This is a genomic window from Nereida sp. MMG025, from assembly GCF_021654165.1.
Taxonomy (GTDB): domain Bacteria; phylum Pseudomonadota; class Alphaproteobacteria; order Rhodobacterales; family Rhodobacteraceae; genus Nereida.
The window spans coordinates 280,805-337,226 of the sequence record NZ_JAKFZN010000003.1; the positions used below are offsets into that span (position 1 = coordinate 280,805).

Consider the following 56,422-nt stretch of genomic DNA (forward strand, 5'->3'; position numbering starts at 1 on the left):
ACTTGAGGTGAAGCCGCTGGATTGGGGCGCATTTGACGAGGTGGTTCTGACGGGCGAAGGCACCCCACGTCTGGTGCTGCTGGACCGCGTGACGGATCCGCATAATGTAGGTGCGATCCTGCGCTCGGCCGAGGTTTTTGGCGCAAGCGCAGTGATTGGAACGCAGCGCGGTTCGGCGCCTGAAACGGGTGCGCTTGCCAAAACCGCCAGTGGTGCGCTGGAACGCCAGCCCTATCTTCGGGTGCGCAACCTGGCCGACACAATCATGCATCTGCAAAACATGGGGTTTGTTGTGCTTGGACTTGATGGGGCGGCAGACCAAAGCATTGACGCTGTGATGCCTGATATTCGGGACCGGCCTGTTGCGCTTGTTTTCGGCGCAGAAGGTCCCGGGCTGCGTGACAAGACAAAAGAAACCTGTGACCAACTTGTCAAAATCGACTTTGCGGGTGCCTTTGGATCGCTCAACGTCTCAAATGCAGCGGCGGTTGCCCTATATGCAAGTAGACCTGCATAAAGGAAAGCGCCTATGCCAGCCCAGAAAATTGCCACTTGCTGTTATTGCGGCACCCGTGCGGCGCTTGTCCTGAAAGGCCAAGACCGTCACGAACTGTCATGTTCGAACTGCGGCGCGCCGTTGCATGATCTGAAAATGCTGCCCAAGGCGGATTTGGGACAAAAACGGGAATTGATCCGTCCGAACCCTGTTCGCACCGACCCTGATCGCTACGTCAAAAAGCCCAAAGCGAAAAAGGGCAAGCGGCGGAAATCGACGTTCAAACGCTTTTTATCAAAGGCATGGGACAGGATTGAAGACGCCGTTGAAGATGTGGTGGATGAGATTTTCGACTAGCTGTAACGCTTTTGACAAGCGCGTGTGTGGGGTTTCACGGGGCAGGGCTCGGGGGCATATTAGGCCCAACGCAACACTTTAAGGACCCTGACCAATGTTTACACGACGCGCACTTCTTGGTGCTGCCATCGCAGCACCGCTTCTCCCGACCCTGACCACAGGGGTGGCCATGGCGGCCGAGCCCGCTGTCTTTGCCACCGACGGTGTGGCGATTAACGGCTATGATCCCGTGGCCTATTTCACCCAAAGCATGCCAGTCCAAGGATCGGCGCAGATCACAGCATCCCATGACGGCGCGACCTTCCGGTTTGCAAGTGAAGGCAACAAAGCCATGTTTTTGGCCGAACCCGCGAAATTTGCGCCGCAATACGGTGGGTATTGTGCCTATGCCGTATCCAAAGGCTATACCGCGACAACCAGCCCCAACGCGTGGACCGTGCACGATGGCAAGCTGTATCTGAATTTCAACCGCGCGGTGCGCGGCATCTGGAGCCGCGATATTCCCGGCAACGTCAAAAAAGGCGATGCGAATTGGCCATCTGTTCTATCCGCCTAGAAAAAGATGTGGATAAGGCGCAGCAGCGAACGGTGGGTTAACGGCTTGTTCACGAAGTTGCTACATTCTCTTTAACCAGAGAACGTCTTGCCTATGTTCTTTTAAGAGATGCAGCACCGGAACTGCTGCGTTTCATTTCACTGTCCCTCGTTCCGCGACTTGCGCCCTTGGTTCGCTGGCATCTGCCTGTTGACTGGGGGCGCTTTTTTCTTCTTGCTGCGGGCATGGATTATTCGGATGCAGCCTTTAACCAGATATTTGACACCGTCAAAACGATCGCTGTTGTGGGCGTGTCGGCCAATCCTGTACGGCCAAGTTACTATGTGGCGCGGTATCTGGCGCTCAAAGGGTATACCGTTATCCCCGTGAACCCGCGCGAGGTGGGAAAAACGCTGTTCGGTCAAACCTGTGTGGGATCGCTAAACGACATTTTGTGCAAGGTGGACATGGTTGATATCTTTCGCCGTCCCGAATTTGTGCCTGACATTGTGGATGCCGCAATCAGTGCCTTTCCCGATCTCAAGGTGATCTGGATGCAGATCGGGGTTGAGCATGGACAAGCGGCTGAAAAAGCCCGTGCGCATGGGATCACAGTGGTTGAAAATCGCTGTCCCAAGATCGAATACCAACGCTTGCGCGGCGAATTGCGGATGGGCGGTTTTGCGACGGGCGTTATATCGTCAAAGCTGCCTTAGACATCGATCACAATATCGGCGGCCACGCGAATATCGCGCAAAGGGCGCACACGGCGAATGGATTCGGCGTAAAGCGGGTGGGCTTTGTAGGCCGCCAGTTCGGTTTCATCGGCAATGTCAGCCATTACAATGAAATCAGGGTGGGGACCGGGGATTTCATCCAGTTTGAGATTGCGGTGAACCGCAAATTGCAAGGCATGGGGGTTGTCTTTGAGAACCCACAGCCCGTCTTCGATGGCGTCCAGATCTTTGGGATCAATGGCCGAGAAAAACGCGATATGACGGATCATCGGCTGGCCTTTTCGGCAACACCGGACTGGTGTGTGCGGCGGGCCAGCTCGGCTTCAATATCGGCAAGTGACACGTTGTTGGCCGCACACATGACAAGCAGGTGATAGATCACATCCGCCGCCTCGCTTGTCAGCCGTGCAGCATCGCCTTTGGTTGCTTCGATAATGGCCTCAACAGCTTCTTCCCCAAATTTTTCGGCAGCCTTGTCCTTGTTTGCAAGCAGCTTGGCAGTCCAGCTCTCGCTTGGGTCAGCGCCTTGGCGCGCGGCAATTGTGGCGGCAAGATCGGTGATGCTCATGTCATCCTCATCGGTATGCCTGCGGCCTGCATATGCGCTTTGGCCTCGGCGATTGTGTAGGTGCCAAAATGGAAAATGGATGCCGCCAGCACAGCCGATGCGCCGCCTTCGGTCACGCCTTCAACCAGGTGATCCAACGTGCCAACGCCACCAGAGGCGATAACAGGGACGGCCACGGCGTCGCTGATCGCGCGGGTCAGGGGCAGATTGAACCCCTGTTTGGTACCATCGCGATCCATTGAGGTCAGCAGGATTTCACCAGCACCTTTGGCCACAACGGTCTTTGCAAATTCCACCGCATCAATGCCTGTCGCTTTGCGCCCGCCGTGGGTGAAAATCTCCCATTTGCCAGGGCTGACTGTTTTAGCGTCAATCGCCACGACAATGCACTGGCTGCCAAAACGGTTCGCGGCCTCGGCCACCACATCGGGGTTCGCAACGGCCGCTGAATTAAAGCTGACCTTATCGGCCCCCGCCAGCAGCAGTTTGCGCACATCCTCATGGGTGCGCACACCGCCGCCCACGGTCAGCGGCATAAAGCAGTGTTCTGCCGTGCGTTGCGCCAGATCATAAAGCGTGCCGCGGTTTTCGTGGGTGGCTTTGATATCCAGAAAACACAGCTCGTCGGCGCCTGCGGCGTCATAGGCCTTGGCCTGTTCAACAGGATCACCTGCATCAATCAGATCAACGAAATTCACACCTTTGACGGTGCGCCCTTCGGCGACATCAAGGCAGGGGATGATGCGTATTTTCAACATGCCCGCAGCTATAGCCGCGGGGCAGGGCGGTGGCAATCACTGGCTGCTCTGCGCACGTCTTTGCATAAGGGCTGCGACCACTACGACCGCGATCATGGCGATCAGTGCAAGTGGCGTTCCCAAAAGGAACGAAGGCAAAGAGAGATCAGCAATGTGCTTTGGGATCAGGCTGCACTCGCGATACCCATAGAGCATATTGCCCGTGCAGGTCACCAGCGAGACACAGATCAGGACATATATGACCCCCAGTATCCCACCGATGACATTGGCGGATTGGCGGATCAAACGCTGGCCCCTGTCCTTAAAGGCCCGCGCTGCCCCGAAATAGAATACCGCCCACACCACAAGCAGAGGGATCAAAAGGACGCTGGCCAAAAGCAGGCCATCAAGGATACGAGGGTTTTCCATACCAATTACATGGGGCGTCATTGCACCAGATGAAAGGTCGGGAATACCTTACCGCAAAGCGGCAAGTGCGGCTTTCAAATCAATCGCCCCATCATAAAGCGCACGCCCAGAGATCGCACCACTGATCACGCCTGTGGCTTTCAGTGCGGTCAGATCGGCCATCGACGAAACCCCGCCCGAGGCAATGACGGGGATGGAAACCGCGCGCGCCAACTCTGCGGTTGCGGCGATGTTCGGCCCCTTCATGGCCCCGTCGCGCATGATGTCGGTATAGATGATTGCCGCGATGCCTGCGTCCTCAAATTGTTTGGCAAGGTCCGTGACTTGGATGTCGGTTTCTTCGGCCCACCCGCGGGTCGCAATAAAGCCGTTGCGCGCATCCAGACCGACGGCCACTTGTCCCGGAAAGGCGCGGGCGGCCTGTCGCACAAGATCGGGGTTTTCGACAGCCACGGTCCCAAGGATGACGCGGGCCAACCCCTTGTCGAGCCAGCGTTCAATCGTCGCCATATCGCGGATACCGCCGCCCAATTGGGCGGGCACATCTGTCTGGCTCAAGATCGCCTCGACGGGGGCAGCGTTCACAGGCTCGCCCTCGAATGCGCCATTCAGGTCGACCAAGTGCAGCCATTCGCAGCCTGCTTTGACAAACTCAAGCGCCTGCGCGGCGGGGTTGTCGTTGAACACGGTGGTCTGGTCCATATCGCCATGCACAAGGCGCACCGCCTGGCCATCTTTGAGGTCAATCGCAGGATAGAGGATCATCGGGTCGGGCCTTTCAAAACGTGTTGCGCGCCTTATAGGGCAACGATCTTGCAACGCAACGTCAGGCTTGCGCGATTTATGCGCGCTCGGGCAGGGTAGGCCAACTTCAAAGGGAGGAGTTCAAAATGAAAAAGACATTCACACTGGCAGCCGCTTTGGTGGGCCTTGCGGGTATGGCCAGCGCCGATCCTGTCTTGGGCACATGGAAAACCCAAGTCGATGATGGCAATTACGCCCACGTGAAGATGAGCAAATGCGGTAGCAAGATCTGTGGCACGATCGCACAGGCCTACAATGCGCAAGGCGCCTGGGAGAGCGACAACGAGGGCAAGAAACTGGTCTGGGACATGGTCGCAGATGGGTCGGGGAACTACAGCTCTGGCAAGATTTGGCAGCCTTCCACAGACAAGACCTATCGTTCGAAAATGAGCCTTTCGGGAAATACCCTGAAGGTGTCGGGATGTGTCGGCCCGATTTGCAAAAAGCAAACATGGAGCCGCGTGAACTAAGCGCCTTTCCACCGCAATTCATGCGCCCTGCGAGATGTATTCGACATTTCGTGGGGCGTTTCTATTTTATAGACAAGGTTTGATGTGATGGGAGAGGGTTAATGCGGCTGAAGAAAACTCTTTTGGCCTTTTTGTTTTATGGCACGCTTGGCGTGCCTGCCTTGGCTGAAACGTCGGTCATCGGCATTTGGAAAACCGAACCCGACCGCAAGGATTATACCGCCCATATCGAAATCTCCAAATGTGCCGACAGCTATTGTGGCAAGGTGCTGCGGGCCTTTGATGCCAATGGAAACCCCGCAGTCACACCCAATGTCGGGCGGCAGATATTCTGGGATGTCAAAGCGCTTGGCGATAACGAATACGGCGCGGGGCGCGTCTGGGTGCCGATGCTGGATACAAGTGCCAAGGCCAGCATGAAGCTCGAAGGCCAAGCGCTGCGAGTGCGCGGATGCAAAGGCCCCGTCTGCGACAGTCAGGTCTGGCAGCGCGTTCAGTGACGCGGTTTTTAGGTCTCAGGGTTTCCAGCTGAGGAAGTTGGCAATCATTTGCAGGCCAGCGCCTTGGCTTTTTTCGGGATGAAATTGCGCCCCGATTTTCGTGCCGGTCCCGACAATCGCTGTAACGTCTCCGCCGTAATCGACATGGGCAAGCCGTTGCGCGGGGCTTGCGACTTGCATTTGATAGCTGTGAACGAAATAGGCGTGATCGCCTGTTTTTAGCCCGTCCAGCACAGGGTGGTCGCTGTCGATGATCAGATCATTCCAGCCCATGTGCGGAATCTTAAGGCTGGCATCGATGGGCGCAATTTTGTGAACTTCGCCGTCGATCCAGCCAAAGCCGTCGACGCGTTCATATTCAAACCCTTGTTTGGCCATAAGCTGCATGCCCACACAAATCCCAAAGAATGGGCGGGCCTTCTGCGTCACAGCTTCGTCCAAGGCCTCAAACAGCCCGCTTCGATCAAAGAGTTGGGCACGGCAGGCCGGAAAAGCGCCATCGCCCGGCAAAACAATGCGGTCGGCCGCTGCGACGTCTTCTGGTTTGTCGCTGACAATCACAGACCCCGCGCCGACCTCTAAGGCCATGCGTTGAAAGGCTTTTTCAGCAGAATGAAGATTGCCGCTATCGTAATCGATCAGAACCGTGGTCACAGGCTGCCCTTTGTGGAGGGGATGGCATCAGCCGTTCTGGGGTCGACTTCAAAGGCCACGCGCAAGGCGCGCGCGACCGCTTTGAAGGCGGCTTCTGCGATGTGGTGGCTGTTGAAACCGTGCAGCTGGTCGATGTGCAATGTGATGCCGCCGTGGGTGGACAGGGCCTGAAAAAATTCACGCACCAATTCGGTGTCAAAGGTGCCGATTTTCTGGGTGGGCATGTTGAGATTGCAGATCAGATAGGGGCGCCCCGACAGATCGAGCGCGCAGCGGATCTGGGCGTCGTCCATGGCGAGGGTGCAATCGGCGTAGCGGCGGATTCCGCGTTTGTCACCAATAGCTTGCGCGATGGCCTGGCCTATGGCGATGCCCACATCCTCGACCGTGTGGTGATCATCAATGTGCAGATCGCCAGCGCATCGCACCGTCATATCCATCAGCGCGTGACGGGCCAGTTGATCAAGCATGTGGTCGAAAAAACCCACGCCAGTTTGATTGTCGTAAGTGCCTGATCCGTCAACATTTAATTCGACGGAAATGTCTGTTTCTGCAGTCTTGCGGGTCACGGTTGCTGTGCGCATGGGCTGGCTCTTTGCTGATGTGTTTGGCCCCGTTTACGGTGTTTTGCGCGATGGGCCAAGGGGCGCGCGGCGTGGCATTGGTGGATTAGGTATTTGGGCAACAATGAAGGCCCATGGGGCGCAAATTTGCGTCGGACAGGGCGTATGGCCTAGCGTCTGCTACGGGTATGGCAATGCGTCAGACGTTTTGCCCGATTTGCGCCTTTTAGGCTGTGCCCACGACGAATGTGATCAGCAGGAAAAGCGCGCCCGACAAAAGAGCGGCGGCAGGCACTGTGATCAGCCAGGCGGCGATGATCGTCATGAAGTGCGAGCGGCGCACCAATTTGCGGCGGCGGCGTTCTTCGGGGGCATAGACGGGGCGATCGGGCATGGTCAGACGCGCTTTGCGGATGCGGCGTTCGGCGTCCCATTCACGAAAGAAGCCCACGCCGAACACACCGCCCACAGCGATATGCGTGGAGCTGACGGGCAGACCAAGCCAGCTGGCCATAATGACGGTGATCGCGGCCGACAGGGCGACGCAATAGGCGCGCATCGGGTTCAGTTTGGTGATTTGACTGCCGACCATGCGGATCAGTTTCGGACCAAAGAGAAAGAGACCAAAGGAAATGCCGAATGCACCAATGACCATCACCCAGAACGGGATGCTGACGGCGGCGGTGAAATCGCCTGATTGCGAGGCCTGCACGATGGCCGCAAGCGGGCCGACGGCGTTGGCGACATCATTGGCGCCATGGGCAAAGCTAAGAAGGGCGGCGGAGACAACAAGCGGGATGCCAAAGAGCAACTTGAGCGATTTGTTGCGGTTTTCCAGCCCTTCTGACTGGCGGCGGATCACGGGGATCATCACAGCCCAGACACAAAGGCCGATGGCGGCACCGATCATGACGGCTGTGGACAGATCGATAGAGATGATTTTCTTGAGACCTTTGAGAGCCAGATAGGTGGCGAATGTCCCCGCCATGATGCCTACAAGCACGGGCACCCATTTGCGTGCGGCTGCGATTTTATCGTCGCGGTAGATGATGCGCGATTTGATGACCCACAAAAACAGGGCTGCGATAACACCGCCCAAGACGGGCGAGATCACCCAACTGGCGGCGATTTTGGTCATGGTGGGCCAGTTTACGGCGGCAAAGCCAGCCGCGGCGATCCCTGCGCCCATCACGCCGCCCACGACCGAATGGGTTGTCGACACAGGTGCGCCGACCCATGTGGCCAGATTGACCCAAAGCGCCGCAGACAAAAGGGCAGCCATCATGGCCCAGATGAATATTTCGGCTGTGCCCATCGTTTCGGGGGCGATGATGCCTTTGGCCACCGTCGACACAACGTCACCGCCTGCAATCAATGCGCCTGCGCTTTCAAAGACCACCGCAATGGCAATCGCGCCGCCCATGCTGAGGGCATTGGCGCCAACGGCTGGCCCCATGTTGTTGGCCACGTCATTGGCCCCGATGTTCAACGCCATATATGCCCCGAAGCACGCAGCGATGATCACAATGAGCGCATTGTCGGCCTGCCCGAAAAAGAGGGCTGCCGCGATACCTGCAAGGGCGACAAAGACCAGCGAAATTCCCGGCCCGACAAGGGGGCGGCTGACATAGCTGGTGGCACGTTCGAGATTGGAAAAGCGCGCAAGATCGCGGTCCAGCGTTTCAAGGTGGCGCGGATCGCCTTGTTGGTTGCTCATGATGGATCCCCCGGCTGTGCTGCGCCTGTCTAGCCCTGAGGCGCGACAATAATCAATCGGGGGGATGCACATTTACGTAAGGGCAGATCGGCGCAGAGTGGCGCAAGTTCTGATCCCTATACACAACAAAGGCCGCCCGAAGGCGACCTGTTGATCTGTCCACAAGGGGTGTTGTGGTCCAATTGGAGCGGGCGATGAGATTCGAACTCACGACCCTAACCTTGGCAAGGTTATGCTCTACCCCTGAGCTACGCCCGCATCCGTTGGATAGCGGTGATCTAAGGTTTTGGGCCAAAGGCTGCAAGAGGAAAAATTTGATTTCGACAAGTTTTTTCCGCTTGTTTTGGCGGGGTGGCGTTTTGGCCTTTGTTAAATGGCGGGGCCTGCTTTGGTGCAGGCCCCGATCTGATTACTCAAACTCGACCAGCAGGTCTTTGGCGTCGATCTGCCCGCCTGCGGTGACGTGGACGGCTTTGACCACCGCGTCATGTTCGGCGTGGATGCCTGTTTCCATTTTCATGGCCTCGATCGTCAGCAACAAGTCGCCTTCGCAGACCTTTTGGCCCGCCGCCACACCAACGCTGGCCACAACGCCTGGCATCGGGGCGCCGACGTGGTTGTCGTTGCCAAGTTCGGCCTTGGGGCGTGCGGCTGTGGTCGCTTTGATCGCGCGGTTTGGCACGCGGATGTTGCGGGGCTGGCCGTTAAGCTCGAAGAACACTTTGACTTCGCCTTCAGCGTTTGTGTCGCCGATGGCTTGCAGGCGCACTTCGAGGGTTTTGCCGGGGTCGATCTCGGCACTGATTTCGTCGCCGGGTTTCATGCCATAGAAGAACGTGGGCGTGGGCAGGGTGCGCACGGGGCCGTATTGTTCGTGGCGGTTGGCGTAATCGGTAAAGACCTTGGGATACATCAGGTAGCCTGCCAGATCTTCGTCGTCGATGGTGACGCCGCCGCAGGCCTCAGACGCCGCTTTGCGTTCGGCTTCGAGATCAGCGGCGGGCAGGTGTTTGCCGGGCCGTTCAAGGTTGGGTTTTTCGCCTTTGAGCGCCTTGGCCACGATCAGATCGGGGAAGCCGCCTTTGGGCTGGCCCAGATTGCCGCGCATCATGTCGATCACGCTGTCGGGGAAGGCCACGTCCTTGTCGGGGTTTTCCACATCTGCGCGGCTGAGACCCTGGGACACCATCATTAGGGCCATGTCGCCGACAACTTTGGAGCTTGGCGTCACCTTTACGATATCGCCGAACATCTGGTTCACATCGGCGTAGGTCTGGGCGACCTCGTGCCAGCGGTCTTCAAGGCCCAGGCTGCGGGCCTGCGCTTTGAGGTTGGTGAATTGCCCGCCGGGCATTTCGTGCAGATAAACCTCGGAGGCGGGGGCCTGAAGGCCGCTTTCAAAGGCGGCGTATTGGGCGCGGACGGCCTCGAAGTAATCGCTGATTTCGCGGATAGCGGCGATATCCAGCCCTGTATCACGATCTGTGTTTTTCAGGGCTTCGACCACAGTGCCAAGGGTGGCTTGCGATGTATTGCCCGAGAAGCTGTCCATCGCGCAATCCACTGCGTCAACGCCCGCGGCAGAGGCCGCAAGGATGGTGGCCACAGCCGATCCTGCGGTGTCATGGGTGTGATAGTGGATTGGCAGGCCGACCTCTTCTTTGAGGGCTTTGATCAGGATGCTGGCCGAGGCGGGTTTCATCAGACCCGCCATGTCCTTGAGGCCCAGAACATGGGCGCCTGCTGCTTTCAGCTCTTTGCCCATATCGACGTAATACTTCAGGTCGTATTTGCTGCGTTCGGGGTTCAGCAGGTCGCCCGTGTAGCAGATGGTGCCTTCGCAGACCTTGTTGCTTTCGATCACGGCGTCCATGGCGACGCGCATGTTTTCCACCCAGTTCAGGCTGTCGAACACGCGGAACACGTCAACGCCGCTGGTGGCGGCCCGTTTGACGAAATATTCCACGACATTGTCGGGGTAGTTTGTGTAGCCCACGCCGTTGGAGGCGCGCAGCAGCATTTGCGTCATCAGGTTGGGCATTTTTTCGCGGATGTCGCGCAGGCGTTGCCACGGACATTCCTGCAAGAAACGATAGGCCACATCAAACGTGGCACCACCCCAACATTCAACCGAGAAGAGCCCCGACAGGTTTTCGGCATAGGCGGGCGCGGCTTTGATCATATCGATGGAGCGCATTCGCGTGGCCAGAAGCGATTGGTGGCCATCGCGCATGGTGGTGTCGGTGATCAGCAGGTGTTTCTGGTCTGCCATCCAGTCGGCCACAGCTTGGGGGCCGTGATCGTCCAGAATGTTGCGCGTGCCGTGCGGGATGGTTTCGGCCAGCATCACAGGCGGCTTGGGCGCGCGGGCCTCGGCCGATGGTTTTGGCCGATCGGTGGTTTCGGGGTGCCCGTTGACGGTGATGTCGGCGATATAGGTCAGAATTTTTGTAGCGCGGTCGCGGCGCTTTTTGAAATCAAACAGCGCAGGTGTCTCGTCAATGAATTTGGTGGTATATTCATTGTTCAGGAAGGTCGGGTGCTTGAGCAGGTTTTCCACGAAGGCGATGTTGGTGCTGACGCCGCGGATGCGGAATTCGCGCAACGCGCGGTCCATGCGGGCAATCGCGGCTTCGGGTGTGGGGGCCCATGCGGTAACTTTTTCCAGCAAGCTGTCGTAATAGCGCGTGATGACCGCGCCCGAATAGGCGGTGCCGCCGTCCAGACGGATGCCCATGCCGGTGGCGCCGCGGTAGGCGGTGATGCGGCCGTAGTCAGGGATAAAGTTGTTTTGCGGGTCTTCGGTGGTGACGCGGCACTGGATCGCGTGGCCGTCCAGTTTGACGTCATATTGGCTGGCGGTGCCTGTGGCCATCGCAAGGCTGCGGCCTTCGGCAATCAGGATCTGGGCGCGCACGATGTCGATGCCTGTGACCTCTTCTGTCACAGTGTGCTCCACTTGGACGCGCGGGTTTACTTCGATGAAGTAAAATTCGCCGGAGTTCATATCCATCAGGAATTCGACCGTGCCCGCACATTCGTAATTCACATGGGCACAGATTTTCTTGCCCAGATTACAGATTTGTTCACGTTGGGTGCCAGACAGATAAGGGGCAGGGGCGCGTTCCACGACCTTTTGATTGCGGCGCTGGACCGAGCAGTCGCGTTCATAGAGGTGGTAAATCTCGCCCATTTTGTCGCCAAGCACCTGCACTTCGACGTGACGGGCCTGTGTGATCATCTTTTCCAGATAGCCTTCGCCGTTGCCAAAAGCGGCTTCGGCTTCGCGGCGGCCTTCCAGCACTTTTTCTTCCAGCTCGTCCTCGCTGAAGATCGGGCGCATGCCGCGCCCGCCGCCGCCCCATGAGGCTTTGAGCATCAGCGGATAGCCCACTTCGGCGGCCTGTTTCTTGATCAGCGCCATATCATCGCCCAGAACTTCCGTGGCGGGAATGACAGGCACGCCTGCTTCAATGGCGACTTTACGGGCGCTGGCCTTGTCGCCCAGTTTGCGCATGGTTTCCGCCTTGGGACCGATAAAGGTGATGCCAGCATTTGTGCAAGCGTCCACAAAGTCGGGGTTTTCCGACAGCAGGCCGTAGCCCGGGTGGATTGCATCTGCGCCCGATTGTTTGGCCACACGAATGATTTCCTCGATGCTGAGGTAAGCGGCAACAGGCCCCATGCCTTCGCCGATGCGGTAGGCTTCATCGGCCTTGAAGCGGTGCAGGCCCAATTTATCCTCCTCGGCGTAGACGGCGACCGTCTTTTTGCCAAGCTCGTTGGCGGCGCGCATGATGCGGATGGCGATTTCGCCACGGTTTGCGATGAGGATTTTCTGGAAGTCGGCCATGGCAGGGTCCTTTGTCATGGGGCATCCGCGTCGGGCAGAGTGACGCGCACGTAAGTTCAGTATACGGGGCCATCCCGTCCTGAGCCTTCTAAGTCATAGGTTTTGAAGCGTAAACACGTAGTACTGGGTAGATGGCGGTAACATCGTCGCGGGGGCATGGAACAAATCGGCGGGGCTGCGGCGTTGAAGGGTAACGCAACGCAACCACAGGAGCACGATATGTCACGGTTTGAGGGAAAACGCATTTTGATTACGGGCGGGACCAGCGGGATCGGCTTTGCCACCGCCCAACGCATTGTAGACGAAGGCGGAGAGGTGGCCGTCACAGGCACTACGCAAGACCATCTGGACGAGGCGGGACGCACATTGCCCTCGGGCTCGCTTGTGCTGCGCAATGATGCCGGTGATCCGAAGGAGGCCAGGATTTTGGCCGAAAAGATCAAGAATCAGATGGGGGAAATCGATGGCGCGTTCCTGAATGCGGGCTTTGGTCAGAATATGGCAACGGAAGAGGTGGACGCTGAAGGCTTTGACGCCATGATGAATGTGAATGTGCGCGGACCTGCGCTGCAAATGGCGCATCTCAAACCACTGATTTCGGATGGGGGCGCGGTGGTGTTGACGGCATCGGTGGCGCCTTATCTGGGCGGCGCGAAAGGTGCCATCTATGCGGCCACCAAAGCCAGTTGTGCGGCCATGGCGCGATCGTGGGCAAAGGATTTGGCAGGGCGTGGCATTCGGGTAAACTCGGTTGCGCCGGGCCCCATTGAGACAAACTTCTTTGATGATCTTGGCACCGAAGACGGCGGCGATCTGAAAGAACAAATTGCCCAAGCGGTGCCACTGGGGCGGATGGGGCGCGCCCAAGAGGTTGCAGCGGTGGCCACATTTTTGCTGTCGGAGGATGCCAGCTATGTCTCGGGCAGTGAATATATGGTCGATGGCGGTATGACACTGCGGTAGCAGGCAGATTTTTCTGGAAAAATCTGGGGGGCGATGAATTTTCTGGAAAATTCATCCGCTTTGGAACAGAGCGCGAACACGGCTTTTCAACGGGTGTGTTTGGCGCTAGGTTGTGGGGTATGAGTAGTTTTTCAGAAGATGACGCCTTTGAGGCCGCAAGTATCCCGCTAAGCCAGCGTGCGATGGGGATGCGGCCAACGCCCTATTTGGAAGGGTTGAACCCCGCGCAGCGGGCCGCCGTCGAAACGATGGATGGCCCCGTCTTGATGCTGGCGGGGGCGGGCACTGGCAAGACGCGCGCGTTGACCACACGGATTGTACATCTGCTTAATACCCGTCGCGCCAATCCCAATGAAATTCTGGCAGTAACCTTTACCAATAAGGCCGCGCGCGAGATGAAAGATCGCGTGGGGGCCATGACAGGTCAGCCTGAAGGGATGCCTTGGTTGGGCACGTTTCACGCGATCTGTGTGAAATTGCTGCGTCGACATGCGGAACTGGCGGGGTTGAAGTCGAACTTCACCATTTTGGACACCGACGATCAAATCAGGCTGCTGAAACAGTTGATTGTGGCGGACAATCTTGATGAAAAACGCTGGCCTGCGCGTGCTTTGGCAAGCATCATTGATGGCTGGAAAAACCGTGCATTGACGCCCGATGCGGTGCCAGTGGCCGACAGCAGTGCGTTTGATGGGCGTGGCGTGCCGCTGTATGCGGCGTATCAAGACCGGCTCAAGGCGCTGAACGCCTGTGATTTTGGTGATCTGTTGTTGCATATGGTCACGATTTTCCAAACCAACGCGGATGTGCTGGCCCAGTATCAGCGGTGGTTCAAATATATCCTTGTGGACGAATACCAAGATACGAACGTGGCGCAATATATGTGGCTGCGGCTGCTGGCGGCGGGACACAAGAACATCTGCTGTGTTGGCGATGACGATCAGTCGATTTACGGCTGGCGCGGCGCCGAGGTGGGCAACATTCTGCGGTTCGAGAAGGATTTTGAAGGCGCGCATGTGGTCAAGCTGGAGCAGAACTACCGCTCGACCCACCATATTTTGGGCGCGGCCTCTGGTGTGATTGCAGCCAACACGGGGCGGCTTGGCAAGACGCTTTGGACCGATCGCAACGAGGGCGAAAAGGTGCGTTTGATCGGCCATTGGGACGGCGACGAGGAAGCCCGCTGGATTGGTGAGGAGGTCGAGGCTATGCAGCGCGGCACGCGGGGCAATGCGCCGATGTCTCTGGACAGCATGGCCATTTTGGTGCGCGCGTCCCACCAGATGCGCGGATTCGAGGACCGGTTTTTGACCATCGGTTTGCCCTATCGCGTAATTGGCGGACCGCGGTTTTATGAACGCCTCGAGATACGCGATGCGATGGCGTATTTCCGCCTTGCGGTCAGCCCTGCGGATGATCTGGCGTTTGAGCGGATTGTGAACACGCCCAAACGCGGGCTTGGCGACAAGGCGCAACAGAAAATTCAGGTGGCGGCGCGCACCAATGGTGTATCGCTGCTGGAAGGGGCGCGGATATTGCTGGCGGCCAAAGGGCTTGGCGGCAAGGGCGCTGTGGAGCTGGCAAAGCTGGTAGACGGGCTGGACCGCTGGCATGGGTGGGTTGCAGATGGCAAGCGTAGCCATATCGAAGTGGCCGAGTTGGTGCTGGAGGAATCGGGCTATACCGAGATGTGGCAGAACGACAAAACACCCGAAGCGCCGGGGCGTTTAGAGAACCTCAAGGAACTGGTGAAGGCGCTGGAAGCCTTTGAAAACCTGCAAGGGTTTTTGGAACACGTCAGCCTGATCATGGACAATGACAAGGGCGGTGATGGCGAGAAAGTCAGCATTATGACGCTGCACGCGGCCAAGGGTTTGGAATTCCCCGCTGTTTTCCTGCCCGGGTGGGAAGATGGGTTGTTCCCCAGTCAGCGCAGCATGGATGAAAGCGGGATGAAGGGCCTCGAAGAAGAGCGGCGGCTGGCCTATGTGGGCATCACGCGGGCCGAGGAGGTCTGCACGATTTCTTTTGCTGCGAACCGCCGTGTCTATGGGCAATGGCAAAGCAGTATGCCGAGCCGCTTTATTGATGAATTGCCAGAAGAGCATGTGGATGTGCTGACGCCGCCTGGCCTTTACGGCGGCGGCTACGGGGCGGCGGCCCCTGCGGGCGTGGCATCTACGCTGCACGAAGAGGCGGCGGAAGCGAATGTGTATAACTCGCCTGGTTGGCGGCGCTTGCAGGCCCGATCAGGCCAGCGCCCCATGGGACAACCCGCCGAGGCCAAAAACATCACGATTGATATGAATGCGGTCAGCAGCCACACGGCAGGCGACCGCGTGTTTCATCAAAAGTTCGGCTATGGCATTGTGATGGGCATCGAAGGCGACAAGCTGGATATCGAATTTGACAAGGCGGGATCCAAGAAGGTGGTGGCGCGGTTTGTGGTCGGGGCTGATCAAGCCGATGACGTTCCGTTTTGAAGCGCCATGCCTAAAGCGCGGTGCGCCAAATCGGGATCAGGCTGGCCACCAATAGGGCAGCCATTGCCACGTTGAACAGCTGCAAGAGCCGCGGTGTCCGGAGCCACGTTTTCAGTGTCGCCCCAAGGAGGGCCCAGAGTGTCACGCAAGGTGTGTTGATCAGCGGTAAGACCACTGCGACCAAAACAACTCCGCCCCATGCGGTTTCAGGCGGGGCAAACAGGGCCAATGCGTTCAGATGCATGGCCCATGCTTTGGGGTTCACCCATTGAAATGTTGCAGCCTGCACAAAGCTGAAGGGCTGCCCGCGTGTCTGCGCTGTCGAAGGCGGTGCGGCTGTGGCGACGCGGTAGGCCAGCCATAGCAAATAGGCTGTCGCTCCCGATTTCAGGACCAGATGCGCAGCGGGCATGATGGCAAAAACCTGCATCAGCCCCGCGCCCAAGCCCAGAATCATCACCGCGTGTCCAAAGCTGACGCCCAAAATATGCGGCACCGTGCGGCGCAGACCGAAGTTTGCGCCGCTGGCAAAAAGCATCACGTTATTGGGGCCGGGGGTCACCGTGCTTGCGATGGAATAGGTGATCAAGGGCCAGAGCATGCAGCTTTAGTGCGGGGCAGACAGCCCTGTCGTCAACATCGGATACAGCGTGGCCACCAGCAAAAGCGCCATCGTTATATTAAACGCACGCAGGCGGGCGGGGGTGCCAAGCCAGGCTTTGACCTGCACGCCGAGATAGGCCCAGGCGCTGACAGACGGAAAATTCACCGCCGCAAAAACAACGGCCACAGCGACGGCGCCCCATGCGCCCCATTCAAGCGGGGCGAATTGGGTCTGTGCGGTCAGGGCCATATACCACGCTTTGGGGTTGACCCATTGAAAGGCGGCCGCCTGCAAGAAGGTAAAGGGTGTCGCGGTTGCCTCTTTGTGCGCGGGTGGTGCGGCATTGGCCACTTTCCATGCCAAAAACAACAAATAGGCGGCCGAGGCGACTTTCATAATTGTGTAGGTGACAGGAAAGGCTTCGAACAGTTGCAACAACCCAAGCCCCACAAGGCTGACCATGAATGCGTGGCCAAGCGAAATACCTGCCATATGCGGCAGCGTGCGGCGAAATCCGAAATTCGCCCCGCTGGCCAGCAACATCAAGTTGTTCGGACCAGGTGTGATGGAAGACGCAACGGCAAAGCCTGCCAGCGGAAGGATAAAACTAAACATGGCACAACTCTAGAAGGCTATATGCGCAATAGGGTTGTGAAGATGCGGTAAGTGACGTTACTTTCGCAATGAATGACGGATTTTGACCAAATTGACCGCAAGATATTGCGCGCCCTTTTAACCGATGGGCGGATAAGCAATCTGCATCTGGCTGAAAAAGTCGGGCTTTCGCCCTCTGCATGTTTGCGCCGTGTGCAGGAACTTGAACGGATCGGAGTGATCAAAGGGTATCGTACTGTTCTGGACGGTGCGCAGATGGGGGTGGGGTTTGTGGCCTATATCGCCGTGGGGCTGTCAAACCATACCAAGGCCAGCCAAGAGGCGTTTGAACGCTCGATCAGTCGCGCCCCAGAGGTGGTCGAATGCCACAATATCACAGGCACGGTGGAATATCTGTTGCGGGTCGAGGCCAGCGACCTGACCGCTTACAAGCATTTTCATACGGAGGTTTTGGGGGTTCTGCCGCAAGTGAACGCCATCACATCATATGTGGTCATGGGCTCGCCCAAAGATCTGCGGGCATAGGGCGGACATAAAAAAAGCGGCGATGCTAGGGAGGAGGAAAGCATCGCCGCTGTTGAACAGAACTACCCTAGGGAGGAGGAAAAGGGGCTCTGATCTGAAAAACTTATTTGCCGTAGGCCGCTTCGAATGCGACCGACTTGATCATGCCGCGGTTCAGGCCAAGATCGGCTAGATCCGCACTCGACAACATGCCAAGCTCGTTTAGGGTGTTGCGATACAGGCGATACTTTGTGTAGCGCGTTGTCAGTGTTTGTTTCGCGTCACGCAGAAAATCGACCAGTGGGCTGTAGCCCTGTGTATTTGTATTTGTATGTGCCATGTCTTTTACCTCAGTGCAGTGTGTTTCGCTGCTGTTGATCCGAAGTTAGGGTGCATGCTGCGATTGCACAACTGACAATGCTGCATTGCAGCTATGCGCCTTGTGCAAACCACAAATTTACAAAATGCCCAATAAATCAGCACCTGCTGCCTTGCGGTGCCAGCACCAGCCGCTACATGCAAATGGACAAACGGAGCATGCGCATGGCCACTAAAGATGACGTAACCAAAGCCCTTGAAACCCTGACACTTCCCGATGGTGGCAATCTGGTCAGCCGCGATATGATCCGCGCGTTGGTGGTGAATGACGGGGTGGTTCGGTTTGTCATTGAGGCGCCAGATCCCGAAACGGCGGCCAAGATGGAAGGGGTGCGCCGCGCAGCCGAAGCTGTGGTTGGCAAGGTTGCAGGCGTTGGCCAGGTCAGCGTTGCGCTGACGGCCCATGGCCCCGCGCCCAAAGCGCCTGCGACTTCTGCGCCGCCCCCAAGCCTTAAAATCGGCGGGCACCCCAAGCCGCAGCAGGGTGGTCCTGCGCCCGTGTCGGGTGTGGACCGCATTTTGGCCATCGGCTCTGGCAAGGGCGGTGTGGGCAAATCGACAGTATCGTCAAACCTTGCCGTTGCGCTGGCTAAACAGGGGCGCAAGGTCGGATTGCTGGACGCGGATATCTACGGCCCAAGCCAGCCCCGAATGATGGGGGTGAGCAAACGCCCGGCCAGTCCTGACGGCAAAAAGATCATCCCGCTGCAGGCGCATGGCGTTACGATGATGTCCATCGGTCTGATGCTGGAGCCTGAAAAGGCCGTTGTCTGGCGCGGCCCGATGTTGATGGGCGCGTTGCAGCAAATGCTTGGTCAGGTTGAATGGGGCAAGTTGGATGTGTTGATCGTTGATCTGCCCCCGGGGACGGGCGATGTGCAGCTGACCTTATGTCAACGCACAGCCGTGACGGGCGCCATCGTTGTCAGCACCCCGCAAGACGTGGCGCTTTTGGATGCACGTAAAGCGCTGGATATGTTCAACACGCTCAAAACCCCCGTTTTGGGCCTGATTGAGAATATGAGCACCTATGTCTGCCCCGAATGTGGCCATGAAGCACATCTGTTTGGGCACGGCGGAGTCGAGGTGGAAGCCAAACGGATCGGCGCACCTTTCCTTGGATCGTTGCCGCTGGATCTGGACACGCGCCTTGCGGGCGACGGTGGAACGCCGATTGCTGCGGGCGACAGCCCGATGGCGCAGGCCTATGGGCAGCTTGCCAAACGTCTGGTTGATGGCGGCATGGCCTAGGGCAGGGCGCCAAGGTGTGGCTTCGACCTATGGGAAATCATGGGTCGGGGGTGGCTTTCTGCCCAAAGTGATTCGTTAAATTGCCGGTTTTTGCATCTGTTTTCCGCCAAGTGCGTGAGAACAAAAGAAAAACACCTGCGTAAGTCTCAAAATAAATGGGATTTTTTGGGCGTGGATGGGAACGCTGCGCTTCCTCTACATATTGTATAGCCTTGCAGTCATCACACAATAAGTTGGCTAAAATAGGGTCGCGTCCTGTCTAGATGTGGTATCTGACCCCTCTAGGACACAAGGTATTCCCGCATTAGCCCACACAAAACCATTGCGTCCCATAATATCCCATGCCATTCATAGTTCATCGAAAGAACGGGCATACACAAAACAAGGGGCATTCATAAGAACCCCACATAGGCGAACCGAAAAGGTTTCATACAGGCACCCGCTTTTTTCGAACAAAGAGATCCGGCGCGCGAGCGAGCAGACATCCCCCCAGGTGGCGCGCGCAGTCGGACATCCCGCGAGGGACCGGCGGATCGATCAGTGGCAGCAGATCGATCCGCCTTTTCATTTTCAGGGCCCTGATTGCAAGCGCGGCCCGACAATTAAGGAGCCGATACCAGATGGTTAAGGCGTTCAGAGGCGAATTCCACCAGAAGGTGGATGCAAAGGGCAGGGTCTCGATACCCGCGTCCTTTCGTCGTGTTCTGGAGGCTGGTGACCCGAATTGGGAAACAGGCAAGCTGCCCGAATTCGTTTTGGTCTACGGTGACGAAAAGCGCAATTTTCTGGAATGTTTCACTCGCGAGGAAATGGCGCGTGTGGATGCCAAGATTGCCAAGCAACCGCGCGGTTCGGCCAAGCGTCGTGCCATGTCGCGTCTTTACAGCGGGCAATCGATGGATGTGACCGTGGATGATACGGGCCGCATCGTTCTGTCCGCCAAGCTGCGCAATAAAATCGGGCTTGAGGGCGAGGCCTTCTTTATCGCCAACACCGACACGTTTGAGATCTGGAAGCCCGAGACCTTCGACGCCGAAAACGATCTGAACCTGGCCGAAGATGATGATTTCGACCCCAACCTTGATCCATCCGTCTATCTTGACGGCGACGAGGACTAAGTCATGGGCGCTGCCACGCCATCCCCCGCTGATCCCCATATTCCTGTCCTGCTGCGTCCACTGATCGCGGCCTGTGCGCCCATTTCGGGCACTTGGCTGGACGGCACGCTTGGCGCAGGCGGCTACACCCGTGGCTTGCTGGAGGCGGGTGCAGATAAGGTGATCGGCGTGGATCAGGATCCGCTGGCGCTGGATATGGCGCGCGACTGGGCGGATGACCGTGTTGATCTGGTCGCAGGCAATTTCGCACAGATGGATGATTACGGGCAGCACCTGGACGGTGTTGTGTTGGACCTTGGCGTATCGTCGATGCAGCTGGATCAGGCCGAACGCGGGTTTTCGTTTATGCGCGACGGACCGCTGGATATGCGGATGTCGCAAAGCGGCCCCACAGCGGCCGATGTGGTGGCAGACGCCACCGAAGAGGCGCTGGCCAACATCCTTTATGTCTATGGCGAGGAACGCGCATCGCGCCGCATTGCACGCGCCATTGTCAAAGAACGGGCGGTCGCTCCCATCACCACGACCTTACATCTGGCCGAGATCATCGCCGCGCAACTGCCGCGCCCCAAGCCTGGGCAAAGCCATCCCGCGACGCGCAGTTTTCAGGCCATCCGCATTGCGGTGAATGGCGAATATGACGCGCTTTATCAAGGGCTTATGGCTGCAGAGCGGGCATTGAAACCGGGCGGAAAGCTGGCTGTTGTCACCTTTCATTCCACCGAGGACCGCATGGTCAAACGCTTCTTGCAGACCCGCGCGGGCACCCTTGGCAATGCCAACCGCTACGCGCCCGAAACCCACGCCGAGGCCCCCGCCTTTACGTTGCCATCGCGCAAGGCCACAGCACCAGACGCCGAAGAGCTGGCCCAAAACCCACGCGCCCGCAGCGCCAAGCTGCGCGTTGCCATTCGCACAGATGCCCCCGCTGGCAGCCTGTCCGCCAAAGACATCGGCCTGCCACAAGCCAAAGGATCGCTGACATGAGAACGCTTCTTTATATCACCACAGGTTTGGCCGTTATGGGGCTGGCGTTCTGGGCGTATCAGGAAAACTACCGCACCCAGGAGGCGCTCAAAGAGGTGCGCAAGCTGCAGCGCGAGATCGCAGCGGAGCGCAATCGCCTGGAAATCTTGCGCGCCGAATGGGCCTATCTGAACCGCCCCGACCGTCTGCGCGATCTGGCCGAAGTGAACTTCGATCTTCTGGGGCTGTTGCCTATGGAGCCCACGCAATTCGGGCAGGTCGATCAGGTCAGTTTCCCACCCGCCAATAGCCTGCCGCCCGTAACGGGTGCTGTCGATACGATGGCCACCACAGGAGATGCGCAATGATCCGCACGCCCCTTCGCCCGCTTGCCCGTATTCTCAAAGCCCGCGATCGCGGGGAAAACCCCCAAGCGATTGAGCGCGAAAACCTGCGTCTGCGCCATGAAAACATGCGCGATCAGGCGCGGCTGCGTGCCGAAAGCCGTTTGTTTGTGTTGGGTGTGTTTTTCCTTGGGGCGTTTCTGGCCGTCGGCGGGCGCATGGGCGTTCTGGCCAATTCCGACCCGTTAGAGCCGCGCAGTTCTGTCATTGGTGCGGATATCTTGTCGACGCGTGCCGATATCGTGGATCGCCGTGGTCGTATCTTGGCCAAAAACCTTGATACCCATTCGCTTTATGCCCAACCCCATACGATGATTGATCCCGAAGGGGCCGCGCAAAAACTGGCGCAGATTTTCCCCGATCTGGACGCCGATGCGTTGCTTGAGGATTTCACAGGCAAGCGTAAGTTCCTGTGGATCAAGAAAAAACTCAGCCCCGAACAAAAGCAGGCCGTCCATGATATTGGCGAGCCGGGTTTGCTCTTTGGCCCGCGCGAGATGCGTTTGTATCCCAACGGGGCGATTGCTGCGCATGTGTTGGGCGGGGCCAGCTTTGGTCGTGAAGGGGTCAGCAGCGCCGAGGTCATAGGCGTGGCAGGCGTCGAAAAACACTTTGACGATTATCTGCGCGACCCTGCCAACGGCCACAAACCGTTGCAGCTTTCGCTGGATCTGACAGTGCAAGCCGCCGCAGAAGAAGTGCTGCACGGCGGCATGAAAATCATGAATGCCAAGGGTGCTTCATCGGTTTTGATGGATATTCACACAGGCGAAATCATCAGCGTCGTCAGCCTGCCTGATTTTGATCCCAACAATCGCCCGCGCCCCCTGACGGCGGCCGATAAAGACAAGGATCAATCCGACAGCCCGCTGTTTAACCGCGCCATCCAAGGGGTTTACGAGCTTGGGTCGACCTTCAAGATTTTCACCGCTGCCCAAGCGGTTGATCTGCGCCTTGTGAACCCCTCAACGGTGATCGAGACAAAAGGCCCGATGAAGGTTGGGGGGCGCACCATTGGTGAGTTCCAGAACAAAAACTACGGGCCCCTGTCGGTTGAAGATATCATCGTCAAGTCGTCCAACCGCGGCACGGGGCGTCTGGCCCTGCAAATCGGCGTGAAGCGTCAAAAAGAGTTTTTGGACAGCCTTGGCTTTTTCCAACCCACCCCCATCGAGATGGTCGAAGCCTCTGGCGGGCGTCCGCTGTTGCCTGCGCGCTGGACGGATTTATCAGCCGTTACAATCAGTTACGGTCACGGGCTGTCGTCATCGCCTATGCATCTGGCCGCGGGTTATGCATCGCTTCTCAACGGTGGCACACGGGTTGAGCCGACCTTGCTGAAACAAGACGGCCCGCAAAACGGCCCACGCATCGTGTCGCCGCAAACCAGCCAAGCGGCTGTCAAAATGTTGCGCAAGGTTGTCACAGATGGCACCGCCAGCTTTGGCGAGGTCCCGGGCTATCAGGTTGGCGGCAAGACCGGCACAGCCGACAAACCCAAGCCACGGGGCGGCTATTACGAGGACAAGGTGATCGCCACCTTTGCCACGGTTTTCCCTGCGAGTGATCCCAAATATGTGCTGATCGTCACGCTGGACGAACCCGAAATCATCGGCCTTGGCAAAAAACGCCGCACAGCGGGTTGGACAGCTGTTCCCGTCACCTCGCAAATGATCAGCCGCATCGCACCGCTCATGGGGCTTAGACCAGTGGTTGAACCTGCCACGCTCACGGGTGTAACACTGACCTCACAATAATCACGTGGGGCGGACGGCATGACGCAGACAGATGCGCAGGTCAAAAAACTAAGCGAACTGGGCCTGACGGTCGCACAAGACGTGGCCATCACGGGTGTTGCCATCGACAGCCGCGAGGTGCGCAAAGGGTTTTTGTTTGCCGCCGTGGCAGGCAGCACCGTGCACGGGGGCGAATTTATCCAATACGCCCTGCGCCAAGGCGCTGCTGCAGTGCTGACCGACGCGACAGGCGCACAGATTGCACAGGCCGAATTGGCCGCCTCGGATGCGGTGCTGATCGTGGTGGATGAACCACGCGAGACCCTTGCCTACATCTGCGCACTTTGGTTCGGTGGCCAACCCGACACGCTGATCGCGGTGACAGGGACCAACGGCAAAACATCTGTCAGCACTTTCACCCGTATGATCTGGGAAGAAATGGGTCTGCCAGCGGTCAACCTTGGCACCACGGGCGTCGAAGGCTGCTGGACCGCGCCTTTGCAGCACACCACCCCTGATCCGATCACCTTGCACCGCGCTTTGGCGGCGGCACGCGAAAACGGTGTCACCCATGCCGCGATGGAGGCCTCAAGCCACGGGCTGGATCAATACCGCCTGGATGGCTGTCAGCTGTGCGCGGCAGGCTTTACCAATTTCACCCAAGACCACCTTGATTATCACAAGACGTTCGAGGCCTATTTCGCCGCCAAAGCCAGCCTTTTTACCCGCGTTCTGGCCGAAGATGGCACAGCCGTGATCAACATCGACGATCCCAAAGGATGGGACGTGGTGGCACTGACCACCCCGCGCGGGATCAAAACCTTGCTTGTGGGGCGCGGTGCAGATGCGGATTTGCAGATCAAATCGGTGCGCGTCGATGATACGGGTCAGACGGTGCAAATCGAATGGCAGGGCAAGCCGCGCCAAATCCGCCTGAACCTGATTGGCACGTTCCAAGTGGAAAATGCGCTGATGGCGGCAGGGCTTGTCATCGCCAGCGGGGCCGACGTGCAAGAGGTGTTTGACACGCTGCCCCACCTGAAAACCGTGCGCGGGCGGATGGAACTGGCAGGCAAGCGCGACAACGGCGCGGCGGTGTTTGTAGACTACGCCCATACGCCTGATGCCATCGCCTCTGCGCTGAAATCCATGCGCCCGCATGTCATGGGCAAACTGGTCGCAGTGATCGGGGCAGGCGGCGATCGTGACACCACCAAACGTCCCCTGATGGGCGCCGAGGCGGGCAAACACGCGGATGTGGTTTTTGTCACCGACGACAACCCGCGCACCGAAAACCCCGCGCTGATCCGTCAGGCGGTTATCGGCGGCTGTCCTGACGGGATCGAGGTCGCAGACCGTGCCGAAGCGATTTTACGCGCCGTTGACACGCTAGAGGCGGGCGACGCCCTTTTGATCGCGGGCAAGGGGCATGAAACAGGGCAGATCGTCGGCAAGGACGTGCTGCCCTTTGATGATGTAGAACAGGCGAGCATTGCCATCGCCGCTTTGGATGGAACGCTGCAATGACCCTCTGGACCTCGCATGACGCCGCAATCGCTACGGGCGGGACAAGCACCACAAAATGGGCCGCGACGGGCGTATCGATTGATACGCGCACGCTGGAACAGGGCGATCTTTTTGTGGCGCTCAGGGATGTGCGGGACGGCCATGATTTTGTTGCAGCGGCTTTGGAAAAAGGCGCGGCGGCCGCCCTTGTCACTCACCGCCCCGATGGCGTGGCCGAAGATGCACCGCTTTTGATCGTGCAAGACGTGCTGCGCGCGTTGGAAGATCTGGGCCGTGCAGGCCGTGCGCGCACCAAGGCGCGTGTTGTGGGGGTGACGGGCAGTGTGGGCAAGACCTCGACCAAGGAAATGCTGCGCGATGTGCTGTCGGCACAGGGCAAAACACACGCATCCGTGGCCAGCTACAACAACCACTGGGGGGTGCCGCTGACATTGGCGCGTATGCCTGCCGACACCGATTTTGCGGTGATCGAGATCGGCATGAATGCACCGGGCGAAATTGCGCCCCTGTCACGCATGGCCGCGCCCCATGTCGCAATGATCACCACAGTTGCGGCCGCCCATCTTGAGGCCTTTGAAAGCATCGAAGGGATCGCCCGTGAAAAGGCCAGCATCATCGACGGTCTGTCCACGACAGGCACGGCCGTGCTGAACGCCGACATCGGCACGTCAGAAATCTTGCGAAACTGGGCGGCCAAACGGGGCGTGAAAACCATCCTCTTTGGGCAGATGGCCCCTGATTACCGCCTGACCTCGGTCAAGATCGTGGGCGACAGCACCATTGTGCAGGCCGAAATGCAGGGCCAGCCTGTTTTGTTCAAAGTCATGTCAGCAGGCGGGCATTTCGCGATGAACGCCCTTGGCAGTCTGGCTGTGGTCGATGCCTTGGGCGGCGATGCAGGCCGCGCGGCTGTGGATATGGCCCGCTGGTCGCCCCCCGCAGGACGGGGCAAGCGCGAACGGTTGCAACTGGATATCGTGGAAGACGCCTTTATCATCGATCTGATTGATGACGCCTATAACGCCAACCCCACGTCGATGGCTGCCGCCCTTGAGGTGCTGGCCGCCGCCGAGCCGCAAGATGACCTTGGCCGCGTCTCGAAAGGCCGCCGCATTGCGATACTTGGCGATATGCTGGAACTGGGCGATGATGAAGCCGCGATGCACGCCGCGATCGCAGAGCTGGAAAGCATGGCGCGGATCACCAAGGTGCATTGCGTGGGGCCGCGGATGCGCGCGCTTTATGACGCGCTGCCCGCCCCGCAACGCGGGCTTGCGGTGGATGCAGCCAGTGAACTGGCCACACAAATCGGGCAACTTGTGGACGCAGGCGATGTGGTCTTGGTCAAGGGTTCACTAGGCAGCAAGGTCACGCAAATCGTTGACGCCATCCGCAAATTGGGCCACCCCGTAACCGAAGGCTGAGCCTTGGGCGCGCGACAGAACGAATAACAGGGACGAATACATGCTTTATTGGTTAACCGCGCTGTCGGACGGTGGCGATTTCTTCAACCTCTTTCGCTACATCACGTTTCGGGCAGGCGGGGCGTTTCTGACCGCACTGGTGTTTGGTTTTATCTTTGGACCCACGCTGATCAACGTGTTGCGCCGCAAACAGGGCAAGGGCCAGCCGATCCGCGACGATGGTCCCGAAGGGCATTTTGCCAAGGCAGGCACGCCCACAATGGGCGGTTTGCTGATCCTGAGCGCGGTTCTGGTCAGCACGCTGATCTGGGCGCGGTGGGACAATCCCTTTGTCTGGATCGTGCTGTTTGTCACCATGAGCTTCGGGCTGATCGGGTTTGCCGACGACTATGCAAAAGTGGCCAAACAAAACACCGACGGGGTCAGTGGCAAGATCCGCCTGGGTGTTGGGTTTCTGGTCGCGGCCATCGCGGCCTATTGGGCCAGTGTCTACCACCCCGATCAGCTGACAAACCAACTGGCCTTGCCGATTTTCAAGGACACGCTGATCAATCTGGGGTTTTTGTTTGTGCCCTTTGCGATGATCGTCATCGTTGGCGCGGCCAATGCCGTAAACCTGACAGATGGTCTGGACGGGCTTGCAATCATGCCTGTGATGATTGCCGCAGGTACATTGGGCGTGATTGCCTATGCGGTGGGGCGCGTCGATTTCACCGAATATCTGGACGTGCATTATGTGCCCGGCACGGGCGAAATCCTGATCTTCACGGCGGCGCTTTTTGGCGGGGGGCTTGGCTTTTTGTGGTATAACGCGCCGCCTGCGGCGGTGTTTATGGGGGATACAGGATCGCTTGCACTTGGCGGCGCGCTTGGCGCGATTGCGGTCAGCACCAAACACGAATTGGTTTTGGGCATTGTTGGGGGGCTGTTTGTGGTCGAGGCGCTGTCTGTGATCATTCAGGTGTTGTATTTCAAGCGCACGGGCAAACGCGTGTTCCTGATGGCGCCGATCCATCACCACTACGAGAAAAAAGGATGGGCCGAGCCGCAGATCGTGATCCGTTTCTGGATCATCTCTTTGATCCTGGCGATCATCGGGCTCGCGACGTTGAAGGTGCGCTAGATCAGGTTTTGCGCCCGCTGACGCGGTCGCCCGTGTTGGGGGCGCTGCCCCCAAACCCCCGAGGTATTTGGACAACAATGAAGGAAAGACAGGCGCGATGATACCAGTGCGCGGATATGACGGGCAAAAGGTTGCGGTGCTTGGGCTTGGACGCTCTGGTCTTGCCGCGGCCCATGCGTTGGAAGCGGGCGGGGCGCAGGCCCTGTGTTGGGACGACAGCGCGCAGGGCCGTGAGCGGGCCGAGGGGCAGGGGCTGATCATTCATGATTTGACCACGCAAGGCGCGTTCGACGGGGTGGCGGCGCTGGTTGTCTCTCCGGGTATTCCGCATCTTTATCCTGCGCCCAATCCTGTGATCGCCGCGGCCTGGGATGCAGGGGTGCCTGTCGACAATGATATCGGGCTGTTCTTTCGCAGTTACGCCACAAGCGAATGGGACGGTTTTGACACCACGCCACGGGTGGTGGCTGTGACGGGGTCGAACGGCAAATCCACCACATCGGCGCTCATCCATCATATTCTGACGCAAGCGGGCCGCCCTACGCAACTGGCAGGCAACATTGGTCGGGGCGTGCTGGACATCGATCCTGCCCATGACGGCGAGGTGATCGTGTTGGAGCTGTCGTCGTATCAAACGGATCTGGCCCGCGCGCTGACGCCTGATGTGGCCGTCTGGACAAACCTGAGCCCTGATCATCTGGACCGCCACGCCGGTATGGGCGGCTATTTTGCGGCTAAGCGGCGTTTGTTTGCTGAAGGCGGCCCTGACCGCGCGGTCATTGGTGTGGACGAAATAGAAGGGCGATATATTGCCAACCAACTGGCTGGCAGCGCCGAAGAGGACCGGGTGATCCAAGTGAGTGTGGATCGCAAACTATCTGGCAATGGATGGGGCGTTTTTGCGCGCAAGGGGTTTTTGAGTGAATGGCGCAAGGGGCGGCAGATCGGATCGATTGACCTGCGCGATATCGCGGGTCTGCCCGGTGCGCATAACCATCAAAACGCCTGCGCGGCCTATGCGGCATGTCGCGCCCTCGGGCTTGGGCCACGCCAGATTGAGGGCGGGTTGCGCAGCTTTGGCGGCTTGCCCCACCGCAGCCAGACCATCGCCACCGCGCGCGGGCTGCGCTTTGTCAACGACAGCAAGGCGACCAATGTCGACAGTGCGGCCAAAGCGCTGCAAGCCTTTGACAACATCCGCTGGATTTGCGGCGGTTTGGAAAAAGAAGGTGGCTTGGACGCGCTGACCCCGCATCTAGGCAGGGTGAAAAAAGCCTATGTGATCGGGCGCGAAGCCGATCAATTTGCTATGAAGCTGGACTGTGAAACAGACGTCTGCACCACCATGCAACGCGCTGTTGAACAGGCTGTTTCAGAGGCGCAGGACGGCGATGTGGTCTTGCTTGCACCCGCCGCGGCCAGCTTTGATCAATATGACAGCTTTGAAAAACGCGGCGATGATTTTGTGGCCAAGGTAAAGGCGCTGATCGCGTCGGGGTAGGCCCCCTTCACTATCATTAATGCACTGGATTGCGTGGGGGCTGCGTGCGCATGGGTTTTTCATCAAATCAGGCAAAACGTCTGACGCATTGCCATACCGTGAGCAGACGCTAGGCCATACACGGGTTGGCAGGCAAAAACGGCAGGCTAGACGCGCCCTGCGATGGCCTGTCCCGCAGCCCATCCCGACGACCACGCCCACTGGAAATTGTAGCCACCAAGCCAGCCGGTGACGTCCACAACCTCGCCGATGAAATACAGGCCATCGACGCCCTTGGCCTGTAGGGTGCGGGCATCCAGATCGCTGGTATCCACACCGCCCAAGGTGACCTCGGCCGTGCGGTACCCTTCGGAGCCCGATGGCTTGAGCGTTAGCTGCGTCAGCACCATTTCAAGCTTTGATAAATCCATGTCGGATTGATCGGCAAGATTTCCTGAAAGGCCTGCAATTTCAGTAAGATAGGCGGCCAGGCGTGCAGGCAAATGGGCGCCAAGCGCTGTGGTAAGGGCCATGCGGCCCGCCTTGCTGCGCTGCGTTTTCAGCGCTGCGATAATATCGGTGCTCGGTTCGAAATGCAGCATAATCTCGTCGCGTTCCTGCCAATAGCTGCTGACTTGCAAGATGCTTGGTCCCGACAGGCCACGGTGCGTGATCAAGAGCCCTTCTTCAAACCCCGTGCCATTGCTGCTGACCCGTGCGTTTACCGACAGCCCCGCCATGGGTTTCAGCGCCTCCATGACATCTGCGCCAAACGTCAGCGGAACCAGCCCTGCTCGGGTCTGTGTAACTGCCAGTCCGAACTGCTGCGCCACCTGATAGCCAAACCCTGTGGCACCCATTTTCGGAATGGATTTACCGCCCGACGCGATGACCAGATTTCTGGCGTGTACAGACTGTATTTTACCATCTGATTGCAAAGCGATATCAAAGCCTTGCGGCGTTTTGTTAATCTGTTCAACGGATGTATTCAACCGCAGATCAGCACCGCGCATTTCTGACGTGAGAAGGCGGATAATATCCTTGGCAGATGTATCGCAGAAAAGCTGTCCAAGCGTCTTTTCGTGGTAGGGGATACCCGCTTTTGCGACCAGATCAACAAAGTCCCATTGGGTGTATCTTGCCAGCGCGGATTTGCAGAAATGCGGGTTCTGCGACAAGAAGTTTTCAGGTGCAGCATACATATTGGTAAAATTGCAGCGCCCGCCGCCCGAGATGCGGATTTTTTCACCCGCCGCCTTTGCGTGATCGACGATCATCACATCGCGCCCTGCATGGGCGGCACACATCATGCCTGCGGCACCAGCGCCGATAATAAGAGTGTTCACCTGCATAGTCGCCTCAATGGGCAATAGGGCGCGTTTTGGCAAGTTGCCGATTAAGGAAATAGAAACCAACTTCGCCTATCCTGCGAGAGCGGCCGATTTTTACGTGGAATTTTCCAATAGGTGCCGTTAAGGTTAATCAACAGACCCCGTAAAGGGGCGGTTTTGAGGCATAGGTAGTAGTATTCCATGACGGAAATGGTCTATGGCACGGTCCCCGTGCAATCTGGCGATCCTGTGTTGCCGCGTTGGTGGCGCACAATCGATAAATGGACGATGTCCTGCATTCTGATGCTGTTTGGCGTCGGTCTGTTGCTTGGGCTTGCCGCATCCCCACCGCTGGCCGCGAAAAACGGGTTTGAGCCCTTTCACTATGTGCAGCGCCAGATGTTTTTTGGTGGTCTGGCGATGATTGCCATGTTGATCACGTCGATGATGCAGCCTTCGCTGGTGCGCCGTTTGGCGGTGATGGCGTTTGGTGTCTCGCTGGTGGCGGTTATGCTTCTGCCGTTCTTTGGTACCGACTTCGGAAAAGGTGCGGTGCGGTGGTATTCACTTGGCTTTGCGTCGCTTCAGCCGTCGGAATTTCTCAAACCCGCATTCGTGGTGACAGCCGCCTGGATGATGGCGGCCAGCCAGGATTTGAACGGGCCACCCGGCAAATCCATATCGTTCATGTTTTGCACGTTCATCGTTGTTCTTTTGGCGCTGCAACCTGACTTTGGCCAAGCCTGCTTGGTTCTTTTCGGATGGGGTGTGATGTGGTTTGTGGCGGGCGCACCGTTGGGGTTGCTCATCTGTTTGGCGGGTGTGGTCGTGCTGGCAGGTGCTGTGGCCTACAATAATTCCGAACACTTCGCGCGCCGTATCGACGGGTTTTTGTCGCCCGATGTAGACCCCACAACGCAACTTGGTTACGCCACAAATGCGATCCGCGAGGGCGGGTTCTTCGGCGTTGGCGTGGGCGAGGGGCAGGTCAAACAATCCCTGCCAGATGCGCATACCGATTTCATCATTGCGGTCGCGGCCGAAGAATATGGGCTGTTTCTGGTGCTCGTGATCATCGGGCTTTATGCGACCATCGTCATCCGCTCTCTTTATCGTCTGACGCGCGAACGCGATCCGTTTATTCGCCTTGCCGGCACAGGGCTGGCCTGCACCTTCGGGATTCAGGCCATGGTTAACATGGGCGTGGCCGTGCGGCTTTTGCCGGCCAAGGGCATGACCTTGCCATTTGTCAGCTACGGTGGTTCGTCGATTATAGCGGGCGGCATTGCCGTGGGCATGCTACTGGCCTTCACGCGCACCCGTCCGCAGGGTGAAATTGGCGATATCCTCTTGCGGCGGGGCCACTGACATGGCGCCTTTGCTGATCATCGCAGCAGGTGGCACGGGCGGGCATATGTTCCCCGCACAGGCCTTGGCCGAAGCGATGTTGGCCAAAGGCTGGCGTGTCAAACTGAGCACCGATGCGCGCGGCGCACGCTATGCCAGCGGGTTCCCCGATGCGGTCGAAATCACCCAGATCAGCAGCGCCACCTTTGCGCGCGGCGGTCTTTTGGCCAAAGCGATGGTGCCCTTTCGTATTTTGGGCGGCATTCTGGGGGCCACGTTCAAAATGATCGGTCAAAAGCCTGATGTGGTTGTCGGCTTTGGCGGCTATCCGTCCATACCTGCTTTGGCCGCGGCAACGCTGTTGCGCAAGCCGCGGATGATCCATGAACAAAACGGTGTTCTGGGGCGGGTGAATACGAAATTTGCCAAACGTGTAAATGCGGTCGCCTGCGGAACGTGGCCCACGCAAATGCCAGCGGGCGTCAGCGGCACTCACACAGGCAACCCCGTCCGCGAGGCGGTTCTGGCGCGTGCTGGCGCGGGCTACATCCCACCCGGTGATTACCCCATGTCGATTGTCGTGATCGGTGGCAGCCAAGGGGCGCGCATCCTGTCGGATGCAGTGCCCCCTGCGATTGCCGAACTGCCCGTCGAGATGCTGGCCAACATACGTGTTTTCCATCAGGCCCGCGGCGAGGACGAAGAGCGCGTGCGCCAATTCTATTTCCAGCAAGGTATCAACGCGCAGGTGCAGCCGTTCTTTGATAATGTCCCCGAACTCTTTGCCGAAGCGCAGTTGATTATCAGCCGTGCAGGCGCAAGCAGCGTGGCCGACATCAGTGTGATTGGCCGCCCTTCGGTGCTTGTCCCTTATGCCGCCGCGATGGACGATCACCAGACCGCCAATGCAAAGGGACTTGCAGATGCAGGTGCTGCAACGGTGATCCCCGAACGCCAGCTGGACGCGGAAACCTTGCGCACGGAAGTGCAACGCATCCTGACCAACCCGGACGGGGCCAGCGCCATGGCGCAGGCGGCCGTAAGCGTTTCGCGGCCCGATGCCACACAAGCATTGGTGGACATGGTCGAAGAATTAGCCCAAAAGCCCGCAAAATAAGGACAAAGAACATGGACGGTGGAACAATTATGGCTGCAGCAACAAAACTCCCCACCCAACTTGGGGCCATTCATTTTGTGGGCATCGGCGGCATCGGCATGTCTGGCATCGCCGAAGTTCTGCTGAACCACGGCTACACCGTTCAGGGCTCTGACCTCAAAGACAGTAAGATCACACAGCGCCTGGAACGTCTGGGCGCCAAGGTTTTTATCGGCCAGAAGGCAGAAAATTTGGACGGGGCCGAAGTCATCGTCATCTCGTCGGCGATCAAAAAGGGCAACGCAGAACTGGACGAAGCACGCCTGCGCGGGTTGCCTGTCGTGCGCCGCGCCGAAATGCTGGCCGAATTGATGCGCCTGAAATCTAACATCGCTGTTGCGGGCACGCATGGCAAAACCACCACAACAACGATGGTCGCAGCCCTTCTGGACGCAGGTGGCATCGACCCGACAGTGATCAACGGGGGCATCATCCACGCCTACGACAGCAATGCACGCACAGGGCAGGGCGAGTGGATGGTGGTGGAGGCCGACGAAAGCGACGGCACCTTCAACCGCTTGCCCGCCACCATCGCCATCGTCACCAACATCGACCCCGAGCATATGGAACATTGGGGCACCGAAGAGGCGCTGCACAAAGGGTTTGAGGATTTCGTCTCAAACATCCCGTTTTATGGGCTGGCCGTGTGCTGCACCGATGACCCCGATGTGCAGGCGCTTGTCGGCAAAATCACCGACCGCCGCGTTGTGACATTCGGGTTTAACGCCCAAGCCGATGTGCGCGCTGTGAACCTCACTTACAAAGCAGGTGTGGCCCATTTCGATATTGAGTTGAAGAACGAAGATAAGGTGATCGAAGGCTGTGCACTGCCCATGCCGGGTGACCATAACGTCAGTAATGCCCTTTCGGCCGTGGCAGTCTCACGGCATCTGGGCCTCAAGCTGGACGAGATCAAAGACGCGCTGGCCAGCTTTGGGGGTGTGAACCGCCGCTTTACCCGCGTGGGCGAGGTCGACGGCGTGACCATCATCGACGACTACGGACACCACCCCGTTGAGATTGCCGCTGTTCTGAAAGCCGCGCGCCAAGCCACCGAAGGCCGCGTCATCGCGGTGCATCAACCCCACCGCTACACACGCCTGCACCACCATTTTGATGAGTTCTGTTCGTGCTTTAACGACGCTGATGTGGTGGCCATCGCAGAAGTGTTTGCCGCAGGCGAAGACGTGATCGAAGGGGCGACCCGCGATGATCTGGTCGCAGGGCTGATCCGCCACGGCCACCGCCATGCGCGGGCTGTAACAAGCGAAGATGATCTGGTGCGCCTTGTGCGCGAACAGGCCAGCGAAGGCGATATGGTCGTATGCTTGGGCGCAGGCTCGATCAGCACATGGGCCAATGACCTGCCGGCCAAACTGACCCAATAGACCGCTGGCACAGCCGATGAGCGATACAACACTTGCCATAGTCCTGATTTGCGGCTGGATCGTGCTGGCCCAAGTGATGCAAGCCATCCCGAGCAATGACAACCACTGGCGCCGCGCCTATGTGCTGATCGGCGTCGGTATCCCGCTGCTTGGCTACGCCACATTTCTGGGCGGCCCATGGGTGGGCGTGATCGGCCTTGGCGTCGGCATGACCGTCCTGCGCTGGCCTGTGTGGTACGGTGTGAAATGGCTGCGCCGCCGTTTGGGGCTGTGACGGGTTTGCGCTTGGCTTGGCATATCAGGCAGGGCAAGCTGGCTGTATGGTAGAGATTGCGGATATTGTTGATGGGGACAGCTTTAAGGCTTGGCTGAACGCGCATATTGCGCGGGTCGGCGATGAACTGGGGCGGCAACACGCCGTTTGGCTGGCGAGCAGATGTGCCGCGCGCGTGATGCCATTCGCGATGGAAACCGCATTGTCGGGGCGTATTGCCGAATTGACACCTGTGCTGATGTTTCGGGTAACTTCAATCTCAGGGGTCGCTTCGGTGTGTCCGACCCCTGAGATTGCCCGTACCGCCGATGCCGCCGCTTTTGCCGCCGATGCCGCCCCCGATGCCGCCGATGCCGCCGCCGCTGCCGCCGCCTTTGCCGCCTTTGCCGCCGCTGCCGCTGCCGCCGCCGTCTTTGCCGCCTATGCCTCCGCCCGTGCCGCCGCTGCCGCCCCCGATATCTACGAATACATCCAAGTGGATTGCGCGGCTTTGCTTGCGTCGGGCGACATCCCGCGCCGTCCGCTTTGGGCAGGACCGTCCGAGATGCAAAGGCTGTGGCAAGATATAAAGCCAAAGCTGGCAGCCCTGAACTCTGACGGCCCTGATGCCGCAGTCTGGACCTTCTGGATCGCATGGTACGACCGCGTGCTGGCAGGCCAGGACATCCACGCCCAAGCCATGCACGATGTGTTTGTCTCGCTGACGGAAGACGACTGGAACAAAGGCCCTGCGCATATCAACCCCAAGTTTGACCCCGTTCTGGCGCTTTATGCTGCTGATATTGCTGACATAGGCGAAAAAATCCGCCGCGATACTGCAGGTCAGATCGTTCTTGAACCTGCCCCCTACGCCCACGCTGATACGCTGCAAACAGTTTTAGACAAAGTGGTCGATGCGATTGCCAAACTGCGCCCCGCTTGCGGTGACGCGGGTAATGCAATGTTGGCACCTTTGGCCGAGGTTTTGGATGATTTGACAGAAGCGTTAGAGGGTAATGCAAACAACTGGCTGCGCTGTCACGATGAATTTGGTTTATGCCATGCCGAGATTGAACGGCTGTTCACCCCCGAGGATATACGCGCAGAAAGAATGCTTTTTCGTCTGCACAACGCGCTCTCGACAGGCATGTTGGACCTGCGTGAAACGGATAGCGAGACCAAACGCGTGTGCCGCACCCGTGTGAATCGCCGCGCGCTGGATCTTGATGATAAGCTCAAAAAAGGACTACGCGATCACCAGGCGCAGATTGACCCTGAGCTTAGTCCTTATCTTGCAGCGGAAATGCAGGCCGACCTTGATATCGGTTTGGACGAGAGCCAGCCTGAACAAAAGCGCGCAGATGCCATGAAACGCGAAGGCAGCAGGCTTATAAAAATCGACAACTTCAAGCGTGAAGAGCTTGTCAAAGGCGCAGAGGATGCCAATAAGCTGATGAAAGCTGGCGGTGGTATCGCTGGTGTTATTAAAGAAGTCTGGACTTGGTTTTTCTAACATGACCCTACCCCTCGTGCGCGGCACGCTTACTCCGAACAGGCCGTTGGCCGATCTGACGTGGCTGCGTGTTGGTGGGCCTGCGGATTATCTGTTCCAGCCTGCGGATCAGGCCGATTTGCAAGCGTTTTTGAAGGGTTTGCCGTCCGATATTTCCGTGTTCCCCATGGGCGTGGGAAGCAATCTGATTGTGCGCGATGGCGGGCTTCGCGCGGTCGTGATCCGCATGGGGCGCGGGTTCAACCAGATCGAGATTGCGGGCAACCGCGTTTCTGCGGGTGTGGCTGCGTTGGATGCGCATGTGGCACGCAAGGCGGCCGATGCAGGACTAGACCTGACATTTCTGCGCACGATCCCGGGTGCCATTGGTGGTGCGGTGCGCATGAACGCGGGATGTTACGGCAGCTATGTGGCCGATCATTTCGTCAGCGCACAGGCTGTCACACGGCGGGGCGAGCGCGTAACGCTCACCGCCGATGATTTGAAATTTGCCTACCGCCAGACCGAATTGCCCGAAGGGTGGGTTCTGACCGAGGCTACCTTTGAGGCCGAGACTGCTGATCCCGAAGAGCTGCATGCGCGCATGGCCCATCAGTTGCAAAAGCGCGATGAAACGCAACCCACCAAGGACAGAAGTGCCGGCAGCACCTTCCGCAACCCCGCGGGCCGGTCCAGCACGGGGCGCGATGATGACGTCCACGATCTTAAGGCGTGGAAGGTGATTGACGATGCGGGGCTGCGCGGGTTTTCCATCGGCGGGGCGCAAATGTCGCCCAAGCACAGCAACTTCATGATCAACACAGGCGGTGCCACAGCCGCTGATCTTGAAAATCTGGGCGAATACGTGCGGAAAAAGGTTTACGATAACAGCGGTCTAACGCTAGAGTGGGAAATTATGAGGGTCGGTGAACCGACCCCAGATCAGAGCGCTTAAGCGCCATACGGCATCCATGGGCGAGCAGGCCCTTGAAATAACAAGCAAACGTGCCCTCGGCGGGGCGCAAGAAAGCTGTCGTTTAAGGCAGTGGTGAGAGGCAAAAGTGGGCAAGGCAGGCAACAGCCCGTTGAAAATCTGTGTTGTGATGGGTGGGCCAAGCGCGGAGCGTGAGGTCTCTTTGTCGTCGGGGCGCGAGTGTGTCGCCGCGCTGCAATCGCTTGGCTATGACGTGGTCGCGTTGGACGCAGGCCCCACGCTGGCAGGTGATCTGGCGGCGATCGGGCCTGATGTGATCTTCAATGCGCTGCACGGGCGGTGGGGCGAAGATGGCTGTGTGCAGGGTATTTTTGAATGGCTTCACATTCCCTATACCCATTCCGGCGTTCTGGCCTCTGCGCTTGCGATGGATAAGACCAAGACCAAAGATGTCTACCGCGCGGCAGGCTTGCCGATGGTGCAAAGCGTGTTGGCCCCAAAGTCCGAGGTGATGGCCGCACATGTGATGCAGCCCCCTTATGTGGTTAAGCCAAACAATGAAGGCTCCAGCGTGGGCGTGTATTTGGTGGATGACGCGGCCAGTGGCCCGCCCCAACTGGACGACGCGATGCCCCCGGTCGTCATGGTCGAAGCCTTTGCGCAGGGGCGCGAGCTGACAACGACTGTTATGGGCGACCGCGCGCTTGGGGTGACAGATATTCTGACAGACGGCTGGTATGACTATACGGCCAAATATGTGGAAGGCGGATCACGCCATGTGATCCCCGCCGATGTGCCCGCCACGATTGCGGCTGCCTGCGAAGATTATGCCCTGCGCGCCCATGCAGCCCTGGGGTGTCGCGGTGTGACACGCACGGATTTTCGGTGGGATGAGGCCCGCGGCATCGACGGCTTGATCCTTTTGGAAACCAACACACAGCCCGGGATGACGCCGACATCGCTGAGCCCTGAACAAGCCGAACACGCAGGTATTTCCTATGCAGATTTCTGCGACTGGATGGTGAAGGACGCCTCATGCAATCGCTGAAACCCACCACCATCAAACGTGACCCTGCGCCGTCCAAATGGGCCTATCGCTATCAGCGTCTCAAGCTGCGCCCCGGCTATCGCCGGTTTATGCGCGTCGGGTTACCTCTATGCGTTACTGCTTTGCTGGCGGGCGGCTATTTTGCCGACAAACAAAACCGCGAGACCGTGCAGCTGGCCATCGCCGATGCCCGCGCGATGATTGAAGAGCGCCCCGAATTCATGGTCAAGCTTATGGCCATCGACGGTGCGTCTGGTGATACGGCTGAACAAATTCGCACGGTGCTGCCCGTTGAATTTCCGCTGTCCAGCTTTGATCTGGACCTTGCGCAGATGCGCGCGGATGTTGAGGCGCTGGATGCCGTGAAATCGGCCAGCCTTTTGGTGCGTGCGGGCAATGTTTTGCAAGTGCAAGTGAACGAACGTGTGCCCGTGGCCGTCTGGCGCCACCGCGAGGGGCTTGAGTTGCGTGACGCCGAAGGCGCGTTGGTCAAAAAGATTGCCAGCCGAAACGACTACCCGCATCTGCCGCTTATTGCGGGCGAAGGGGCTGCGGATCAAATAACCCAAGCGCTCGATCTATTCGCGGCCGCAAACCCCATTGCCAATCGCGTGCAGGGGTTGGTGCGTTTGGGGGATCGTCGGTGGGATGTGGTTTTGGATACGGGCCAGCGGATCATGCTGCCCACGGATGATCCTGTGACCGCGTTGGAGCGCGTGATCATTCTGGATCGTGCGCAAGATATGTTGAACCGCGACATTACCGTCGTGGATATGCGCCTTGGGGCCCGCCCCACGTTGCGCATGGGTGAGGCCGCAAACAGTGATCTGCGGCGAATTAAAGCAATTGAATTGGGAGTGGCGCAATGAGCGATCTCTACGCGATGCAACGGGCCATGCGGGCCGCACGTAAGACGGCAATGCAGCGCGGGGTGGTGGCGATCTTGGATATCGGCACATCCAAGACGGCCTGTCTGGTGTTGCGATTTGACGGATCCGCGCAATTTGCCCAAGGCGAGACGATGGGCGCAATGGCAGGGCAATCAAGCTTTCGTGTCATCGGGGCGGCCACAACGCGCAGCCGCGGCGTTCGCTTTGGCGAAATCGACACAATGGCCGAAACAGAACGCGCCATCCGCACAGCCGTGCAGGCCAGCCAAAAGATGGCCAACACACGCGTTGATCATGTGATTGTCAGCTTCTCGGGGGCCAACCCCCGCTCTTACGGGCTGGATGGCAAGGTTGATCTGCCCACAGGCGTCGTGACTGACGATGACATCGGGCGCGTATTGGCGGCCTGTGACGTGCCTGATTTTGGCGCGGGCCGCGAGGTGCTGCATGCTCAGCCCGTGAACTTTGCGCTTGATTATCGCTCAGGGCTTGGTGATCCACGCGGGCAGGCGGGCCAAGAGCTGATGACAGACCTGCATCTTCTGACCGTTGATGCGCCCGTGATCCAGAACATTGTGCACTGTATCAAACGCTGTGACCTTGAACTGGCAGGTATCGCTTCGGCGGCCTATGTCAGCGGCATTTCTGCGCTGGTTGAGGACGAACAGGAACTGGGTGCCGCCTGCATTGATATGGGCGGCGGGTCGACCAGCCTGTCGATCTTTATGAAAAAACACATGATCTATTCCGATGCAGTCCGACTGGGCGGTGATCATGTGACAGGTGACATCAGCATGGGGCTGCAAATCGCGACGCCAGTGGCCGAGCGCATCAAGACATTTTATGGCGGCGTTCATGCCACGGGTATGGATGACCGCGACATGATCAAAGTGGGTGGCGATACAGGTGATTACGATCACGACCGCCGCGAAGTAAGCCGCGCCGAGCTTATCGGCATTATGCGCCCGCGCGTGGAAGAGATATTGGAAGAGGTGCGCGGCCGTCTTGATGCCGCTGGTTTTGAGCATCTGCCAAGCCAGAAGATCGTGCTAACAGGCGGCGCCAGCCAGATCCCTGGATTGGATGGGCTGGCTAGCAAAATTTTGGGCCAGCATGTGCGTCTGGGCCGTCCATTGCGCGTCAAAGGTCTGCCGCAGGCGGCCACGGGGCCTGCTTTTGCGGCATCGGTAGGGCTGTCGCTATTTGCGGCGCATCCACAAGATGAATGGTGGGATTTCGATGTGCCCGCTGACAAATATCCCGCGCGTTCCATCGGTCGGGCGCTGCGTTGGTTCAAAGACAACTGGTAGGTCTACCTGTGGCTAAGAATCGGTAGACCACTGGTTTTATTGCCGAATTTCCGACTGAAAAGCGGGTGATTTGGCTTTGGGTCGTGGTTTTTTATTGCGGATCAACGACTTGTCGCGCGAAGTTAATGTATACCACCCGTGGCAGGCGCTGCTTTGGCTGCAGCTAGATGCGGTTTGGTCAGCAAAATACCGCTGAAAACCGTCAAAAAACTGCCATATGTAGTGGTTTTTCGGGTGACCTATGGTGGGCTTTGAGTTAACTTAGTTGTCAATGAAGGCAGAACTGCACCTGTAAAAACAGGGCAACCCAAGATTTGAAAACACAGGCGGACACCAAAATGACATTGAATCTTTCCATGCCCGGACAGGAAGACCTGAAACCACGCATCACCGTTTTTGGTGTTGGCGGGGCAGGCGGCAATGCTGTCGACAACATGATTGAAAAGGCGCTGGATGGCGTTGAATTTGTAATTGCAAACACAGATGCACAGGCGCTTCAGCAGTCTGGCGCACCGGCAAAAATCCAACTGGGTGTAAAAGTCACCGAAGGTTTGGGCGCAGGGGCGCGCGCCTCTGTTGGTGCTGCGGCAGCCGAAGAAAGCATCGAACAAATCGTTGACCATTTGGCGGGCGCACACATGTGCTTTATCACCGCTGGCATGGGCGGCGGCACCGGCACAGGTGCGGCCCCGATCATCGCGCAAGCGGCCCGTGAACTGGGTGTTCTGACGGTGGGTGTTGTCACCAAGCCGTTCCAGTTCGAAGGCGCCAAGCGCATGAAGCAGGCGGAAGAGGGCGTTGAAGCCCTGCAAAAGATGGTCGACACGCTGATCATCATTCCAAACCAGAACCTGTTCCGTCTGGCCAACGAAAAAACCACATTCACCGAAGCCTTTAGCATGGCAGATGACGTGCTGTATCAAGGGGTTAAAGGCGTGACCGATCTGATGGTCCGCCCCGGTCTGATCAACCTCGACTTTGCTGATGTTCGCGCCGTTATGGACGAGATGGGCAAGGCGATGATGGGCACAGGCGAAGCGACTGGCGAAGATCGTGCGATCCAAGCGGCCGAAAAGGCCATTGCCAACCCACTGCTGGACGAGATCAGCCTGCGCGGTGCAAATGGCGTGTTAATCAACATCACAGGTGGCTATGATCTGACGTTGTTCGAACTGGACGAAGCGGCCAACCGCATTCGCGAAGAAGTCGATGCAGATGCAAACATCATCGTGGGGTCGACACTGGACACAGGCATGGAAGGCACAATGCGCGTGAGCGTTGTAGCAACTGGTATCGAAGCGTCCGAAAGCCACGCCGACAATCCGCTGCCACGCCGTTCGTTGGCAGAGCCTTTGAAACAAGCCGCGGTGGCTGCACCCCTTGCGGCTGAAACAGAAGCAGCCCCTGCACCGGTTGCGGAGCCTGCTGTAGCGCGTGCGCCAGAGCCAACACTGTTTGGTGACATGGAAACACAGGCTGTTGCGGCGGATGAGCAAGCCGAGAATATCTTTGACGCGCCAAGTGCGGGTGGTGACGTACCACCCCCTGCATATCAGCCGCAAACACGGGCGGATGAGATCGAGCAGCCGTTGGCCGAAGAATATGTAGCACCCCAAGCCCCTGCGCCCGGTGCGCCTTCGCCAGAAGCGTTGGCCCGCCTTCAAGCGGCGGTTACAAAAGTGCCAACGCGCGATGTGCCGGCTGCGCCCGCAGCACCAGCTGCGGAAGCGGATGCAGATCGCCCACGCTTTGGGATCAACTCGCTGATCGGTCGCATGACGGGTGGCGCAGAAGGCGGTGAACGTGCTGCGCCAACACCGATGCGCGAACAGCCCCCGGTGCAGAACCAGCGTTATGAAGAAGAGCAAGCGGCAGATCCAGAGCAGGAGCGGATTGAAATTCCAGCGTTCCTGCGCCGCCAAGCCAACTAAATCGCATCACAAGATGCAAAGAAAAGGTCGCCTTTGGGCGGCCTTTTTTCGTTTGATATCAAGGGTTAAGCGGGGTGTCGGCGGAATTGTGCGTGCCATTACGCGTCATGTTACAAATGGTTACAAACTGTTAATTGAGTGTTGAGGATAGCCTGCCTAACTACCAATCAACGACAAACCAAAGGCAGTATTCCGTGCAAACGACGCTTCGATCATCTGTTACTTTCACTGGCTTGGGCCTGCATTCAGGGCGTCCCGTGCGCGCAACTGTGCACCCTGTGTCTGCGAATTATGGCATCTGGTTTCGTCGCACGGATATCGAAGATGAAACGATCAACATGGTGCCCGCACGGTGGGACGTGGTTGAGATTTCTCCGCTGTGCACAAAAATCGTAAATGACCATGACGTCAGCGTTTCGACCATTGAGCATTTGATGGCGGCGCTGGTTGGCTGTGGTATCCATAATGCTTTGATTGAAATTGACGGGCCAGAAGTGCCGATCCTTGATGGCAGCTCTGCGGTTTTCGCACGTGGCTTTGTCAAAAAAGGTCTGCAACGATTGGCCTCGCCCATTCAGGCCATTCGGATCCTGAAGCCTGTCGAGGTGCGCAAGGGCGATGCTGTTGCGCGGATGGTGCCAGCTGACGCGTTGGAGATTGATTTCACCATTGATTTTGCGGATGCCGCGATTGGTCGTCAGACGAAACGTCTGGATATGCGCAACGGTGTGTTTGTGCGCGAGCTGTGTGACAGCCGCACCTTCTGCCTGCAATCTGACGTTGAGGCCATGCAGGCCAATGGTCTGGCACTTGGTGGCAACCCGGGCAAAAACGCGGTTGTGTTCGACGATGGCAAGGTGCTGAGCCCGGGTGGTCTGCGCCATGCAGACGAACCTGTTCGCCACAAGATGCTGGATGCGCTTGGTGATCTGGCCTTGGCGGGTCATCCCATCCTTGGTCGTTACGAAGGTTTCAAATCGGGCCACGCTATGACGAACCTGTTGTTGCGGGCTGTTTTTGCCGATCCTGATGCCTTTGAAGTGGTGACCTGTTCGCCGCAAATGGCGTCTGGACTGCCCGGTGTCGGCGTTCATTACGAAGACTTGCCACAAGCCTGCTAACACAGCGGTTCACATTCCTTTCATTTCCTCAAGACCAGCGGTTGCACCGCCTTCTATTGTGCTGGATAATTCGGATGGGTGAGGGTAACACCTTGTTAACGCTCGGGGCCAAAAAGGACGGCAGGCAATGACATCGCAATGGAACTTTGGCAGGTTGACCCGCTCGGTTGCGGTTGTGGCTTGTGTTGCGACTTTGACTGCCTGCGGCCCTGGTGCGTTTCAGGCGCCTCCGCCTTTGGAAAGTTACACGGCCGAGGAAATTTACAAACGCGCCGAATTTGAACTGGCGCAAAACCAGCCCGATGAAGCGGCCCGTTTCTTTGGCGAGGTAGAGCGTTTGTATCCCTACTCGGATTGGGCCAAACGCGCGCTGATTATGCAGGCTTTTGCCTATCACAAAGACACCGATTACGACAATTCGCGCACCACGGCGCAGCGGTTTATTGATTTCTACCCCGCCGATGAAGATGCGGCCTATGCGCAATATCTGCTGGCGCTAAGCTACTATGACCAGATTGATGAAGTGGGCCGCGACCAAGGGCTGACATTTCAAGCGTTGCAAGCCTTGCGTACTGTGATCGAACGGTATCCCGACAGTGAATATGCGCGGTCCTCAATCCTCAAATTCGACTTGGCCTTCGACCATCTGGCGGCCAAGGAAATGGAGATTGGACGCTACTATCTCAAACGCGGGCATTACGCGGCGGCGATCAACCGCTTCCGTGTGGTTGTCGAAGATTTTCAGACCACGTCCCACACCGCAGAAGCCTTGCACCGTTTGGTCGAAGCCTACTTATCGCTTGGTGTGACGAACGAGGCCCAAAGCGCGGGCGCGATCTTGGGCTATAATTTCCAATCGACCGAATGGTATCAGGACAGCTTTGCGTTGCTTACGGGGCAGGGGCTGACGCTGGAACCTGCGGGCGATAATTGGTTGAGCGCGATTTACCGTCAGGTGCTTCAAGGCAAGTGGTTGTAATAGGTTATGCTGCGCGGGCTCGACATACGCGACATGCTGATCATCGACAGGCTCGAACTGGATTTCGCGCCGGGTCTTAATGTGCTGACGGGCGAAACGGGCGCAGGTAAATCCATCCTTCTTGATAGTCTGGGCTTTGTTCTTGGGTGGCGGGGGCGTGCCGAATTGGTGCGCCAAGGCGCGGATCAGGGCGAGGTGACAGCGTGGTTTGATCTGTCATCTGACCATCCTGCCTTTGCGGTCTTGGCCGAAGCGGGTTGGGACACCAGCGACGCCGAGCTTATTTTGCGCCGTGTGAACACACGTGACGGGCGCAAAACGGCGTGGATCAATGACAAACGTGCCAGCGGTGAGGTGTTGCGCGCCGTGTCGGAAACGCTGGTTGAATTGCATGGCCAGCACGATGATCGCGGTTTGCTGAACCCCAAGGGCCACCGTGCTTTGCTGGACGAATTTGCAGGGCTGGACCGTGATCTGGACCAGCTTGCGCAGCTTTGGCGTGCGGCACGTGCTGCGCAAAAGGCACTGGCTGCCGAACATGCTGCATTGGCCGCGGTAAAAGAGGAAGAAGAGTTTCTGCGCCACGCCCATGCAGAACTGTCCGCATTGGCCCCACAAGCGGGCGAAGAGGCGGAACTGGACGCCAAGCGCCGTTTGATGCAGGGCGCTGAAAAGATCCGCGAAGATGTGGGTAAGGCGTTCCAAGCGCTTAGCCGTGATGGTGCGGAAGGTGCGATGGATGATGCCATGCGCTGGCTGGATGACGCGGCCCCGCAGGCCGAAGGACAGCTGGACAGCGCCATCGGCTCTTTGGGTCGTGCCCTTAGCGAATTGGCCGAGGCGCAGGCCGGCATCGAAGGCTGTCTGGATGCTTTGGCCTTCAACCCCGCAGAGCTGGAAGACGTGGAAGAACGCCTGTTCGCGTTGCGGGGGTTGGCGCGCAAACACAATGTTTTACCAGATGATCTGGGGGCTTTTGCCAGCGCAATGCAGCAAAAGATCGAAGCCTTGGATGGATCAACCGCCAACATCGCAGCCCTTGAGGCGGATGTGGCAAAGACCCGCGCGGCCTATGATGCCGCGGCCGTCAAGGTGAGCGCGAAACGCACCGCCGCTGCACAAAAGCTGGACGCGGCGATGGCGGCAGAACTTGCGCCACTCAAAATGGAACGTGCGATCTTTACCACCGATGTGACGCGCGCGGATGCAGGCCCCGGTGGCGTGGATGATGTGGCGTTCCGTGTGGCGACCAACCCCGGCGCACCGTCAGGACCGCTTAACAAAATCGCCTCGGGCGGGGAGTTGAGCCGCTTTCTCTTGGCACTCAAGGTGTGTCTGACGCGGGAAACGCAGGGCATGACGATGATCTTTGACGAGATTGACCGCGGCGTGGGCGGGGCGACGGCCGATGCCGTGGGCCGCCGTTTGGCCGAAGTTGCCAGCAAAGGGCAGGTATTGGTCGTAACCCACAGCCCGCAAGTTGCGGCCCTTGGCGCGCACCACTGGCGTGTCGAAAAACGGGTGGTGCCCACAGATGCAGGCGAGATGACGACATCGACCGTGGTGCCGCTTGATGCAGGCGCGCGGATTGACGAGTTGGCGCGGATGCTGTCGGGGGACCGTATTACGGATGAGGCACGCGGTGCAGCACGCGCGCTTTTGGCAAGCTGATGGAGCCTGAAGGCCCTCGCTCCTCCTGGCTCAAAGGGCAGGCGCTTGAGGTTGTAAGCGCGTGTAAAGAAGGGCTAAAGGTCATCCGTCATCGCGGGCCAAGCCAAATCCAGTTTTGGTTTATCGCATTGGCTGTGGGCATTGCGGCGGGGTTTGCGGCCTTGTTTTTCCGCAAGGGGATTATTGCGCTGCAAAGCTATGTCTACGGCGCAGATGACATCACCCATATCCATAGCCACGCCGAAAACCTGCCGTGGTATTGGCTTTTAATGCTGCCTGTGGCGGGTGGGTTGGTTGTTGGTTTGATCCTGCATTGGTTCACCCCTGACGCGCGGGTGCGGTCGGTTGCGGATGTGATCCAAGGGGCGGCGATGCAGGATGGCAGGGTCGAAAAACGTGCGGGCCTTGCCTCTGCTGCGGCCTCGCTCATTACCTTGTCCACGGGTGGCTCTTCGGGGCGGGAAGGGCCTGTGGTGCACCTTGCGGCCGTAATTTCCAGTTGGGTCAGTAATGTGATGAAGGCCGATGGTATCACGGGGCGCGACCTTTTGGGATGTGCTGTGGCTGCAGCCGTTTCTGCCAGTTTTAACGCGCCAATCGCCGGCGCGCTTTTCGCGCTTGAGGTGATTTTGCGTCACTTCGCCGTTCATGCCTTTGCGCCTATCGTGATCGCCTCTGCGGCAGGGACGGTGATCAACAGGCTTGAGTTTGGGGACGTGACCGAATTTTCGCTTATATCATCGACCGCGTTGAACTTTTATCAGGAACTTCCCGCGTTTTTGATCCTTGGTCTGGTCAGCGGTCTGGTGGCTGTCGTTCTGATGCGTTCAATTTTTTGGGCCGATGATTTGGGCAGCTATGTTCAGGCGCGTTACAAAATTCCGCGTTATTTGCGTCCGATGTTCGCTGGCGCACTTCTGGGCGGTTTGGCGATTTTCTATCCCCATATCATCGGGGTGGGTTACGAGACGACCTCGCTTGCGCTGACGGGCGAGCTGATGTTGCATGAGGCTTTTGTTTTTGCTGCACTCAAGGTTCTGGCCGTGGCGATCACAATGGCTGGCCGAATGGGGGGCGGTGTTTTTTCGCCCTCGCTGATGGTGGGCGCGTTGACGGGGCTGACCTTTGGGTTGATTGCGACTGCGTTGCTTCCGGCTGTATCAGGCTCGGCGACGCTTTACGCATTGGCGGGGATGGGGGCTGTGGCCGCGGCTGTTTTGGGGGCGCCCATTTCCACAACCCTGATTGTATTTGAGCTGACAGGCGACTGGCAGACAGGTTTGGCGGTGATGGTTGCGGTGTCGCTGTCCACGGCGCTGTCCAGCCGCTTGGTGGACCGTAGTTTTTTCCTGACCCAACTGGAGCGGCGCAATATCCACTTGGCGGCAGGGCCGCAGGCCTATCTTTTGTCGATGGTGCGTGTGGCCACCGTGATGCGGCCTGTCAGCGACAAAAATGCTGCCAGCACCGAGGTGTGTTGGGATTTGATCGAACAGGGTGTGTATGTGGATGGCAACGCCACCTTGGAAGGTGCGATGCCCATGTTTGAAAGCGCGAATGTGGCGTATATTCCCGTTGTCACCCTGTCAGGTGAAGGCGAGCCCCCCGAGCTTTGGGGGGCTTTGTTCCAGGTCGATGCCTTGAAAGCCTACAATCGCGCCTTGGCAGCAACTGCCGCCGAAGAACACAGCTAGACGGATTCAACAGTCACTTTATCGGTGTAAAAGGCGATGTGATCCTTGATGCGATCGACATCTGCAATCGGAGCTTCATAGGACCAGCACGCATCCTTGATCGGGCCTGATTTCGTTTCGATCGTGAAATACGTGGCGACGCCTTTGTAAGGGCAGGTTGTTGTGGTGTCGGTCTGTTCCAGAAACGCCATCGCCAAGTCGGTCCGCGGGAAATAGATCGCGGGCGGATAGCCATTTTCGCTCAGTTCCAGTGCCGCATGGCTTTCGCCGATGACGGCCCCTGCGACGCGCACAACCCACGTGCCTTCAGTTTTACGGATGGTAATACGGCTGTTCATCGGCAACGTCCTTTTATTGTTATGTGTCAGATACCCTATGACGGGCAGATGTCAAAGCGGCGTGACAGTCCGCGCCAGCCACGCCGCTGCACCGGGGCTTAGCGCACCGTCCAGTTTTGCAGCAATTTCAGCGTGATAGCTATTGATCCACGCGCGTTCGTCTGCAGACAGCGCATCGACATCAATCAGGCGCGGATCAATCGGCACCCAAGTCAGCGTTTCAAAATCATACATCGGTGTCTGTGTGTCGCGCGCCTCACGCACGACAATCAGGTTTTCGATGCGGATGCCAAACGCACCCTCGCGGTAATACCCAGGCTCGTTCGACAGGATCATTCCCGGTTTAAGGGGCTGTTCGGACATACGGCTGATCCGTTGCGGGCCTTCGTGCACGCACAGATAAACCCCGACGCCGTGGCCTGTGCCATGCCCGTAATCCAGCCCTTGCGCCCACAGATGTTGACGGGCCAAGGCATCCAGATCACGGCCTGCGCATCCTTTGGGGAACTTCGCTTGGCTGATCGCGATCATCCCGCGCAGCACCGCCGTAAAGCACCGTTTCATGTCATCATTGGGAGTGCCAAGCGCAACAGTGCGCGTTATATCTGTGGTGCCGTCCAAATATTGCCCACCGCTGTCTACAAGCAATAGCGAGTCGCGGTCCAATGAGCGGTTTGTCTGCTCGGTCACGCGGTAATGGACAATCGCGCCGTTCGGACCTGACCCGCAGATCGTATCAAAGCTGATGTCGCGCAAGGCCCCTGTATCCTGGCGAAAGCCCTCCAGCGCCTTGACCACATCAATCTCGGTCAGGCTGGCCGTATCGGCCGCGTCCAACCACGCCAGAAATTCGACCATTGCGGCGGCGTCGCGCATATGGGCTGCGCGTGTGGCTGTGATTTCTGCGTCTGTCTTGCATGCTTTTGGCAAAATACATGGATCATCGCCAAACACGGGCTGCTGAAGAAGCGATTTCAATGCAATCGGCGCACTGTTTTTGTCGATCCGCACGGCACCGCTTAACCCTTTGATTACCTCTTCAAGGTCATCCCAGTGGTGCATGGTGATGTCTGGATCCGGTCCCAAATCAGCGAATTTCGAAGGCGTTGAGATAAGATCGACACGCCCGTCCTTGGCGTGGACAATCGCAAAAGCCTGCACAATTGGATTGCGCGGGATATCCGCACCGCGGATGTTCAAAAGCCAGCAGATGCTATCTGGCAATGTCAGCACGCATGCGGCGTGTCCTGCGTCTCTCAGGTTTTCTGCAATCTCGCGCCGTTTGGATATATCACCCTTGCCCGCAAGCGCCTTTGGATAAGCGATGACCTTTCCTTCGGGGCGTGCGGGACGGTCTGTCCAGACCTGATCAATCAAATTAGGGGTAGGGCGCAATTCAATGCCGCCTGCGCTTAGTTTTTTCGCAAGTGTTTCTATCTGGTTGGCGGTGTGCAGCCAAGGATCATAGGCAACCCTGGCCCCTTTTGGCAAAGCCCCTGCCAGCCATGCGGCCTCTGTCTGATCCGACCACAACACCACATCAAAGACTTCAGCCGTTTGCGCCCGCGCCTGTAAAGGATAGCGACCATCCACAAAAAGAGCAGCCTTGTCAGCCGTAACAACGCATTGGCCCGCAGATCCCGTGAACCCGGTGAGCCATGCCAACCGCGCATCGCAATCGGCGACATATTCGCCCTGATGGGCATCCGCACGTGGCACAAGAAACGCTTCAACCTGTGCGCTGGCCATCGCCTGTCTGAGCGCGTCAAGGCGCGGCGGACCATCAGCCGGGTTGGTGGGCGCGTCAAAGCTCTGAAACATCAGCTTGCCTTTTTAAGACCAAGCAATTTGGCCCGCGCCCGCGGATCGGTGTCAAACAGGCTGGCCAGTTGTTCGGTCATGGCCCCGGCAAGCTGTTCGACATCTGTGATGGTCACCGCGCGGTCGTAATAGCGGGTCACATCGTGGCCGATGCCAATGGCGATCAGCTCGACCGCTTTGCGCTTTTCGACCATGGCGATCACATCGCGCAGGTGTTTTTCTAGATAATTTGCAGGGTTCACGGACAAGGTGCTGTCATCAACGGGCGCGCCATCCGAAATCACCATCAGGATTTTGCGGCTTTCGGGGCGGCCGACCATGCGGCGGTGGGCCCATTCCAGCGCTTCGCCGTCAATGTTCTCTTTAAGCAACCCTTCTTTCATCATCAGCCCCAAATTGGGGCGCGCCCGACGCCAAGGTGCGTCAGCGGATTTATAGATGATGTGGCGCAGATCGTTCAGACGCCCGGGCTGTTGCGGACGACCTTGGGCCAACCATTCTTCGCGGCACAGCCCGCCTTTCCATGCGCGGGTGGTGAAGCCAAGGATCTCGGTTTTCACCTGGCACCGTTCAAGGGTGCGGGCCAGAACATCCGCGCAAATTGCGGCAATGCTGATCGGGCGTCCGCGCATCGAACCTGAATTGTCCAGCAAAAGCGTCACGCATGTGTCGCGGAATTCGGTATCTTTTTCGATTTTGAACGACAGCGGCGTGGTTGGGTTGGCGATCACGCGGGCAAGGCGGCCCGCGTCCAGCATCCCTTCCTCAAGGTCGAATTCCCAACTGCGATTTTGTTGTGCCTGAAGGCGGCGTTGCAACTTGTTTGCAAGGCGCGACACAGCCCCCTTGAGTGGTTCGAGCTGTTGATCAAGATACGCACGCAAGCGTTCTAGCTCTGCAGGCTCGGCCAGATCTTCGGCGCGAATTTCTTCATCATGCTCGGTCTGCCAAACTTCATAATTGGGATCGGCATCCGAGATGGGTTGGGGCGCGGGCGGCTCAAGCGGGCTTTCGCCCTCGGGCATTTCGGCTTCTTCGCCCATTTCGCTGTCGGCCATGTCGTCCATGGACACGCTGGCTTGCGACGCATCTTGCTGGTCTTCTTGCGTCTGCTCCGGGGTGGCTTCGGCCTCGTCCTGATCATCGCTGTCGTCCGAGCCTGTGCTATCTGGCTCTTGTTCTTCCTCGGCAGCGCCATCGCTGTCGTCATCATCTTCGTCAAAGATATCATCGGGGTCATCGCCCAACTGGTCGCCGTAGCCCAGATCATCGATCACCTGCCGCGCAAATTTCGAAAAGGCCTGCTGATCGTTGAGGATATCCGTCAGGTTTTCGAGTGTGCCGCCAGCGCGTTCCTCGATAAAGCCGCGCCAAAGCTCCATCACATTGTCTGCACCCTTTGGCAGGGCACGACCCGTGGCCAGATGACGGATCAGATACCCCGCCGCCGTGGCAAGCGGTGCCTCTGTTGGTTCCTTGATCTGGTCGTAGCCTTTGCGCATGGCTTCATTGGCGATTTTCACGTCGATATTGCTGGCAGTGCCGGGCATATATTCGGCACCGACGGCTTCAACACGGGCCACTTCCATCGCTTCGTAGAGGTCGCGCGCCATCTGCCCGTCAGGCGCGTATCGCGCATGGGTGGGCGCATCGTGAAACTTGTGGCGCAGCGCCAGCGCGTCGGCTGTGCCGCGTGCCAACAAAACTTCTTCACGCGTCATGCGGCGGCTGACCTGTGGCAACCTGATGGTCTCGGCCGTCGCACCCGGAGGGTCCACCGAATAGGTCACCGACAACTCTGCGTCATTGGCCATGACTTTCGTTGCCTCGGCCAGGGCTTTTTTGAACGGATCAGCAGGGTTGTCGTTTTGTTGTGACATGGTCTAGACCTCATCCAAGGCGCGAAAACTCTTCAAGAAGAGTTTTCCGCGTGAAGTTTCTTCTTGAAGAAACTTCCAGGTCATCCAAGGCTCGCCATGGCGGCACTTTCGGGCAATTCCTCATCGAAGCAACGTTGGTAAAACTCGGCCACGGTTTGGCGTTCAAGTTCGTCACATTTGTTGAGGAACGACAAGCGGAACGCGTAGCCGATGTTGCGGAAAATCTCTGCGTTTTGGGCCCATGCAATAACCGTGCGCGGCGACATAACGGTTGAAAGATCACCGTTCATAAAGGCGGTGCGCGTCAGATCGGCCACTTGAACCATTTGCTGAATTTGCTTGCGGCCTTCGGCGGTGTTGTAATGCGGGTTTTTCGCCAGAACGATTGCGGCCTCTGCATCCACAGACAGGTAGTTCAGTGTGGCGACCAGCGACCAGCGGTCCATCTGGCCCTGGTTGATCTGTTGGGTGCCGTGATACAGCCCCGTGGTATCACCCAAACCAACCGTATTCGCCGTTGCAAAGATACGGAAATAGGGGTGCGGGTTGATCACTTGGTTCTGGTCCAGCAATGTCAGTTTGCCGTCCACTTCCAAAACCCGCTGGATCACGAACATCACATCGGCACGGCCCGCATCGTATTCATCAAAAACAATCGCGGTTGGGTTCCGCAAGGCCCATGGCAGGATGCCCTCCTGGAAATCGGTCACTTGCTTGCCGTCGCGCAATTTGATGGCATCTTTACCAATCAGGTCGATCCGGCTGATGTGACTATCAAGGTTGACGCGCACGGCAGGCCAGTTCAGGCGCGCGGCCACCTGTTCGATATGGGTCGATTTACCTGTGCCGTGATAACCTTGGATCATCACGCGGCGGTTGTGCGAAAAGCCCGCAAGGATAGCCAGAGTCGTATCGTGATCGAACTTGTATGTCGGATCGAGGTCCGGGACACGATCGCTGCCTTCGGCAAAGCCTTTGACGGTCATATCAATGTCGATGCCAAAAACCTCGCGCACCGAAAGCTCCTCGGTTGGTTTGGCGTTGATGTCCATAGTGCCGTCAGCCATGTCTGTCCCTTTATCTTTCGTATTCAGCCGCAACATATCCCAACGCCTGTAAAGGGAAAGGGGCGCGCGGCGCTATTTCGATGCGTTACTTGAAGTTGCGGCTGTCTTTGATCTGATCCCACGCCCAGACCACCTCTTGCAGCTTGTCTTCGTCGCTGCGGTCACCACCATTCATATCAGGATGTAGAATCTTGATCAGGGCTTTGTAGGATTTGCGCACCTCAGCCTTGGTCCAGTGATCCTTGGCTTCAAGAATTTCGATGGCGCGGCGCTCGGTCGGGGGCAGTTTACGGGTGCCGCCCGTGATTGATTTGCCTTTGTTTTGCGTGGCGTTTGCGCCCAAAACCTGATGCGGGTCGTCTACGCCAAGACGGGCCCATGCGCGTTGTTCGTCGTTGGTAAATGGTTTTGTCTCACGCTCCCAAACGCGGTCTTTGCCCATTTGCTCGGCAAAGCTCTCTTCGGATGTGCCGTCGAAAAAGTTCCATTTGTTGTTGTATTCGCGCACGTGTTCCTGACAAAACCAGAAATAGTCATCCAGAATATCAGGGCTTTTGGGGGCACGGTATTTGCCGGCCTCTTCGCAGCCGGGGCGGTCGCACACACGGGTTGATGTTTCGGAGGCGCCAGACATTCCGCGTCGTCCACGCGGGTTTTTCTTTTTGGCCGATGACACCGACATATCGAAACCAAAGGGATCATTTTTCGTCATTCGTCAGCCTCCACAGTTTCCGCGCATTTTGCGGTATCCGACTCGAAGGCATGAGAATAAGGTTTTACGAGCAAGACAAAAGGGGGGAACGCTAAAATGTCCCGAAAAAAACGTATGGAAGAGCGGTTGACAGAGGCGCTGGCACCATCAGTGCTGGAGATTGTGGACGAAAGCGAAAGTCACCGCGGACATGCGGGATTTCAAGAGGGGGGCGAAAGTCATTTTCGTCTCGTGATTGAAAGCGCGGCGTTAACGGGCACACGGATTGCCAAACACCGCGCCATTCATGCAGCCATCGGCAAAGACTTGATGGCTGAAATCCACGCGCTGGCCATCGAGATCAGATAGCGGTGCTATTCGGCTGCGATGTCCGTGTTGTCAGCCGAGCCGTTGACCTGCTTGGCGCGCAAGCGCAACACACTGTTGATTTGCGGTGTGTCCAGCGCCATGTCGTCTTCGTTCCAAATGGGCAGTTGGGTTAGGCTGGCTTGGCGTGCTGCATCGGCCGACACAGCGGGCGATATTGGCGCTGGCGCGGGGGCTTTGTCATCGACATCACCGTGCTTGGGCCGTTCCAGTAATTTGGGGGGGACGGGCGCGTCTTGTGACATCGCTTCTTCGCGGGAGCGGCGAAACACAAGCATGTTTTGAAATACCGTAACGCGGCTGGTTAGCCCGCTGCGTTCCTCCGACGGCAGCGTATCGGTGCGCAGGTATTCCCAACCGTCTGCCCCCATCTGGTTCATGATGGTTTCCAACGCGTTTGCAAACCGCCCAGATGGCCCTTTGGCCCCCTTTGCGCGTTTGCCGCGCGTAGGCGCAGGCACAACCTTGTATTCAAAACTTGTCATTCAGACACCCCCAACAACACGTGGGAATGTAGCAAGAGCAGGCTGCAAGGCCAAGAAAACAATAGAATTTATTGTTTCCCTGTAGGTGGTGTCACCGTTTGTCATGGCCGCAAGATTTAGACGTTAGCCCGCCAGTTTTTTGGCAATCAGTTCGTTGACAGCTTTGGGATTCGCCTTGCCACCCGTCGCTTTCATCACTTGGCCCACGAACCAACCCGCCAGCTTGGGATTCTCCTTGGCCTTGGCGACTTGATCGGGGTTGGCTGCGATAATCTCGTCTACCGCCGCTTCGATGGCCCCCATATCGGTGACCTGTTTCATCCCGCGTTCTTCAACGATCACAGCAGGATCACCGCCTTCGGTGTAGACGATCTCAAACAGGTCTTTGGCGATTTTGCCACTGATATCCCCTTTGGAGATCAACGCGATAACGCCCCCCAATTGGTCCGGCGTTACGGGGCTGTCGGTAATCTCGCGGTCGTCTTTTTTCAAACGGCCAAAAAGTTCGTTGATCACCCAGTTTGCCGCCAGCTTGCCATCGCGTCCCTCGGCCACGGCCTCGAAGAAACTGGCGTTGTCGGTATCTGCCGTCAGAACGGATGCGTCATAGTCTGACAGGCCGAAGTCTTTGATAAACCGCGCTTTCTTTTCGTCGGGCAGTTCGGGCAGGGAGGCTGCGATGTCATCAACCCAAGCCTGTTCAATTTCCAACGGCAACAAATCGGGGTCAGGGAAGTAGCGGTAATCATGCGCTTCTTCCTTCGATCGCATTGACCGCGTCTCGTTTTTGTCGGGATCATACAGGCGGGTTTCCTGCACTACCTCGCCACCGTCTTCGACAATCGCAATCTGGCGGCGGGCTTCATACTCGATCGCCGCTTGGATAAAGCGCAGCGAGTTCATGTTTTTGATCTCGCAACGCGTGCCGAGGTGGCTGAAATCCTGGGTTTCTTGATATTTTTCGTAAGCCCCGGGTCGGCAGATCGATACGTTGACATCTGCGCGCAGGTTGCCGTTTTGCATGTTGCCATCACAGGTGCCCAGATATCGCATGATTTGGCGCAGTTTGCTGACGTATGCGGCGGCTTCTTCGGGGCCGCGAATGTCGGGGCGGCTGACGATTTCCATCAGCGCTACGCCCGTGCGGTTCAGGTCCACAAACGACATATTCGGGTCCATGTCATGGATCGATTTGCCTGCGTCCTGTTCAAGGTGGATCCGCTCGATACGCACCACGCGGGCAGTGCCGTCATGGGGGCCCGGGCCCATTTCCACCAGTACTTCGCCTTCGCCGACGATGGGGTGGTATAGCTGCGAAATCTGATAGCCTTGGGGCAGGTCAGGGTAGAAATAGTTTTTACGGTCAAACGCGGAATAAAGGTTGATCTGCGCTTTGAGGCCAAGCCCCGTTTTGACCGCCTGCGCGACGCAGCCTTCATTGATCACGGGCAGCATGCCGGGCATGCCGGCATCCACAAACGCCACGTTGCTATTGGGTTCGGCCCCAAATTGCGTGCTGGCGCCTGAAAACAGTTTGGCTTTGGTGGCGACCTGCGCGTGCACCTCAAGGCCGATCACCAATTCCCAATCGTGTTTTGCGCCTGCAATGACTTTGGGCTTGGGGGCGTCATAGGTCAGATCCAGCATAACAGCGTCCTTTTGCGCGAGTGTTTGCCCGCTTCTAGCCCTGCGACGAAAGAGGGGCAAGTGGCGCTTGCAACCCAAGGCCCGCTTTGTCACGCTGCGATGATGATACGTTGCCTGTTCCTTCTGCTCTGCCTGTCAGGGCCTGCCTTTGCCCAAGACACGCCCGTCGCAGCTGACCCAACCGTTTTGCGCCCTGCCGCGCGCGCCGACACCCTGCCAAGGATGCGGTGGGAGCATCGTTCGGACAGCCCCATGTGGACAATGGCGGCGCTGCAGGCGGTCAAGGGGCATGGCGCACCGCTGATCACGATGGTGCCGCGCGATTATGCCGATTGGTGCCCCGCCTATGAGGCTGCGGATGCGGATCAACGCGCGGCCTTTTGGGTTGGGTTTATGTCGGCGCTGTCAAAGCATGAAAGCACCTACAAGCCCGCAGCCGTCGGGGGCGGGGGCAAATGGTATGGTTTGCTGCAAATCCTGCCTGCCACTGCGCGTGGATACGGCTGCCGCGCCCGCACGGGCGAGGCGCTAAAGCATGGGCCAAGCAATCTGTCGTGTGCGGCGC

The 56,422-nt window shown here is 58.1% G+C and carries 54 protein-coding genes and 1 tRNA gene (2 of these 55 cut by a window edge); 34 read left to right on the forward strand and 21 right to left on the reverse strand.

Going from position 1 to position 56,422, the window contains the following annotated elements:
* From rlmB to L1065_RS10670, 4 genes are all read left to right on the forward strand, one after another.
* Positions 1 to 517 carry the 3' portion of a 23S rRNA (guanosine(2251)-2'-O)-methyltransferase RlmB gene (rlmB, locus tag L1065_RS10655; RefSeq protein ID WP_237095455.1) on the forward strand. 260 nt of this gene lie to the left of the window's left edge, so the window shows 517 of its 777 coding nt (coding positions 261-777); the start codon falls outside the window, past its left edge; its stop codon occupies positions 515 to 517.
* Between the two features lie 12 nt (positions 518 to 529).
* Positions 530 to 853, forward strand: coding sequence for a hypothetical protein (locus L1065_RS10660; RefSeq protein ID WP_237095456.1), 324 nt, complete (start codon positions 530 to 532; stop codon positions 851 to 853).
* A 94-nt stretch (positions 854 to 947) separates the two neighbouring features.
* Positions 948 to 1,409 (forward strand): YHS domain-containing (seleno)protein, encoded by a 462-nt coding sequence (locus L1065_RS10665; protein ID WP_237095457.1) that lies wholly within the window; start codon positions 948 to 950, stop codon positions 1,407 to 1,409.
* 224 nt (positions 1,410 to 1,633) lie between these two features.
* Complete coding sequence (locus L1065_RS10670) at positions 1,634 to 2,104, forward strand: CoA-binding protein (RefSeq protein WP_237095458.1); 471 nt, start codon at positions 1,634 to 1,636, stop codon at positions 2,102 to 2,104.
* Here the strand turns inward: L1065_RS10670 and L1065_RS10675 are convergent.
* From L1065_RS10675 to hisA, 5 genes are read right to left on the reverse strand one after another with little or no spacing between them, the layout of a single operon-like run.
* Entirely contained in the window at positions 2,101 to 2,394 is a 294-nt protein-coding gene (locus tag L1065_RS10675; RefSeq protein ID WP_237095459.1) for a Dabb family protein, read from the reverse strand. The two genes, L1065_RS10670 and L1065_RS10675, sit on opposite strands and share 4 nt — an antisense overlap.
* Positions 2,391 to 2,693: a phosphoribosyl-ATP diphosphatase gene (locus L1065_RS10680; RefSeq protein ID WP_237095460.1), complete on the reverse strand. Its 303-nt coding sequence runs from the start codon at positions 2,691 to 2,693 to the stop codon at positions 2,391 to 2,393. The genes L1065_RS10675 and L1065_RS10680 overlap by 4 nt, the downstream gene beginning before the upstream one ends.
* Positions 2,690 to 3,451, reverse strand: coding sequence for an imidazole glycerol phosphate synthase subunit HisF (hisF, locus tag L1065_RS10685; protein ID WP_237095461.1), 762 nt, complete (start codon positions 3,449 to 3,451; stop codon positions 2,690 to 2,692). Before hisF ends, L1065_RS10680 begins: the two co-directional genes overlap by 4 nt.
* Before the next feature lie 36 nt (positions 3,452 to 3,487).
* Entirely contained in the window at positions 3,488 to 3,880 is a 393-nt protein-coding gene (locus L1065_RS10690; RefSeq protein ID WP_237095462.1) for a hypothetical protein, read from the reverse strand.
* Positions 3,881 to 3,907: 27 nt separating this feature from the next.
* Entirely contained in the window at positions 3,908 to 4,624 is a 717-nt protein-coding gene (gene hisA, locus L1065_RS10695; RefSeq protein WP_237095463.1) for a 1-(5-phosphoribosyl)-5-[(5-phosphoribosylamino)methylideneamino]imidazole-4-carboxamide isomerase, read from the reverse strand.
* A 125-nt stretch (positions 4,625 to 4,749) separates the two neighbouring features.
* Between hisA and L1065_RS10700 the strand changes: the two genes are divergently transcribed.
* Positions 4,750 to 5,133, forward strand: coding sequence for a DUF2147 domain-containing protein (locus L1065_RS10700; RefSeq protein WP_237095464.1), 384 nt, complete (start codon positions 4,750 to 4,752; stop codon positions 5,131 to 5,133).
* Positions 5,134 to 5,234: 101 nt separating this feature from the next.
* A complete protein-coding gene (locus tag L1065_RS10705; RefSeq protein ID WP_237095465.1) occupies positions 5,235 to 5,633 on the forward strand; it encodes a DUF2147 domain-containing protein in 399 nt (132 codons plus the stop codon).
* A gap of 15 nt (positions 5,634 to 5,648) precedes the next feature.
* Here L1065_RS10705 and hisH read toward each other — a convergent pair whose 3' ends face one another.
* From hisH to L1065_RS10730, 5 genes are all read right to left on the reverse strand, one after another.
* Complete coding sequence (gene hisH / locus L1065_RS10710) at positions 5,649 to 6,287, reverse strand: imidazole glycerol phosphate synthase subunit HisH (RefSeq protein ID WP_237095466.1); 639 nt, start codon at positions 6,285 to 6,287, stop codon at positions 5,649 to 5,651.
* Positions 6,284 to 6,871, reverse strand: coding sequence for an imidazoleglycerol-phosphate dehydratase HisB (gene hisB / locus L1065_RS10715; RefSeq protein ID WP_237095467.1), 588 nt, complete (start codon positions 6,869 to 6,871; stop codon positions 6,284 to 6,286). Before hisB ends, hisH begins: the two co-directional genes overlap by 4 nt.
* A 205-nt stretch (positions 6,872 to 7,076) precedes the next feature.
* Entirely contained in the window at positions 7,077 to 8,567 is a 1,491-nt protein-coding gene (locus L1065_RS10720) for an inorganic phosphate transporter (RefSeq protein ID WP_237095468.1), read from the reverse strand.
* Positions 8,568 to 8,750: 183 nt separating this feature from the next.
* A tRNA-Gly gene (locus L1065_RS10725) sits at positions 8,751 to 8,825 on the reverse strand.
* Between the two features lie 151 nt (positions 8,826 to 8,976).
* Positions 8,977 to 12,420, reverse strand: a complete 3,444-nt coding sequence (locus L1065_RS10730) for a pyruvate carboxylase (protein ID WP_237095703.1) — start codon at positions 12,418 to 12,420, stop codon at positions 8,977 to 8,979.
* 219 nt (positions 12,421 to 12,639) lie between these two features.
* Here L1065_RS10730 and L1065_RS10735 point away from each other — a divergent pair, with 219 nt between their 5' ends.
* Both L1065_RS10735 and L1065_RS10740 read left to right on the forward strand, forming a co-directional pair.
* Positions 12,640 to 13,383, forward strand: coding sequence for an SDR family oxidoreductase (locus L1065_RS10735; protein WP_237095469.1), 744 nt, complete (start codon positions 12,640 to 12,642; stop codon positions 13,381 to 13,383).
* A 119-nt stretch (positions 13,384 to 13,502) separates the two neighbouring features.
* On the forward strand, positions 13,503 to 15,866 hold the full coding sequence (locus tag L1065_RS10740) for an ATP-dependent helicase (protein WP_237095470.1): 2,364 nt from the start codon (positions 13,503 to 13,505) through the stop codon (positions 15,864 to 15,866).
* Positions 15,867 to 15,876: 10 nt separating this feature from the next.
* On the opposite strand, the gene L1065_RS10745 is transcribed toward L1065_RS10740, so the two are convergent.
* Both L1065_RS10745 and L1065_RS10750 read right to left on the reverse strand, forming a co-directional pair.
* Positions 15,877 to 16,467, reverse strand: a complete 591-nt coding sequence (locus L1065_RS10745; RefSeq protein WP_237095471.1) for a LysE family translocator — start codon at positions 16,465 to 16,467, stop codon at positions 15,877 to 15,879.
* Between the two features lie 6 nt (positions 16,468 to 16,473).
* Positions 16,474 to 17,085 carry a LysE family translocator gene (locus L1065_RS10750; RefSeq protein WP_237095472.1) on the reverse strand — a complete coding sequence of 204 codons (612 nt, stop codon included), beginning with the start codon at positions 17,083 to 17,085 and terminating at the stop codon, positions 16,474 to 16,476.
* Between the two features lie 72 nt (positions 17,086 to 17,157).
* Here L1065_RS10750 and L1065_RS10755 point away from each other — a divergent pair, with 72 nt between their 5' ends.
* Positions 17,158 to 17,610, forward strand: coding sequence for an Lrp/AsnC family transcriptional regulator (locus L1065_RS10755; protein ID WP_237095473.1), 453 nt, complete (start codon positions 17,158 to 17,160; stop codon positions 17,608 to 17,610).
* 103 nt (positions 17,611 to 17,713) lie between these two features.
* On the opposite strand, the gene L1065_RS10760 is transcribed toward L1065_RS10755, so the two are convergent.
* Positions 17,714 to 17,929 (reverse strand): DUF1127 domain-containing protein, encoded by a 216-nt coding sequence (locus L1065_RS10760; RefSeq protein ID WP_237095474.1) that lies wholly within the window; start codon positions 17,927 to 17,929, stop codon positions 17,714 to 17,716.
* A 203-nt stretch (positions 17,930 to 18,132) separates the two neighbouring features.
* Here L1065_RS10760 and L1065_RS10765 point away from each other — a divergent pair, with 203 nt between their 5' ends.
* The 9 genes from L1065_RS10765 to murD all read left to right on the forward strand — a co-directional run bounded on the left by L1065_RS10765 (position 18,133) and on the right by murD (position 29,017).
* The gene (locus L1065_RS10765; protein ID WP_237095475.1) at positions 18,133 to 19,218 is read left to right on the forward strand and encodes an Mrp/NBP35 family ATP-binding protein; all 1,086 of its coding nucleotides are present in this window, start codon (positions 18,133 to 18,135) and stop codon (positions 19,216 to 19,218) included.
* A 620-nt stretch (positions 19,219 to 19,838) separates the two neighbouring features.
* The gene (gene mraZ / locus L1065_RS10770; protein ID WP_237095476.1) at positions 19,839 to 20,336 is read left to right on the forward strand and encodes a division/cell wall cluster transcriptional repressor MraZ; all 498 of its coding nucleotides are present in this window, start codon (positions 19,839 to 19,841) and stop codon (positions 20,334 to 20,336) included.
* A gap of 3 nt (positions 20,337 to 20,339) precedes the next feature.
* Positions 20,340 to 21,323 carry a 16S rRNA (cytosine(1402)-N(4))-methyltransferase RsmH gene (rsmH, locus tag L1065_RS10775; protein WP_237095477.1) on the forward strand — a complete coding sequence of 328 codons (984 nt, stop codon included), beginning with the start codon at positions 20,340 to 20,342 and terminating at the stop codon, positions 21,321 to 21,323.
* Positions 21,320 to 21,670, forward strand: coding sequence for a cell division protein FtsL (locus tag L1065_RS10780; RefSeq protein WP_237095478.1), 351 nt, complete (start codon positions 21,320 to 21,322; stop codon positions 21,668 to 21,670). Before rsmH ends, L1065_RS10780 begins: the two co-directional genes overlap by 4 nt.
* The gene (locus tag L1065_RS10785; protein ID WP_237095479.1) at positions 21,667 to 23,463 is read left to right on the forward strand and encodes a penicillin-binding protein 2; all 1,797 of its coding nucleotides are present in this window, start codon (positions 21,667 to 21,669) and stop codon (positions 23,461 to 23,463) included. The genes L1065_RS10780 and L1065_RS10785 overlap by 4 nt, the downstream gene beginning before the upstream one ends.
* A gap of 18 nt (positions 23,464 to 23,481) precedes the next feature.
* Entirely contained in the window at positions 23,482 to 24,969 is a 1,488-nt protein-coding gene (locus L1065_RS10790) for a UDP-N-acetylmuramoyl-L-alanyl-D-glutamate--2,6-diaminopimelate ligase (RefSeq protein ID WP_237095480.1), read from the forward strand.
* Positions 24,966 to 26,393, forward strand: a complete 1,428-nt coding sequence (murF, locus tag L1065_RS10795) for a UDP-N-acetylmuramoyl-tripeptide--D-alanyl-D-alanine ligase (RefSeq protein WP_237095481.1) — start codon at positions 24,966 to 24,968, stop codon at positions 26,391 to 26,393. Before L1065_RS10790 ends, murF begins: the two co-directional genes overlap by 4 nt.
* Positions 26,394 to 26,433: 40 nt before the next feature.
* Positions 26,434 to 27,516 carry a phospho-N-acetylmuramoyl-pentapeptide-transferase gene (gene mraY / locus L1065_RS10800; protein WP_237095482.1) on the forward strand — a complete coding sequence of 361 codons (1,083 nt, stop codon included), beginning with the start codon at positions 26,434 to 26,436 and terminating at the stop codon, positions 27,514 to 27,516.
* A gap of 97 nt (positions 27,517 to 27,613) precedes the next feature.
* A complete protein-coding gene (murD, locus tag L1065_RS10805) occupies positions 27,614 to 29,017 on the forward strand; it encodes a UDP-N-acetylmuramoyl-L-alanine--D-glutamate ligase (protein ID WP_237095483.1) in 1,404 nt (467 codons plus the stop codon).
* Positions 29,018 to 29,163: 146 nt separating this feature from the next.
* Here the strand turns inward: murD and L1065_RS10810 are convergent, their stop codons facing one another.
* Positions 29,164 to 30,348, reverse strand: coding sequence for an NAD(P)/FAD-dependent oxidoreductase (locus tag L1065_RS10810; protein ID WP_237095484.1), 1,185 nt, complete (start codon positions 30,346 to 30,348; stop codon positions 29,164 to 29,166).
* 180 nt (positions 30,349 to 30,528) lie between these two features.
* Here L1065_RS10810 and ftsW point away from each other — a divergent pair, with 180 nt between their 5' ends.
* The 14 genes from ftsW to L1065_RS10880 all read left to right on the forward strand — a co-directional run bounded on the left by ftsW (position 30,529) and on the right by L1065_RS10880 (position 47,541).
* Positions 30,529 to 31,695 carry a putative lipid II flippase FtsW gene (ftsW, locus tag L1065_RS10815; RefSeq protein WP_237095485.1) on the forward strand — a complete coding sequence of 389 codons (1,167 nt, stop codon included), beginning with the start codon at positions 30,529 to 30,531 and terminating at the stop codon, positions 31,693 to 31,695.
* Between the two features lies 1 nt (position 31,696).
* Entirely contained in the window at positions 31,697 to 32,791 is a 1,095-nt protein-coding gene (locus L1065_RS10820) for a glycosyltransferase (RefSeq protein WP_237095486.1), read from the forward strand.
* Between the two features lie 11 nt (positions 32,792 to 32,802).
* Complete coding sequence (gene murC, locus L1065_RS10825) at positions 32,803 to 34,218, forward strand: UDP-N-acetylmuramate--L-alanine ligase (RefSeq protein ID WP_237095487.1); 1,416 nt, start codon at positions 32,803 to 32,805, stop codon at positions 34,216 to 34,218.
* A gap of 16 nt (positions 34,219 to 34,234) precedes the next feature.
* The gene (locus L1065_RS10830) at positions 34,235 to 34,492 is read left to right on the forward strand and encodes a DUF2484 family protein (RefSeq protein WP_237095488.1); all 258 of its coding nucleotides are present in this window, start codon (positions 34,235 to 34,237) and stop codon (positions 34,490 to 34,492) included.
* 16 nt (positions 34,493 to 34,508) lie between these two features.
* A complete protein-coding gene (locus L1065_RS10835) occupies positions 34,509 to 35,984 on the forward strand; it encodes a hypothetical protein (RefSeq protein WP_237095489.1) in 1,476 nt (491 codons plus the stop codon).
* Position 35,985: 1 nt separating this feature from the next.
* Positions 35,986 to 36,918 (forward strand): UDP-N-acetylmuramate dehydrogenase, encoded by a 933-nt coding sequence (gene murB, locus L1065_RS10840; RefSeq protein WP_237095490.1) that lies wholly within the window; start codon positions 35,986 to 35,988, stop codon positions 36,916 to 36,918.
* A gap of 148 nt (positions 36,919 to 37,066) precedes the next feature.
* Complete coding sequence (locus L1065_RS10845) at positions 37,067 to 37,945, forward strand: D-alanine--D-alanine ligase (protein ID WP_237095491.1); 879 nt, start codon at positions 37,067 to 37,069, stop codon at positions 37,943 to 37,945.
* A complete protein-coding gene (locus L1065_RS10850) occupies positions 37,933 to 38,814 on the forward strand; it encodes a cell division protein FtsQ/DivIB (protein ID WP_237095492.1) in 882 nt (293 codons plus the stop codon). Before L1065_RS10845 ends, L1065_RS10850 begins: the two co-directional genes overlap by 13 nt.
* Positions 38,811 to 40,145: a cell division protein FtsA gene (gene ftsA, locus L1065_RS10855; protein WP_237095493.1), complete on the forward strand. Its 1,335-nt coding sequence runs from the start codon at positions 38,811 to 38,813 to the stop codon at positions 40,143 to 40,145. Before L1065_RS10850 ends, ftsA begins: the two co-directional genes overlap by 4 nt.
* Before the next feature lie 338 nt (positions 40,146 to 40,483).
* Positions 40,484 to 42,076, forward strand: coding sequence for a cell division protein FtsZ (gene ftsZ, locus L1065_RS10860; RefSeq protein ID WP_237095494.1), 1,593 nt, complete (start codon positions 40,484 to 40,486; stop codon positions 42,074 to 42,076).
* 194 nt (positions 42,077 to 42,270) lie between these two features.
* Complete coding sequence (gene lpxC / locus L1065_RS10865) at positions 42,271 to 43,197, forward strand: UDP-3-O-acyl-N-acetylglucosamine deacetylase (protein WP_237095495.1); 927 nt, start codon at positions 42,271 to 42,273, stop codon at positions 43,195 to 43,197.
* A gap of 127 nt (positions 43,198 to 43,324) precedes the next feature.
* Complete coding sequence (locus L1065_RS10870; protein WP_237095496.1) at positions 43,325 to 44,176, forward strand: outer membrane protein assembly factor BamD; 852 nt, start codon at positions 43,325 to 43,327, stop codon at positions 44,174 to 44,176.
* Between the two features lie 6 nt (positions 44,177 to 44,182).
* Complete coding sequence (gene recN / locus L1065_RS10875; RefSeq protein WP_237095497.1) at positions 44,183 to 45,847, forward strand: DNA repair protein RecN; 1,665 nt, start codon at positions 44,183 to 44,185, stop codon at positions 45,845 to 45,847.
* Complete coding sequence (locus L1065_RS10880; protein ID WP_237095498.1) at positions 45,847 to 47,541, forward strand: chloride channel protein; 1,695 nt, start codon at positions 45,847 to 45,849, stop codon at positions 47,539 to 47,541. The genes recN and L1065_RS10880 overlap by 1 nt, the downstream gene beginning before the upstream one ends.
* Here the strand turns inward: L1065_RS10880 and L1065_RS10885 are convergent.
* The 5 genes from L1065_RS10885 to L1065_RS10905 all read right to left on the reverse strand — a co-directional run bounded on the left by L1065_RS10885 (position 47,538) and on the right by L1065_RS10905 (position 53,359).
* Positions 47,538 to 47,879, reverse strand: coding sequence for a DUF427 domain-containing protein (locus L1065_RS10885; RefSeq protein WP_237095499.1), 342 nt, complete (start codon positions 47,877 to 47,879; stop codon positions 47,538 to 47,540). The two genes, L1065_RS10880 and L1065_RS10885, sit on opposite strands and share 4 nt — an antisense overlap.
* A 51-nt stretch (positions 47,880 to 47,930) precedes the next feature.
* The gene (locus L1065_RS10890) at positions 47,931 to 49,700 is read right to left on the reverse strand and encodes an aminopeptidase P family protein (protein ID WP_237095500.1); all 1,770 of its coding nucleotides are present in this window, start codon (positions 49,698 to 49,700) and stop codon (positions 47,931 to 47,933) included.
* Positions 49,700 to 51,580 (reverse strand): cobaltochelatase subunit CobT, encoded by a 1,881-nt coding sequence (gene cobT / locus L1065_RS10895; protein ID WP_237095501.1) that lies wholly within the window; start codon positions 51,578 to 51,580, stop codon positions 49,700 to 49,702. Before cobT ends, L1065_RS10890 begins: the two co-directional genes overlap by 1 nt.
* Before the next feature lie 80 nt (positions 51,581 to 51,660).
* Positions 51,661 to 52,647, reverse strand: a complete 987-nt coding sequence (gene cobS, locus L1065_RS10900; RefSeq protein ID WP_237095502.1) for a cobaltochelatase subunit CobS — start codon at positions 52,645 to 52,647, stop codon at positions 51,661 to 51,663.
* A gap of 85 nt (positions 52,648 to 52,732) precedes the next feature.
* Positions 52,733 to 53,359, reverse strand: coding sequence for a DnaJ domain-containing protein (locus L1065_RS10905; RefSeq protein ID WP_237095503.1), 627 nt, complete (start codon positions 53,357 to 53,359; stop codon positions 52,733 to 52,735).
* 96 nt (positions 53,360 to 53,455) lie between these two features.
* Between L1065_RS10905 and L1065_RS10910 the strand changes: the two genes are divergently transcribed.
* Positions 53,456 to 53,707, forward strand: a complete 252-nt coding sequence (locus L1065_RS10910) for a BolA family transcriptional regulator (RefSeq protein ID WP_237095504.1) — start codon at positions 53,456 to 53,458, stop codon at positions 53,705 to 53,707.
* Between the two features lie 5 nt (positions 53,708 to 53,712).
* On the opposite strand, the gene L1065_RS10915 is transcribed toward L1065_RS10910, so the two are convergent.
* Together L1065_RS10915 and gatB are read right to left on the reverse strand one after the other, a co-directional pair.
* On the reverse strand, positions 53,713 to 54,210 hold the full coding sequence (locus L1065_RS10915) for a DUF4177 domain-containing protein (RefSeq protein WP_237095505.1): 498 nt from the start codon (positions 54,208 to 54,210) through the stop codon (positions 53,713 to 53,715).
* 123 nt (positions 54,211 to 54,333) lie between these two features.
* Positions 54,334 to 55,857 carry an Asp-tRNA(Asn)/Glu-tRNA(Gln) amidotransferase subunit GatB gene (gene gatB, locus L1065_RS10920; protein WP_237095506.1) on the reverse strand — a complete coding sequence of 508 codons (1,524 nt, stop codon included), beginning with the start codon at positions 55,855 to 55,857 and terminating at the stop codon, positions 54,334 to 54,336.
* 102 nt (positions 55,858 to 55,959) lie between these two features.
* Here gatB and L1065_RS10925 point away from each other — a divergent pair, with 102 nt between their 5' ends.
* Positions 55,960 to 56,422 carry the 5' portion of a transglycosylase SLT domain-containing protein gene (locus L1065_RS10925; protein ID WP_239030035.1) on the forward strand. Its footprint extends 218 nt past the window's final position, so only the first 463 of its 681 coding nucleotides appear in the window; its start codon is at positions 55,960 to 55,962; the stop codon falls past the right edge of the window.

What these genes read in the sequence shown, in the direction of transcription:
- ftsZ (WP_237095494.1), top strand. Translation starts at nt 40,484, where the DNA reads ATGACATTGAATCTTTCCATGCCCGGACAGGAAGACCTGAAACCACGC.
- cobT (WP_237095501.1), bottom strand. Translation starts at nt 51,580, where the DNA reads ATGTCACAACAAAACGACAACCCTGCTGATCCGTTCAAAAAAGCCCTG.
- L1065_RS10750 (WP_237095472.1), bottom strand. Translation starts at nt 17,085, where the DNA reads ATGTTTAGTTTTATCCTTCCGCTGGCAGGCTTTGCCGTTGCGTCTTCC.
- L1065_RS10700 (WP_237095464.1), top strand. Translation starts at nt 4,750, where the DNA reads ATGAAAAAGACATTCACACTGGCAGCCGCTTTGGTGGGCCTTGCGGGT.
- L1065_RS10850 (WP_237095492.1), top strand. Translation starts at nt 37,933, where the DNA reads ATGCAATCGCTGAAACCCACCACCATCAAACGTGACCCTGCGCCGTCC.
- L1065_RS10755 (WP_237095473.1), top strand. Translation starts at nt 17,158, where the DNA reads ATGACGGATTTTGACCAAATTGACCGCAAGATATTGCGCGCCCTTTTA.
- murC (WP_237095487.1), top strand. Translation starts at nt 32,803, where the DNA reads ATGGACGGTGGAACAATTATGGCTGCAGCAACAAAACTCCCCACCCAA.
- L1065_RS10905 (WP_237095503.1), bottom strand. Translation starts at nt 53,359, where the DNA reads ATGACGAAAAATGATCCCTTTGGTTTCGATATGTCGGTGTCATCGGCC.
- L1065_RS10820 (WP_237095486.1), top strand. Translation starts at nt 31,697, where the DNA reads ATGGCGCCTTTGCTGATCATCGCAGCAGGTGGCACGGGCGGGCATATG.
- L1065_RS10915 (WP_237095505.1), bottom strand. Translation starts at nt 54,210, where the DNA reads ATGACAAGTTTTGAATACAAGGTTGTGCCTGCGCCTACGCGCGGCAAA.
- hisB (WP_237095467.1), bottom strand. Translation starts at nt 6,871, where the DNA reads ATGCGCACAGCAACCGTGACCCGCAAGACTGCAGAAACAGACATTTCC.
- L1065_RS10785 (WP_237095479.1), top strand. Translation starts at nt 21,667, where the DNA reads ATGATCCGCACGCCCCTTCGCCCGCTTGCCCGTATTCTCAAAGCCCGC.
- L1065_RS10660 (WP_237095456.1), top strand. Translation starts at nt 530, where the DNA reads ATGCCAGCCCAGAAAATTGCCACTTGCTGTTATTGCGGCACCCGTGCG.
- L1065_RS10730 (WP_237095703.1), bottom strand. Translation starts at nt 12,420, where the DNA reads ATGGCCGACTTCCAGAAAATCCTCATCGCAAACCGTGGCGAAATCGCC.
- L1065_RS10880 (WP_237095498.1), top strand. Translation starts at nt 45,847, where the DNA reads ATGGAGCCTGAAGGCCCTCGCTCCTCCTGGCTCAAAGGGCAGGCGCTT.
- rsmH (WP_237095477.1), top strand. Translation starts at nt 20,340, where the DNA reads ATGGGCGCTGCCACGCCATCCCCCGCTGATCCCCATATTCCTGTCCTG.
- L1065_RS10740 (WP_237095470.1), top strand. Translation starts at nt 13,503, where the DNA reads ATGAGTAGTTTTTCAGAAGATGACGCCTTTGAGGCCGCAAGTATCCCG.
- gatB (WP_237095506.1), bottom strand. Translation starts at nt 55,857, where the DNA reads ATGCTGGATCTGACCTATGACGCCCCCAAGCCCAAAGTCATTGCAGGC.
- L1065_RS10845 (WP_237095491.1), top strand. Translation starts at nt 37,067, where the DNA reads ATGGGTGGGCCAAGCGCGGAGCGTGAGGTCTCTTTGTCGTCGGGGCGC.
- L1065_RS10760 (WP_237095474.1), bottom strand. Translation starts at nt 17,929, where the DNA reads ATGGCACATACAAATACAAATACACAGGGCTACAGCCCACTGGTCGAT.
- recN (WP_237095497.1), top strand. Translation starts at nt 44,183, where the DNA reads ATGCTGCGCGGGCTCGACATACGCGACATGCTGATCATCGACAGGCTC.
- L1065_RS10890 (WP_237095500.1), bottom strand. Translation starts at nt 49,700, where the DNA reads ATGTTTCAGAGCTTTGACGCGCCCACCAACCCGGCTGATGGTCCGCCG.
- L1065_RS10735 (WP_237095469.1), top strand. Translation starts at nt 12,640, where the DNA reads ATGTCACGGTTTGAGGGAAAACGCATTTTGATTACGGGCGGGACCAGC.
- hisA (WP_237095463.1), bottom strand. Translation starts at nt 4,624, where the DNA reads ATGATCCTCTATCCTGCGATTGACCTCAAAGATGGCCAGGCGGTGCGC.
- L1065_RS10680 (WP_237095460.1), bottom strand. Translation starts at nt 2,693, where the DNA reads ATGAGCATCACCGATCTTGCCGCCACAATTGCCGCGCGCCAAGGCGCT.
- hisF (WP_237095461.1), bottom strand. Translation starts at nt 3,451, where the DNA reads ATGTTGAAAATACGCATCATCCCCTGCCTTGATGTCGCCGAAGGGCGC.
- L1065_RS10765 (WP_237095475.1), top strand. Translation starts at nt 18,133, where the DNA reads ATGGCCACTAAAGATGACGTAACCAAAGCCCTTGAAACCCTGACACTT.
- L1065_RS10885 (WP_237095499.1), bottom strand. Translation starts at nt 47,879, where the DNA reads ATGAACAGCCGTATTACCATCCGTAAAACTGAAGGCACGTGGGTTGTG.
- L1065_RS10705 (WP_237095465.1), top strand. Translation starts at nt 5,235, where the DNA reads ATGCGGCTGAAGAAAACTCTTTTGGCCTTTTTGTTTTATGGCACGCTT.
- mraZ (WP_237095476.1), top strand. Translation starts at nt 19,839, where the DNA reads ATGGTTAAGGCGTTCAGAGGCGAATTCCACCAGAAGGTGGATGCAAAG.
- L1065_RS10690 (WP_237095462.1), bottom strand. Translation starts at nt 3,880, where the DNA reads ATGACGCCCCATGTAATTGGTATGGAAAACCCTCGTATCCTTGATGGC.
- murD (WP_237095483.1), top strand. Translation starts at nt 27,614, where the DNA reads ATGATACCAGTGCGCGGATATGACGGGCAAAAGGTTGCGGTGCTTGGG.
- L1065_RS10675 (WP_237095459.1), bottom strand. Translation starts at nt 2,394, where the DNA reads ATGATCCGTCATATCGCGTTTTTCTCGGCCATTGATCCCAAAGATCTG.
- L1065_RS10780 (WP_237095478.1), top strand. Translation starts at nt 21,320, where the DNA reads ATGAGAACGCTTCTTTATATCACCACAGGTTTGGCCGTTATGGGGCTG.
- L1065_RS10665 (WP_237095457.1), top strand. Translation starts at nt 948, where the DNA reads ATGTTTACACGACGCGCACTTCTTGGTGCTGCCATCGCAGCACCGCTT.
- L1065_RS10745 (WP_237095471.1), bottom strand. Translation starts at nt 16,467, where the DNA reads ATGCTCTGGCCCTTGATCACCTATTCCATCGCAAGCACGGTGACCCCC.
- L1065_RS10720 (WP_237095468.1), bottom strand. Translation starts at nt 8,567, where the DNA reads ATGAGCAACCAACAAGGCGATCCGCGCCACCTTGAAACGCTGGACCGC.
- mraY (WP_237095482.1), top strand. Translation starts at nt 26,434, where the DNA reads ATGCTTTATTGGTTAACCGCGCTGTCGGACGGTGGCGATTTCTTCAAC.
- ftsA (WP_237095493.1), top strand. Translation starts at nt 38,811, where the DNA reads ATGAGCGATCTCTACGCGATGCAACGGGCCATGCGGGCCGCACGTAAG.
- murB (WP_237095490.1), top strand. Translation starts at nt 35,986, where the DNA reads ATGACCCTACCCCTCGTGCGCGGCACGCTTACTCCGAACAGGCCGTTG.
- L1065_RS10910 (WP_237095504.1), top strand. Translation starts at nt 53,456, where the DNA reads ATGTCCCGAAAAAAACGTATGGAAGAGCGGTTGACAGAGGCGCTGGCA.
- L1065_RS10670 (WP_237095458.1), top strand. Translation starts at nt 1,634, where the DNA reads ATGGATTATTCGGATGCAGCCTTTAACCAGATATTTGACACCGTCAAA.
- L1065_RS10810 (WP_237095484.1), bottom strand. Translation starts at nt 30,348, where the DNA reads ATGCAGGTGAACACTCTTATTATCGGCGCTGGTGCCGCAGGCATGATG.
- cobS (WP_237095502.1), bottom strand. Translation starts at nt 52,647, where the DNA reads ATGGCTGACGGCACTATGGACATCAACGCCAAACCAACCGAGGAGCTT.
- L1065_RS10830 (WP_237095488.1), top strand. Translation starts at nt 34,235, where the DNA reads ATGAGCGATACAACACTTGCCATAGTCCTGATTTGCGGCTGGATCGTG.
- L1065_RS10870 (WP_237095496.1), top strand. Translation starts at nt 43,325, where the DNA reads ATGACATCGCAATGGAACTTTGGCAGGTTGACCCGCTCGGTTGCGGTT.
- murF (WP_237095481.1), top strand. Translation starts at nt 24,966, where the DNA reads ATGACCCTCTGGACCTCGCATGACGCCGCAATCGCTACGGGCGGGACA.
- ftsW (WP_237095485.1), top strand. Translation starts at nt 30,529, where the DNA reads ATGACGGAAATGGTCTATGGCACGGTCCCCGTGCAATCTGGCGATCCT.
- L1065_RS10790 (WP_237095480.1), top strand. Translation starts at nt 23,482, where the DNA reads ATGACGCAGACAGATGCGCAGGTCAAAAAACTAAGCGAACTGGGCCTG.